General features: G+C 74.3%; 46 protein-coding genes (1 of these 46 running past the window's edge). 20 read left to right on the top strand and 26 right to left on the bottom strand.

Annotation, left to right across the window (positions count from 1 at the left end):
• Positions 1-1,058, top strand: the 3' portion of a protein-coding gene (gene proB / locus ACFT41_RS13580) for a glutamate 5-kinase (protein WP_377582987.1). The gene continues 100 nt to the left of window position 1, outside the view; 1,058 of the gene's 1,158 nt are visible here — the last part of the coding sequence; the start codon falls outside the window, past its left edge; its stop codon occupies positions 1,056-1,058.
• A gap of 74 nt (positions 1,059-1,132) precedes the next feature.
• Positions 1,133-2,377, top strand: a complete 1,245-nt coding sequence (locus ACFT41_RS13575) for a glutamate-5-semialdehyde dehydrogenase (protein WP_377582989.1) — start codon at positions 1,133-1,135, stop codon at positions 2,375-2,377.
• Positions 2,378-2,387: 10 nt separating this feature from the next.
• Here ACFT41_RS13575 and ACFT41_RS13570 read toward each other — a convergent pair whose 3' ends face one another.
• The 5 genes from ACFT41_RS13570 to ACFT41_RS13550 form a co-directional block, all read right to left on the bottom strand.
• The gene (locus ACFT41_RS13570; protein WP_377582991.1) at positions 2,388-3,227 is read right to left on the bottom strand and encodes a prenyltransferase/squalene oxidase repeat-containing protein; all 840 of its coding nucleotides are present in this window, start codon (positions 3,225-3,227) and stop codon (positions 2,388-2,390) included.
• Between the two features lie 177 nt (positions 3,228-3,404).
• Positions 3,405-4,652 (bottom strand): adenylyltransferase/sulfurtransferase MoeZ, encoded by a 1,248-nt coding sequence (moeZ, locus tag ACFT41_RS13565; protein WP_377582993.1) that lies wholly within the window; start codon positions 4,650-4,652, stop codon positions 3,405-3,407.
• A gap of 40 nt (positions 4,653-4,692) precedes the next feature.
• Entirely contained in the window at positions 4,693-5,598 is a 906-nt protein-coding gene (locus ACFT41_RS13560) for a DUF3152 domain-containing protein (RefSeq protein ID WP_377582995.1), read from the bottom strand.
• A gap of 113 nt (positions 5,599-5,711) precedes the next feature.
• On the bottom strand, positions 5,712-6,665 hold the full coding sequence (locus ACFT41_RS13555) for a DUF3152 domain-containing protein (protein WP_377582997.1): 954 nt from the start codon (positions 6,663-6,665) through the stop codon (positions 5,712-5,714).
• A 143-nt stretch (positions 6,666-6,808) separates the two neighbouring features.
• Positions 6,809-9,760 carry a hypothetical protein gene (locus ACFT41_RS13550; protein ID WP_377582999.1) on the bottom strand — a complete coding sequence of 984 codons (2,952 nt, stop codon included), beginning with the start codon at positions 9,758-9,760 and terminating at the stop codon, positions 6,809-6,811.
• A 147-nt stretch (positions 9,761-9,907) separates the two neighbouring features.
• Between ACFT41_RS13550 and ACFT41_RS13545 the strand changes: the two genes are divergently transcribed.
• The 5 genes from ACFT41_RS13545 (at position 9,908) to ACFT41_RS13525 (ending at position 14,924) form a co-directional block, all read left to right on the top strand.
• Positions 9,908-10,546 (top strand): TetR/AcrR family transcriptional regulator, encoded by a 639-nt coding sequence (locus ACFT41_RS13545; RefSeq protein ID WP_074472473.1) that lies wholly within the window; start codon positions 9,908-9,910, stop codon positions 10,544-10,546.
• Between the two features lie 65 nt (positions 10,547-10,611).
• Positions 10,612-10,839 carry a DUF3107 domain-containing protein gene (locus tag ACFT41_RS13540; protein ID WP_377583001.1) on the top strand — a complete coding sequence of 76 codons (228 nt, stop codon included), beginning with the start codon at positions 10,612-10,614 and terminating at the stop codon, positions 10,837-10,839.
• Positions 10,840-11,218: 379 nt separating this feature from the next.
• Positions 11,219-12,913 carry a DEAD/DEAH box helicase gene (locus ACFT41_RS13535; RefSeq protein ID WP_377583003.1) on the top strand — a complete coding sequence of 565 codons (1,695 nt, stop codon included), beginning with the start codon at positions 11,219-11,221 and terminating at the stop codon, positions 12,911-12,913.
• Positions 12,914-13,070: 157 nt separating this feature from the next.
• A complete protein-coding gene (locus ACFT41_RS13530) occupies positions 13,071-14,225 on the top strand; it encodes a class I SAM-dependent methyltransferase (RefSeq protein ID WP_377583005.1) in 1,155 nt (384 codons plus the stop codon).
• 282 nt (positions 14,226-14,507) lie between these two features.
• The gene (locus tag ACFT41_RS13525) at positions 14,508-14,924 is read left to right on the top strand and encodes a helix-turn-helix transcriptional regulator (protein ID WP_377583007.1); all 417 of its coding nucleotides are present in this window, start codon (positions 14,508-14,510) and stop codon (positions 14,922-14,924) included.
• A 45-nt stretch (positions 14,925-14,969) separates the two neighbouring features.
• Here the strand turns inward: ACFT41_RS13525 and ACFT41_RS13520 are convergent, their stop codons facing one another.
• The 8 genes from ACFT41_RS13520 to ACFT41_RS13485 form a co-directional block, all read right to left on the bottom strand.
• Entirely contained in the window at positions 14,970-15,926 is a 957-nt protein-coding gene (locus ACFT41_RS13520; protein WP_377583009.1) for a hypothetical protein, read from the bottom strand.
• A gap of 147 nt (positions 15,927-16,073) precedes the next feature.
• Positions 16,074-18,239, bottom strand: coding sequence for a DEAD/DEAH box helicase (locus ACFT41_RS13515; protein ID WP_377583011.1), 2,166 nt, complete (start codon positions 18,237-18,239; stop codon positions 16,074-16,076).
• A gap of 38 nt (positions 18,240-18,277) precedes the next feature.
• A complete protein-coding gene (locus ACFT41_RS13510) occupies positions 18,278-19,393 on the bottom strand; it encodes a branched-chain amino acid ABC transporter permease (RefSeq protein ID WP_377583013.1) in 1,116 nt (371 codons plus the stop codon).
• On the bottom strand, positions 19,390-20,280 hold the full coding sequence (locus tag ACFT41_RS13505; RefSeq protein WP_377583015.1) for a branched-chain amino acid ABC transporter permease: 891 nt from the start codon (positions 20,278-20,280) through the stop codon (positions 19,390-19,392). Before ACFT41_RS13505 ends, ACFT41_RS13510 begins: the two co-directional genes overlap by 4 nt.
• Complete coding sequence (locus tag ACFT41_RS13500; RefSeq protein ID WP_377583017.1) at positions 20,277-21,008, bottom strand: ABC transporter ATP-binding protein; 732 nt, start codon at positions 21,006-21,008, stop codon at positions 20,277-20,279. The genes ACFT41_RS13505 and ACFT41_RS13500 overlap by 4 nt, the downstream gene beginning before the upstream one ends.
• On the bottom strand, positions 21,005-21,748 hold the full coding sequence (locus tag ACFT41_RS13495) for an ABC transporter ATP-binding protein (RefSeq protein WP_377583019.1): 744 nt from the start codon (positions 21,746-21,748) through the stop codon (positions 21,005-21,007). Before ACFT41_RS13495 ends, ACFT41_RS13500 begins: the two co-directional genes overlap by 4 nt.
• Positions 21,749-21,751: 3 nt before the next feature.
• Positions 21,752-22,957 (bottom strand): substrate-binding domain-containing protein, encoded by a 1,206-nt coding sequence (locus ACFT41_RS13490; RefSeq protein ID WP_377583021.1) that lies wholly within the window; start codon positions 22,955-22,957, stop codon positions 21,752-21,754.
• 647 nt (positions 22,958-23,604) lie between these two features.
• A complete protein-coding gene (locus ACFT41_RS13485; RefSeq protein ID WP_377583023.1) occupies positions 23,605-24,729 on the bottom strand; it encodes a glycerophosphodiester phosphodiesterase in 1,125 nt (374 codons plus the stop codon).
• Between the two features lie 105 nt (positions 24,730-24,834).
• Here ACFT41_RS13485 and ACFT41_RS13480 point away from each other — a divergent pair, with 105 nt between their 5' ends.
• The gene (locus ACFT41_RS13480) at positions 24,835-26,169 is read left to right on the top strand and encodes a TrkH family potassium uptake protein (RefSeq protein WP_377583025.1); all 1,335 of its coding nucleotides are present in this window, start codon (positions 24,835-24,837) and stop codon (positions 26,167-26,169) included.
• 25 nt (positions 26,170-26,194) lie between these two features.
• Positions 26,195-26,827 carry a potassium channel family protein gene (locus ACFT41_RS13475; RefSeq protein ID WP_377583079.1) on the top strand — a complete coding sequence of 211 codons (633 nt, stop codon included), beginning with the start codon at positions 26,195-26,197 and terminating at the stop codon, positions 26,825-26,827.
• 6 nt (positions 26,828-26,833) lie between these two features.
• Here the strand turns inward: ACFT41_RS13475 and ACFT41_RS13470 are convergent, their stop codons facing one another.
• The 7 genes from ACFT41_RS13470 to ACFT41_RS13440 form a co-directional block, all read right to left on the bottom strand.
• The gene (locus tag ACFT41_RS13470) at positions 26,834-28,546 is read right to left on the bottom strand and encodes a protein kinase (RefSeq protein WP_377583027.1); all 1,713 of its coding nucleotides are present in this window, start codon (positions 28,544-28,546) and stop codon (positions 26,834-26,836) included.
• Positions 28,547-28,616: 70 nt separating this feature from the next.
• A complete protein-coding gene (locus ACFT41_RS13465; RefSeq protein WP_377583029.1) occupies positions 28,617-30,200 on the bottom strand; it encodes a fused MFS/spermidine synthase in 1,584 nt (527 codons plus the stop codon).
• Positions 30,201-30,236: 36 nt separating this feature from the next.
• Positions 30,237-31,250: a coiled-coil domain-containing protein gene (locus ACFT41_RS13460; RefSeq protein WP_377583031.1), complete on the bottom strand. Its 1,014-nt coding sequence runs from the start codon at positions 31,248-31,250 to the stop codon at positions 30,237-30,239.
• A 144-nt stretch (positions 31,251-31,394) separates the two neighbouring features.
• Positions 31,395-32,258, bottom strand: a complete 864-nt coding sequence (locus tag ACFT41_RS13455; RefSeq protein WP_377583033.1) for an inositol monophosphatase family protein — start codon at positions 32,256-32,258, stop codon at positions 31,395-31,397.
• Positions 32,251-32,703 (bottom strand): response regulator, encoded by a 453-nt coding sequence (locus ACFT41_RS13450; protein WP_377583035.1) that lies wholly within the window; start codon positions 32,701-32,703, stop codon positions 32,251-32,253. The genes ACFT41_RS13455 and ACFT41_RS13450 overlap by 8 nt, the downstream gene beginning before the upstream one ends.
• Positions 32,700-34,427 carry an ATP-binding protein gene (locus ACFT41_RS13445; RefSeq protein ID WP_377583037.1) on the bottom strand — a complete coding sequence of 576 codons (1,728 nt, stop codon included), beginning with the start codon at positions 34,425-34,427 and terminating at the stop codon, positions 32,700-32,702. The genes ACFT41_RS13450 and ACFT41_RS13445 overlap by 4 nt, the downstream gene beginning before the upstream one ends.
• Entirely contained in the window at positions 34,424-35,632 is a 1,209-nt protein-coding gene (locus ACFT41_RS13440; RefSeq protein ID WP_377583039.1) for a PP2C family protein-serine/threonine phosphatase, read from the bottom strand. The genes ACFT41_RS13445 and ACFT41_RS13440 overlap by 4 nt, the downstream gene beginning before the upstream one ends.
• Positions 35,633-35,977: 345 nt before the next feature.
• Here ACFT41_RS13440 and ACFT41_RS13435 point away from each other — a divergent pair, with 345 nt between their 5' ends.
• Complete coding sequence (locus ACFT41_RS13435; protein WP_377583041.1) at positions 35,978-38,374, top strand: M28 family peptidase; 2,397 nt, start codon at positions 35,978-35,980, stop codon at positions 38,372-38,374.
• Between the two features lie 153 nt (positions 38,375-38,527).
• Positions 38,528-38,908: a hypothetical protein gene (locus tag ACFT41_RS13430; protein WP_377583043.1), complete on the top strand. Its 381-nt coding sequence runs from the start codon at positions 38,528-38,530 to the stop codon at positions 38,906-38,908.
• Positions 38,909-39,198: 290 nt separating this feature from the next.
• Here ACFT41_RS13430 and ACFT41_RS13425 read toward each other — a convergent pair whose 3' ends face one another.
• Positions 39,199-39,453: a Smr/MutS family protein gene (locus ACFT41_RS13425; RefSeq protein WP_377583045.1), complete on the bottom strand. Its 255-nt coding sequence runs from the start codon at positions 39,451-39,453 to the stop codon at positions 39,199-39,201.
• Between the two features lie 70 nt (positions 39,454-39,523).
• Positions 39,524-39,682, bottom strand: a complete 159-nt coding sequence (locus ACFT41_RS13420; RefSeq protein WP_377583047.1) for a DNA-binding protein — start codon at positions 39,680-39,682, stop codon at positions 39,524-39,526.
• 202 nt (positions 39,683-39,884) lie between these two features.
• Between ACFT41_RS13420 and ACFT41_RS13415 the strand changes: the two genes are divergently transcribed.
• Positions 39,885-40,127, top strand: coding sequence for a hypothetical protein (locus ACFT41_RS13415; RefSeq protein ID WP_377613816.1), 243 nt, complete (start codon positions 39,885-39,887; stop codon positions 40,125-40,127).
• 22 nt (positions 40,128-40,149) lie between these two features.
• Here the strand turns inward: ACFT41_RS13415 and ACFT41_RS13410 are convergent, their stop codons facing one another.
• Complete coding sequence (locus tag ACFT41_RS13410) at positions 40,150-40,518, bottom strand: tetratricopeptide repeat protein (protein ID WP_377583051.1); 369 nt, start codon at positions 40,516-40,518, stop codon at positions 40,150-40,152.
• A 189-nt stretch (positions 40,519-40,707) separates the two neighbouring features.
• On the opposite strand from ACFT41_RS13410, the gene ACFT41_RS13405 reads away from it, so the two are divergent.
• Both ACFT41_RS13405 and ACFT41_RS13400 read left to right on the top strand, forming a co-directional pair.
• A complete protein-coding gene (locus ACFT41_RS13405; protein ID WP_377583053.1) occupies positions 40,708-42,345 on the top strand; it encodes an ABC-F family ATP-binding cassette domain-containing protein in 1,638 nt (545 codons plus the stop codon).
• A gap of 82 nt (positions 42,346-42,427) precedes the next feature.
• Entirely contained in the window at positions 42,428-43,153 is a 726-nt protein-coding gene (locus ACFT41_RS13400; RefSeq protein ID WP_377583055.1) for a methyltransferase domain-containing protein, read from the top strand.
• Between the two features lie 13 nt (positions 43,154-43,166).
• Here ACFT41_RS13400 and ACFT41_RS13395 read toward each other — a convergent pair whose 3' ends face one another.
• Positions 43,167-44,180, bottom strand: a complete 1,014-nt coding sequence (locus ACFT41_RS13395) for a LacI family DNA-binding transcriptional regulator (RefSeq protein ID WP_377583057.1) — start codon at positions 44,178-44,180, stop codon at positions 43,167-43,169.
• Positions 44,181-44,279: 99 nt separating this feature from the next.
• On the opposite strand from ACFT41_RS13395, the gene ACFT41_RS13390 reads away from it, so the two are divergent.
• The 3 genes from ACFT41_RS13390 (at position 44,280) to ACFT41_RS13380 (ending at position 48,410) form a co-directional block, all read left to right on the top strand.
• Positions 44,280-45,797, top strand: a complete 1,518-nt coding sequence (locus tag ACFT41_RS13390) for an alpha-N-arabinofuranosidase (protein ID WP_377583059.1) — start codon at positions 44,280-44,282, stop codon at positions 45,795-45,797.
• Positions 45,798-46,016: 219 nt separating this feature from the next.
• Positions 46,017-47,690 carry a glycoside hydrolase family 10 protein gene (locus ACFT41_RS13385; protein WP_377583061.1) on the top strand — a complete coding sequence of 558 codons (1,674 nt, stop codon included), beginning with the start codon at positions 46,017-46,019 and terminating at the stop codon, positions 47,688-47,690.
• Positions 47,691-47,885: 195 nt separating this feature from the next.
• Positions 47,886-48,410, top strand: a complete 525-nt coding sequence (locus ACFT41_RS13380; protein ID WP_377583063.1) for a phospholipase — start codon at positions 47,886-47,888, stop codon at positions 48,408-48,410.
• 52 nt (positions 48,411-48,462) lie between these two features.
• Here ACFT41_RS13380 and ACFT41_RS13375 read toward each other — a convergent pair whose 3' ends face one another.
• Together ACFT41_RS13375 and ACFT41_RS13370 are read right to left on the bottom strand one after the other, a co-directional pair.
• On the bottom strand, positions 48,463-51,312 hold the full coding sequence (locus tag ACFT41_RS13375) for an ATP-binding protein (RefSeq protein ID WP_377583065.1): 2,850 nt from the start codon (positions 51,310-51,312) through the stop codon (positions 48,463-48,465).
• Positions 51,313-51,489: 177 nt separating this feature from the next.
• Positions 51,490-51,705 (bottom strand): zinc ribbon domain-containing protein, encoded by a 216-nt coding sequence (locus tag ACFT41_RS13370; protein ID WP_377583067.1) that lies wholly within the window; start codon positions 51,703-51,705, stop codon positions 51,490-51,492.
• A 56-nt stretch (positions 51,706-51,761) separates the two neighbouring features.
• On the opposite strand from ACFT41_RS13370, the gene ACFT41_RS13365 reads away from it, so the two are divergent.
• From ACFT41_RS13365 to ACFT41_RS13355, 3 genes are all read left to right on the top strand, one after another.
• Positions 51,762-53,168 (top strand): lytic murein transglycosylase, encoded by a 1,407-nt coding sequence (locus ACFT41_RS13365; RefSeq protein ID WP_377613815.1) that lies wholly within the window; start codon positions 51,762-51,764, stop codon positions 53,166-53,168.
• 90 nt (positions 53,169-53,258) lie between these two features.
• A complete protein-coding gene (locus tag ACFT41_RS13360) occupies positions 53,259-54,269 on the top strand; it encodes a GNAT family N-acetyltransferase (RefSeq protein WP_377583081.1) in 1,011 nt (336 codons plus the stop codon).
• A 96-nt stretch (positions 54,270-54,365) separates the two neighbouring features.
• The gene (locus ACFT41_RS13355; protein WP_377583071.1) at positions 54,366-57,641 is read left to right on the top strand and encodes a lamin tail domain-containing protein; all 3,276 of its coding nucleotides are present in this window, start codon (positions 54,366-54,368) and stop codon (positions 57,639-57,641) included.
• Positions 57,642-57,671 lie beyond the last annotated feature (30 nt).

The following is a 57,671-nucleotide window of genomic DNA, read 5'->3' as shown; positions in this document are numbered from 1 at the left end:
CCTCGCTGACCACCGCGTCCGGGGGCCTCGACGACGCCCGCGTCGACGCGCTGGTCGACACCCTCGCCCGGCTCGCCGCCGACGGCCGCGAGGTGGTACTGGTCTCCTCCGGCGCGATCGCCGCCGGGCTCGCCCCGCTCGGGCTCAGCCGTCGCCCGCGCGACCTGGCCACCCAGCAGGCCGCCGCGAGCGTCGGCCAGGGCCTGCTGATCGGCCGGTACGCGGCCGGCTTCGCCCGGCACCGCCTCACCGTCGGGCAGGTGCTGCTCACCGTCGACGACGTGACCCGACGGGCGCACTACCGCAACGCGTACCGGACGCTGCGCAAGCTGCTCGACCTGCGGGCCGTGCCAATCGTCAACGAGAACGACACCGTGGCCACCGAGGAGATCCGCTTCGGCGACAACGACCGGCTCGCCGCCCTCGTCGCCGCCCTCGTCCACGCCGAGCTGCTGGTGCTCCTCTCCGACGTCGACGCCCTCTGGACCGGCGACCCGGCCCGCCCCGAGTCGACCCGGATCACCGACGTACGCGACGAGCGGGACCTGGCCGGCGTGCAGATCGGCGGGGCCGGCCGGGCCGGCGTCGGCACCGGCGGCATGGCCACCAAGGTCGAGGCGGCCCGCATCGCCACCGGCTTCGGCATCCCCGTGGTGCTCACCGCCGCCCCGCTGGCCGCCGCCGCGCTGGCCGGCGACGAGATCGGCACCCTGTTCCACGCCGAGCGGCGACGCCCGACCGCCCGGCTGTTCTGGCTGGCCCACGCCACCACCCCGCGCGGGCGGCTGCACCTCGACGCGGGCGCGGTGGCCGCCGTGGTGGGGCGGCGCAAGTCGCTCCTGCCGGCCGGGATCACCGCCGTCGACGGGGCGTTCACCGCCGGCGACCCCGTCGACCTGGTCGACGCCGGGGGCGCGCCGGTGGCCCGGGGGCTGGTCAACTACGACGCCGTGGAGCTGCCCGGGCTGCTCGGCCGCTCCACCGGCGAGCTGGCGGCGGCGCTCGGGCCGGCGTACGAACGTGAGGTCGTCCACCGCGACGACCTGGTGCTGCTGTAAGCAGGGCCCCCTGTCAACGCATTCTGTTGTACGAGGGTCCCTTCCCAACACCGTGACATCGTGAGGAGTGCAGGATGAGCGTCGTCGAGCAGGCCCGGCGGGCCCGGGGCGCGGCGGAGGCCCTGGCGGTCGCCACCCGCACCGCCAAGGACGCCGCGCTGGTGGCGATGGCCGACGCGCTGGTCGCGCGTACCACCGAGATCGTGACCGCGAACGCGGCGGACCTGGCGGCCGGGCGCGCGGCCGGGCTGAGCACGGCCATCCTGGACCGGCTCGCCCTCGACGCGGCCCGGGTCGCGGGCATCGCCGACGCGCTGCGCGAAATGGCCGCTCTACCCGACCCCGTCGGCGAGGTGGTACGCGGCTCGACCCTGCCCAACGGGCTGGAGCTGCGGCAGGTCCGGGTGCCGTTCGGGGTGGTCGGGATCATCTACGAGGCCCGCCCCAACGTGACCGTGGACGCCGCCGGGATCTGCCTGAAGTCGGGCAACGCGGCGCTGCTGCGCGGCTCGGGGTCGGCGGCGCACTCCAACGCGGCGCTGGTGGAGGTGCTGCGCGACGCGATCGCCGGCGCGGGCCTGCCGGCGGACGCGGTGCAGCTGCTCGACGCCAGTTCCCGCGACTCGGTCAAGGAGCTGATGCGGGCGCGCGGCCTGGTCGACGTGCTGATCCCGCGCGGCGGGGCGTCGCTGATCCGCACCGTCGTCGAGGAGTCGACGGTGCCGGTGATCGAGACCGGGGTGGGCAACTGCCACGTGTACGTCGACGCCGCCGCCGACCTCGCCAAGGCCCTCGCGATCACCCTGAACGCGAAGACGCAGCGCCTGTCCACCTGCAACACCGCCGAGTCCCTGCTGGTGCACGCCTCCGTCGCGGATGCGTTCCTGCCGGCGGTGCTGGCCGCGTTCGCCGAAGCCGGGGTGACCGTGCACGGCTCACCGGAGGTCGCCGCGTACTCGCCCACGGTGGTGCCGGCGACCGACGAGGACTTCGCCACGGAATACCTGTCGGCAGACATTTCCGTCGCCGTCGTCGACTCGCTCGGCGCGGCGGTCGCGCACATCCGCCGGTACGGCACCGGGCACACCGAGGCGATCGTCACCGACTCCCAGTCGGCGGCCCGCGAGTTCGTGGCCCGGGTGGACGCGGCGGCGGTGATGGTGAACGCCTCGACCCGGTTCACCGACGGCGGCGAGTTCGGCTTCGGCGCGGAGATCGGCATCTCGACGCAGAAGCTGCACGCCCGGGGGCCGATGGGCCTGCCGGAGCTGACGAGCACGAAGTACGTGGTGACGGGCGACGGGCATGTGCGGGGGTGAGCCGGGACGGTCAGCGGCAGGCGCGGATCGCCGCCAGGGTGGTGTGCACGTCGAACTGGTGGCCGTCGTCGCTCTCCCAGCCGCCGTCGCTGCGCTGGGTCTCGGCCAGCCGACGGCGCGCCGCAACCAGCGTCCAGTGCTGCTCGTCGACGCCGACCCGGCGCAGGGCGGCAGCTAGCGAGGCCGCGTTGGCCGGAGAGAGCTTCGGCATCCGGTCGGCCAGCGCCACCTGGATCCGGGCCGACTCGTAGAACAGCTCCTGCCGGTGGAAGACCGCCGCGCTCAGCCAGCCGACGGCCAGGTACGAGGGGAAGGTGCCGTCGGGCTGGAGTTGCCCCGCGAGGGCCTGTGCGGCGGTGTGCACGACACCGGCGTACGCGCTGCCGGTGGCGTACGCGCTGCTGTCGGCGCGGTCTAGCGGCCCGGCGGCCCGCGCGTCGAGGTCGGCGACGGTCAGCCAGAAGGTGACGGTGGCGGTCAGGTAGAGGCGTGCCTCGGGGTCGCCGGGGCGGGCCCACCAGGGGGCGTCGTCGGCGAGGGCGGCGTCCTCCTCCCAGCCGCCGTCGGCCTGCTGCCGGGACGCCAGCCAGTCCAGTGCCCGGCGGGCGGCGGGACGGCCGAGTGCGCCGAGGTCGTCCAGCTCGGCGAGGCGGAAGCAGGTGGCGTCGACCGAGGCGACGTCGCCGCCCCACACGGCCGGCCAGCCACCGACGGGCGTCTGCCCCACCTCGGCGCTGTCGAGCAGCTCCGGCGACGGCGCGGCACCGGCCCGCAGCCACGACAGTCGGGCCCGTTCCACCGCGTCACCGTGTGCTACCACGAACCCGATCGCGGCGTCCAAGTCGACCACGGCAGGAACGCTACCGGCGCAAACGCGATCCCACCTCGGATGGTCGGCCGAGCGACACTGGGCGAGCAGATGCCAACACTGGGCGAGCAGGTGTGAACAGTGGGCGAGCGGGTGTGAAAGAGGGCCCCTTCTCTACCGAAAGCGTTAAGAAGGGGCCCTTCCTTGCACTCCCTGCGCTCAGTACGCGGGGAGGGAGGGGTCGATCTGCTTGATCCAGGACAGGACGCCGCCCTGGACGTGCACCGCGTCGCGGAAGCCGGCCGCCTTGAGCGCGGCGAGCGCCTCGGCGGAGCGCACGCCGGACTTGCAGTGCAGCACGATCTGCCTGTCCTGCGGCAGCTTCGCCAGCGCCTCGCCGGAGATGATCTCGCCCTTGGGGATCAGCGTGGAGCCGGGGATCCGGACGATCTCGTACTCGGCGGGCTCGCGGACGTCGACGAGGAAGATGTCCTTGCCGGCGTCCTGCCACTCCTTCAGCTCGGCCGCGGTGATGGTCGCGTCGACGACCGCCTCCTGGGCCTCCTCGGAGACCGCGCCGCAGAAGTCCTCGTAGTCCTCCAGCAGGTCGGTGACCGTCGGGTTCTCGCCGCAGAGCACGCAGCTCGGGTCCTTCCGGACCTTGATCTTGCGGTAGCTCATCTCCAGGGCGTCGTAGACCATCAGCCGGCCGACCAGCGGCTCACCGATGCCGGCGAGCAGCTTGATCGCCTCGTTGACCTGGATCGAGCCGATCGACGCGCAGAGCACGCCGAGCACGCCGCCCTCGGCGCAGGACGGGACCATGCCGGGCGGCGGGGGCTCCGGGTAGAGGCAGCGGTAGCAGGGGCCGTGCTCGGCCCAGAACACCGACGCCTGGCCGTCGAACCGGTAGATCGACCCCCAGACGTACGGCTTGCCGAGCAGCACCGCCGCGTCGTTGACCATGTAACGGGTGGCGAAGTTGTCGGTGCCGTCGACGATCAGGTCGTAGCCGGAGAAGATCTCCCGCACGTTGTCCCGGTCCAGCGCCGTGTTGTGGATCTCCACGTTGACCAGCGGGTTGATCTCGCGGATCGACGCGGCTGCGGACTCGGCCTTGGACCGGCCGATGTCGGAGACGCCGTGGATGATCTGCCGCTGGAGGTTGGACTCGTCGACGGTGTCGAAGTCGATGATGCCGAGCGTCCCGACGCCCGCCGCGGCCAGGTACATCAGGGCCGGCGAGCCGAGGCCACCGGCGCCCACACAGAGCACCCGGGCGTTCTTCAGCCGCTTCTGCCCCTCGACCCCGACGTCGGGGATGATCAGGTGGCGCGAGTAGCGGCGGATCTCGTCAACGGTCAGCTCGGCGGCGGGCTCGACGAGCGGGGGCAACGACACGGTGGACTCCCCGGGATCGGCGTGGGTGACGAGCCATTGTCGCTCGCCGGGTCGCCGATCGGCCATGAGCAGGGCCACCCGCCCGACATGCGGGAGCGGGAATAACTCAGATGCCCGGGGTCGGCTCCCCCGCGTACCGGGTGCCGTCGAGGTAGGGCCACGGGTTGGCGACGCAACCGTCGAGGCCGTACGTCTGCTGCTGCATCACCGGCGCGGGCTCGCCCGGCCCCGGGCAGGCCTCGTGCAGCTCGCCGAGTTCGTGCCCGACCTCGTGGTTGACCACGTACGCGCGGTAGACGTCCAGCGGGGCGCCGTAGTCCGGGACCGCCTCCATCCAGCGGGCCAGGTTGATGATCACCTGTCCGGGCAGGCGGCAGGAGGTGTACCGCTCGGTGTGCAGCCCGCCGAGCGCGCACATCCGCTCGGAGGTGGCCGGGGTGGCCAGGTAGACGGTGAAGTCGACGTCGGGGGCGGGGGCGTCGGGGGCAGCCTCGGCGGCGGCGTCCAGGCCGGCGGCGGCGGGCCCGGTCACCCGCTGCAGCCGCAGTCCGCCCGAGGCGATCCAGCTGCGCGGGTCGCCCAGCACCTCGTCGACCACGGCGGCGAAGGCGTCCGGGGCCTGGCCGGTGTCCCGCTCGACGAGCACCCGGTAGCGGCGCACCGGCCCACCCGCGCCCTGGACCGGGGACTGGCCCGCCGCCGTCGTGAACCGGCCGGGCCCGCTGGTCGGCCAGTCGCCCGCCCGCCCGCGAACCGCCGGGTCGGCCGGGTCGGCCTGGTCAGCCCGATCAGCGGGGTCGGCCCGATCAGCGCGGACGCTGCGTTCGCCCGCGCCCGCGCCGGCCCCTACCCCGCCGGGGTCCGCCGGCCCGGACGGCGGCACCGCGCCGAGGACGAGGAGCACGGCGGCGGCGACCGCCACCAGGGCGGCCAGGCCACCGAGCGCCGTACGCGGACGCGAGCGACCCGGCAGTCGGGGGCGGTACGCCCCGGAAGGGGAGAGCGAAGTCACCCTGTCAGCCTGACAGACGAACCGGGCTGAACTGCGCTTTTGCCACCTTCAGCGCGAGAAGTCCTCGCCTTTCCCGGCTCGGCCCGCCCCCGGTCACCACGGCGGACGCCCGGTCACAACGGCGGGCCGGCGTAGCGGCGGCCGTCCCGGTACGGCCACGGGTTGGCCACGCAGCCGTTGAGGAACAGGGTCTGCTGCATCATCACCGGCGCCGGCCGGCCCGGCTTCGGGCAGCGCTCGTGGCGGTGGCCCAACTGATGCCCGACCTCGTGGTTCACCACGTACGTCCGGTAGACCGAGAGCGGCACCCCGGCCGCGACGAAGTGCGGCACCGACAACCGCCACCGGTCCAGGTTGATGATCACCTTTCCGGGCGCGCGGCACGAGGTGTACGGCCGCCCGCCCACCCGGATGTCGACCCCGCCGGCCGCGCACATCCGCCCCGCCGTGCGGGCCGTGGCCAGGTAGACCGTGAAGTCGTGCCGGGCCGAGCCGGGCACCCGCTGCAACCGCAGCCGGCCGCTGTCCACCCAGCTTCCCGGCCCCGCCAGCGCCTCCTGCACCGCCGTGCCGAAGTCGCGCACGTCCTCGCCCGCCTCCCGTTCCACCGCCACCCGGTAGCGGCGCAGCGCGCCGGCCGCGCCGAGCACCGCGCCGGGGCGGTCGTCGTACCGGAAGCCGCCCCCGCCGGCCGACGGCACGGGGCCCGGGATCCGCAGCACCGGAGACGCGCCGGGCGCCGGCGGGGCGCCGGCGTCGACGGGCGGAGGGCCGCCGAAAGCCGCTGCCGGACGGCCGCCGGGGCTCGGCGACGAGGGCGGGAGGGCCGCACCGCCCGCCGGGGCCGGGGTGAGGGCCGCCTGGTCCACGGCCAGCGCGTCGACGCCGGCCGGTGGCCCGCCGCCGGCCGGCGGCCGGGCCGCCAGCAGGACCGCGCCGGCCAGGACGCACCCGGCGAGGGCGGCCGCCGACAGCAGGGCACGCCATCGAGCGGCCGGTGCCGCCAGGGAAGTCGGGGCGGCGGGAGAATCGGGGCGGGAAGCACGTCGACGCAGGAATCCGGGCATCCCGGTCAGGATGCCACGTCACACGCCGTCACCGGGTTCGCCACTTCGGCGAGCAACCCGAGCACCCGTGGACGTAGAGCACCGGCTCGGCCCCCGGCCGCGTTGCAGACCGCCGGCCGGCCCGGGCCGGACCGGCCGGCGGATCAGGCCAGCAGCGCCTCGATGCGCCGGTTGACGGCCGCCAGCGTGGCCCGGACGACGGCCTGCCGGGGATCGCCGGCCACCAGCGCCGAGCCGGCGAGCTGCTCGACCCAGCCGTCGCAGACCAGCAGCACCACCACCGTGGCCACCTCGCAGTTGCCGAACGGCACCACCGCCGCGTGCTCGACGAAGCACCGCCCCCGGTCCGGCTCCTGCTCGCCGCCGCGCAGCAGCTGGTCCACCGCCGCTGCGGCGGCCACGGCGCAGAGCCGCAGCACGTAGCCGTCCACGGCGGGCCCGGTCGCGTACCCAGACGCGGTCTCCCCGTCGGTGAGTAGGCGAACCTCGACGTTCGCGTCGAGGCCGAACGTGCTGACCTGGACGTGGTCGATCACCACGCGGGGCCCCGGCGCGCCGCCGGTGTCCAGCGGTCGCGACGGCGCGGTCTCCGTCGTGGTCATCTGCCCACCGGAGTACGAGGAACCGAGCGTCGCCGGGCTGCCCGTCGCGAGGCCGGTCGGGGCGGCGGTGACCTGGCCCGGCTCCTCCACGGCGGCCCGGCCCCGGTGCGCGGTCGCCTGGCGGCGCCGGCGCGGTGGCTCCCCCGCCGGGTCGGCCCGGCGGTCGGCCCGAGGCGGCGGCACGTCGGCCGGCGGTCGGGCCTCCGGCAGCCGGCCGGCAGCCCGGGAGTCGGCTCCTCGGGGGCCGCCTGCGCGGAGGTCGGCGGCCCGACGCTCGGCGGGCCGGGGGTCGGTGCCCCGAAGATCGGGGCGCGCCTCGGCGGAGCGACGACGCACGGGCGGCGGCGGGGCGCTCGGCATCCCCGGGACGTTCTGCGGGGCGGCGGCCAGCCCCATCCGCTCCTGGAGCAGGCGGGCGACCTGGCGGCTCACCTCGGCTGGGTCGGCGCCGTCGGCGAGGTCGAGCCGCAGGCTGTGCGCGCCGGCCGGGGTGCGGCGCAGGGCCGCGTCCCGCACTCCGGCGACACCCCGTACGGCGTCGAGGATGGCGTTGACGTCGAACCCCTCGGGTCGCTCCTGCGGCGGGGCAGGCTCGTCGTCGCGGCGAAGGTGGGTGGCGATGCGGGCGAGCTCCGGGGTCTCGGCGGGGGGCTCCACGGCTGGCGGCTCCGGCACGACGGGCACGTCCGGTTCGGCGGGGACGCGCTGCGGCAGCACCGCCGTGCGGTCCGGCTGCCGGCCCCCGTCGGCCGGGGCGGCCGGGGTCACCGGGTCGGGTGCGGATCGGCGGGCCGCGTACGGGGGTGCGCTCGTCGGGGCGGGCGCGGGCGGGGTGCGGACCAGCCGCCCGATCCCGCTCGTGGCGGGTGCGGCGGCCGGCCCGGCACCGGTGGCGGTCGGCGGTTGGCCTGGCGCGTCGGTGGGCGGGACGTCCTCGGGGACCGAACGGAGCCGGAAGGGCCGGGCGACGGCGGCCCGGACCTCGGCCGGGTCGACGGCCGCAGCGGCCGAGTTCTCGTATCCGGATGCTCTCTCGTATCCGGATGCTCTCTCGTGCCCGGGTGCCGAGTCCTCGTGGCCGGCGGCGTCGTACCCGGCCGCGGGCGGGGCGGACGCGGGGCGGCCACCGGCCCAGGCTGGGCGCTCGGCCGGCTCCGGGGTGGGCCGGGCGGCCGGCTCGACCCCGGCCCGGGGCCCGGACCCGGGCCGGGCCAGCTCGTATGGCCGGATCGGCTCGGCCCGCACCGGCTGGTACGGCCGGATCGGCTCGGCCCGCACCGGCTCGTACGGCCGGATCGGCTCGGCGGCGTAGGGGCGGCTCGGCTCCGGCGAGTAGCCCCGACCGGCCTGCGGGGCCCAGTCGGCGGGCCGGCCCTCGCGCGGCGGCGGACCGGCCTGCTCGCCCTCCGCACGCGCCGGGCCGGCATGCTCGGCCTCCGCGCGGGCCCGACGCCCGGACAGCTCGTCGTCACGGGGCCGGAGGCCGACCGACTCGTCGTCACGGGAGCGGCGGGCCGGCTCGCCCTCGTCGTCGCGGGGGCGGCGACCGACGGGCTCGCCCTGGTCCCGGGACCACGGCGGCGCCCAGCCCCCGCCCCAGCTAGGGCGGTTCCAGTCGGGACCGGCCCAGCCCGGCGGGGGCGGCGCGGCGCTCTCGCCGCGCCCCCGGGCCGCCCCACGGTCCGGCTCGCCGGGATAGCCGCCACGATCGGCCTCGGCCGGATAGCCGCCACGATCGGGCTCGGCCGGATAGCCGCCACGGCCGGCCTCGTCGGGGTAGCCGCGCGGATCGTCGTCCTCGGGCGGGAACCGATGGTCCCAGTCGTACGGCCCGTTGGCGGTCGCGCCCTGCTCGGGGACGGTCCGGTCGGCGGGGACAGGAAAGCCGGGTGACACCTCGAAGCCGGAGTCGGCCGGGCCAGCCGGCGGGACCTGCCCGGCGGGGGGCGCGGACGCCGGGGCTCCGCCGTCCGGCCAGCGGCCCAGGCGAGGGCCCGGCTGGTCGTCGGAGGAGTGCCGGGCGGTGGGGTCGGGGTCGCCGCCGCGCGGCGGGCCGGCCGACCGCTCCAGGGCGGGGGCCGGACGCTGGGCGGGGACGGCCAGCCGGTCGTCGTCGGTCTCCCGGTCCTCCGGGAACGGCGGGGCGCTGACCGGCGCCGGGCCGCCCGCGCGCGACTCGTCCCCGGGGTGGCTCACGCCGTTGACGTGCGGGTGACCGTTGACCCGGGTCGGGGGCTGACCTCGGGTGGCCGGGCCGGGCAGGGGTGCCGGCAGGTCGCCGTGGCGCGGCGACGAGGCGCCCCACCCGGACGCCGGCTCGGCGCGGCCCCAGCCGGATGCCGCCTCCCGCGGTGCGCCGGCGTCGCCGCCACCGGACCAGCCGGTCGCCGAGGGCGCCCACCCGCTGACGGAACGGGCGAGGTCGTCCTGCTGACCCGTTCCGTCGCCGTGCTCTCCCGGGGTGGCGGCACCGGGTTGCCCTGCTTCACTCACCGCGCGCTCCTTGGTCGCCCCCGCTGAGGCTACCGTGTGGTGACAGTGGCGATAAGTTACAGCGGCGGGCCAATTCCGAGCGGGGTTCATCGACCCCGACCGGTTCGGGCGAAATGCCGGCTCGTACGACCAGTTTCGGAGGTTCCCATGACGGCTGTGGGGAACGGTGCCCAGACCGCCGGCCGGCCCACGCGTTTGCCCCGCTCCGCGCGGCGCAAGCAGCTGCTCGCGGCGGCGCAGGAGGTGTTCGTCGCGCAGGGCTACCACGCCGCCGCAATGGACGACATCGCCGAGCGGGCGGGGGTTTCCAAGCCGGTGCTCTATCAGCACTTCCCGGGCAAGATGGAGCTCTACCTGGCGCTGCTGGACACGCACTGTGACGCGATCGTGGCGAAGGTGCACGACGCGATGCGGGGCACCAACGACAACAAGGAGCGGGTCGGCGCGTCGGTTCGCGCATACTTCGACTTCGTCGACCACGAGAGCGAGGCGTTCCGCCTGGTCTTCGAGTCCGACCTGCGCAACGACCCGGCCGTCCGGCAGCGGGTGGAGCGGGTCGAGCAGGGCTGCATCGCCGCGATAACCGACACGATCATCTCCGACACGGGGGTGAGCCGGGCGCACGCCGAGCTGCTCGCCTCCGGCCTGGTCGGCGCGGCGGAGACGGCTGCGCAGTTCTGGCTGGCCGGGGGCCGGCAGGTGCCGAAGGCCGAGGCCGAAGCGCTCGTGGCAGCGCTGTCCTGGCGGGGCATCGCCAGCTTCCCGCTACAGGGTGAGTCAGCCTGAACATCCCGCCGCGAGATCGGATAGCCTTCCCACGGCGGCTTTTTCGCCCCAGTTGAGGAGGCACCGTGGAGGTCAAGATCGGCGTGCAGTACGCACCGCGCGAGCTGGTTCTGGAGAGCGCGCAGTCGCCGGCCGAGATCGAGCAGATCGTGACTGACGCCTTCGCGAAGGCCGAAGGGACGCTCTCCCTGACCGACGAGAAGGGCCGACGGGTCATCGTGCCGGTCAACAAGGTCGCCTACGTCGAGATCGCCGAGGCGTCGCCGCGGGCGGTCGGTTTCACCGTCCGCTGATCTCCTCGTCGGAGATCGCCCGGCAAAGGCGCTGGCCGGCCTGACCGTGCAGGTCGGCCGGCTGGACGACCTCGGTGGGGAGGGTCGCCTCGGTCATCGACACCACGGGTGGAGTGATTCAGGTCACAACTGTCGACCCCGACTGTCGGGCCTCTGCCTTGAACAGGGACGACAGCGGGGTGGCTCAGGTAGTATGGGGCAGTTGCCGTGGGCGCCGACCTGGCCGAAAGGCCGGTCCGACCCGAAGTCCTGCCCACGGCGCGCGTGCGGCCCGGTCCGGCTCGGCGATTTCCGCCCCCGACCGTGTGGCCCGCGCCACTACCGACCGCGCCCTGAGGACTTGACGGGGCGCACCACGAGAGGGCACCCCCAAATCCAGATGAGCGAACAGATTTTCGATTCCACAGCCGACCAGGAGCTGGCTCCGACCGCCCCGGTGCGCCCGGAGGCACCCACCTTCGCCGAGCTCGGCGCCCGGCCGGAGACCGTCGAAGCGCTGGCCGAGGCCGGCATCACCCGCGCCTTCGCCATCCAGGAATATGCGATCCCGATCGCGATGCGCGGCGTCGACATGATCGGCCAGGCGCCCACCGGCACCGGCAAGACCCTCGGCTTCGGCGTGCCACTGCTGGAGCGGGTCTTCGCCCCCGCCGAGGGCGGCGACGGCGTGCCGCAGGCACTCGTCGTCGTCCCCACCCGCGAGCTGGGCATCCAGGTCGCCAAGGACCTCGCCGCCGCCGGCAGGACCCGGGGCATCCGGGTGCTGCCGATCTACGGCGGCGTGGCGTACGAGCCGCAGATCGACGCGCTACGCAGGGGCGTCGAGATCCTGGTCGGCACGCCGGGCCGGCTGATGGACCTGCAGAAGCAGAAGCACCTGCGACTCGACCGGGTGCGCGCGCTGGTCCTCGACGAGGCCGACCGGATGCTCGACCTGGGCTTCCTCGACGACGTCGAGAAGATCCTGAAGATGCTGCCGGAGGACCGGCAGACCATGCTCTTCTCGGCCACCATGCCGGATCCGATCGTCACCCTGTCCCGGCGTTTCCTGCGCCAGCCGATGACGATCCACGCCGGGCACACCGCCGAGACCGGGCCGTCGCCGCAGACCGAGCAGCTCGTCTACCGCACCCACTCGATGAACAAGGTCGAGATCGTGGCCCGCATCCTCCAGGCGGAGGGGCGCGGCCTGACCATGATCTTCACGCGGACCAAGCGGGCCGCCGACCGGGTCGCCGAGGACCTCGACTTCCGCGGCTTCGCCGTGGCCGCCGTACACGGCGACCTGGGCCAGGGCGCCCGGGAGCGGGCGCTGCGCGCGTTCCGGGCCGGCAAGATCGACATTCTGGTCGCCACCGACGTGGCCGCCCGGGGGCTGGACGTCAGCGGCGTCACCCACGTCATCAACTACGACTGCCCCGAGGACCAGGACACCTACACCCACCGGATCGGCCGCACCGGCCGGGCCGGCGCCACGGGCGTCGCGGTGACCTTCGTCGACTGGGACGACATGCCCCGCTGGCGGATCATCGACAAGACGCTCGGGCTGGAGATGCCGGAGCCGCCGGAGACGTACCACACCTCGCCGCACCTCTACACGGACCTGGACATCTCCCGCGACATCACCGGCACCCTGCCGACGGCGGAGCGGACCCGGGCCGGGCTGTCGGCCGAGGTCGAGGAGGACCTCGGCGGCCGGCCCCGGCGCGGCGACACCGGCGGTGGCCGGGGCTCCCGGCGCGGCGACCGGGGCGAGCCCCGCGGTCGCGGCGAGCGCCGCCGGGGCCGTAGCGACACCGACGCCGCGCCCGACGCCGCCGACGCCGCGCCCGACGCCGATCCCTCGGCCGAGCGGTCCGCCGAGGGCGACGCCCGCACCCCGCGCCGCCGGCGTCGGCGCCGGGTCGGCGAGGTCGTGGCCGGCGAGCCGACCGTGGTGATCTCCGCAGAGCCGTCCGGCTCCGAGCCCGCCGCGACGGCCGCCGACGGCGAGCCGGCCAAGCCCCGCCGCCGGCGGCGCCGCCGGGGTGGCGGATCGAGCGCGGGTACGCCCGCCGAGGCGACCGCCGACTGACCCACGTGCAACCGTCGACATCCCCCGCCCCGGCCCGCCGGTGTGGGGGATGTCCCGTTCCAGCGCCGATCGGCTCAGCGCGCCGACGCCGTGCCCCGGCTTCCCGCTGTGGATCACCCCCGCGTCCGCCACCCGCCGCGGCGAGGAAGATGGAGAGATGCCCGAACCCCTGGACGCCGCCCTGACCGAGGTCCGGGCCCTGCTGCTCGACCCCGCGCTGACCCGGGCCGTCGCCGCCGGCCGCCGCAAGGGGCACCGCCCCTCGGTGGTCCGCGCCGAGCTGCGCCCCGTCGCCCTCAAAGCCGGCCCGAGGTTGCAGATCGCCACCTCCGACGGGGCCCGCCCGTACACCCGCAACCTGGCGCCCGGCGCGGAGGCCGGCGCCGCCGTGGACGCCCTGCTGGCCGAGCCGTTCGGCAACTGGCACGTGGAGACCGCCGACGTGACGCTCCAGCTGCGGGTGACCAAGTCCGGCGAGGCGCAGGTGCACCGGGCCGTCGCCGCCCGGCCGGCCGCCGAGCCGGGCGGGCACGACCGGGCCAAGGAATGGCTGCTCGACCCGGGCGACGAGATCTTCGCCGAGATCGGCGGTTCGGCGGCGAAGCGCCGGCAGGTGGACGCGTTCCTGCGGGCGCTGGCCGCGACCCTGCCGGACGACCTCACCGGGCCGCTGCGGGTGGTCGACCTGGGCTGCGGCAACGCGTACCTGACCTTCGCCGCGTACCGGTACCTGTCGCAGCGGGGCCTTCAGGTGCGGCTGGTCGGCGTCGACGTGCGGGAGGACCAGCGGCTGCGCAACACCGAGCTGGCCGAGCGGCTGGGCTGGACCGACCGGGTGAACTTCGTGGCCGGCACGATCGCCGACGCGGTGGTCGACCCCGCGCCCGACCTGGTGCTGGCCCTGCACGCGTGCGACACCGCCACCGACGAGGCGCTGGCCCGGGCGGTGCGCTGGGACGCCCGCTGGGTGCTCGCCGCGCCGTGCTGCCACCACGACCTCGCCGCCCAGCTGCGCGCCCGGCCGGCCCCGGCCCCGTACGACCTGTTGACCCGGCAGGGCATCCTGCGCGAGCGCTTCGCGGACGTGCTGACCGACTCGCTGCGGGCGGCGCTGCTGCGGCTGCACGGGTACCGGACCGAGGTGGTCGAGTTCGTCGACTCCCGGCACACTCCCCGGAACCTGCTGATCCGGGCGCGCCGCGCAGGTGGCCCGCCGGCGGCCGAGCAGCGGGCGGACTACCGGGCGCTGGTCGGCCAGTGGCAGGTCACCCCGCGCCTGGAGACACTGCTCGCCGCGCCGCCGACCGACTGACCGACGGGGCGCGGCTCGTTCAGCGGCGGCGGCACCACGCCGACCAGCGTCGTGGTGACCGCGCCCGTGGCGGCCAGGACGTGCGCTCCGAGTGGCCGATATCCTTCCTATGGGAACGTTCCCACTCGGCGGGAAAGAACATGAGGGATATTCGCAGGTAGCTGCCCCGGGACGGCACCGAACGGGACGAAGGGTGCGAGCGGGCGCTTGCTTCCGCCGCCGGTGGTACTACCCTCAGGGAGCACCGTCCGGTGCTCCGCCCCGAAGGAAGACCGCGCAGGGATGGCTTCGCCAGAGGTTTCGCCGCAGATGGCGTTCGCGCGTTTCGTGCGACGTGCCATCGACGACGCCCGCGAGGAGCGGGGCTGGACCGTCAGCGACCTGGCGTCACACACCGGGGTGGGCCGGTCCACCGTCTTCCGCTGGCTCGCCGGCGACTGGCAGGACTACCCCGAGCTGGCAAAGGTGCGCGGCTTCTGCGCTGCGCTCGACCTGCCCGTGACGGCGGCCTTCCGGGCCCTCGGGCTGCCCGACTCCGGCCCCGTCCCGCGGCGACGCGGCGACGAGGCACCGGTCGAGGCCGACGTCCGGGTCATCCTCCAACGGCTGGCCGACCCGGCCGTGCCGGCCGAGGAGAAGCACCACATCCGCGACCTGCTCCGCTACCTGGCCCGCCGCCCGGTCCGCCGCGCCGGCTGACCGCCCCCATCCCTGGTCCGCCGCCAGGGGTCGGCAGTGGTGTGGTCAGGGCACCGTCAGGGTGAACTCGGCCGTCCGCACCACGCCGGCCACCTGGAAGTCCAGGTAGAGCCGGTAGCGACCCGGCCCCGGCGCGGTCACCTGGAAGCTGACCCCCGCCGCGGCCGGCCCCGCCTCCGGGTGCACGTGCAGATACCCCAGGTCACCCTCGCGCAACGCCACCAGGTGCCCGTACGCGCCCAGGTAGCGCTCCAGCGTCGCGGCCGATCCGTCGGCGGCGCGCACCTCGAACCGCAGGGGCCGGGTGACGCCGACCCCTGGCTCGCCGGACCAGCTCACCGCGAAGCCGTCCACGGTGGCGGTGCGGACCGCCGCCGGCAACGGCCGGGGAGCATACTCCCCCGGGACGGCCAGGTCGGTGCCCAGCGTCCGGGCGCTCTGCCCACCGTCGTCGGTGACCAGCGTGAAGTCGGCGTACGCCCGCCAGACGCCCGGCTGCGGCAGGGTCAGCGGGACCGTCCAGGTGCCGTCCGTCGCCATCGTCGGGTGCAGGTGCTGGTACCCGGTGAGGTCGCGGCGCACCACGATCAGGTGCATCGGCTTGTCGTGCACGACCGCGAACCGGGTCACCGGCCGCCCCTGGGCGTCCCGGATCTGGAACCGGAACTCGCCGGCCCGCCCGGCGGCGAGATCGGCCGACAGCGGAGCCAGCGTCCAGCCTCCGGAGCTGACCGCGAGGCCGCCGACGCCCGTCGTGTCGCCCCCGTCGGCGAGGCCGCCGTGGTCGTGCGCCCCGGTGCCCGGCGCATGGGTGTGGTCCGCGCCGGCCGGGGTCAGCGCGTAGCCGCCGGCCGCCGGGGGCGGGTTGAGCCGTCCGAGGCCGAACCCGAGCAGCACCGCGAGCACCAGCCCGCCGACGACCAGCGCGAGCCGCAGCGTGCCCCGGTCGACCAGCACCCCGGGCTGCTGCGGCTCCCCGCCGTCGGGAAGCTGATCGGTCATGCGCCCACGCTACCGCCGGGCCCCGCCCGACCTGGTCAGCGACCGCGCGGCGTGGCACTGCTCGCAATCCGCCCCGCCCGGGAACTTCGCAAGGAAGGCCCCTGTCAACGCATTTTGTTGTACAAGGGTCCCCTCCTTGCACTCGGGTCAGCTGGCGACGGCCAGCGCCAGGGGGAGCACGTCGGATGCGCCGGCCCGGCGCAGCAACCGGGCCACCATGGCCAGCGTCCAGCCCGTGTCGACCAGGTCGTCGACCAGCAGCACCGGGCCGTCCAGCCCCGCGAACGCACCGGCCAGCGGGTCGGGCACGGCGAAGGCGTCGTGCAGCGCGCGTATCCGCTGGGCGCTGTTGCCGCGCGGCCCGTCCGGGCCGGCGGGCCCGGCGGGGGCCACCTGGCCGAGCAGCGGCAGCCGGCCCACCGCGGCGATCCGCTCCGCGAGCGAGCCGACCAGCTCCGGCCGCCGCCGGGAGCCGACCGCCACCACGCCGACCGGGCGGCGCGGCCACGGGTCGTCGCCGTGCGCCCACGCCTTCAACACCTCGACGACCGCACCGGCCACGTCGTCGGGGACCGGCCGGTCCGCCGCGCCGGGGCCGACCAGCTCGCGCAGCCGACCGCCCCAGCCCAGGTCCGACAGCCGCCCCACGGCCCGACCGGTCAGGGCCTGCTCCGCCGGGGGAATCCGGCCCTTCAGGGGTACGCCCACCGCCTCCAGCCCGGTCGGCCACAGCTTCTTCGGCGCGATCTCCACGCCGGGGCGGCCGAGGAAGCCCTCCGCGCCGCCCAGCGCCGGCCCGGACACCTCGGCGGTGAACAGCGGGCCGGCACACCGGTCGCACCGGCCGCAGTCGCCGGCCCCGACGTCGTCGAGGCACTCCCGCAGGTACCGCATCCGGCAGCCGGGGGTGGTCGCGTACTCCCGCATGGCCTGCTGCTCGGCGGTGCGCGCCTGGGCGACGCGGCGCAACCGGGCCTCGTCGTAGACCCAGGGCTCGCCGGTGGCGAGCCAACCGCCGCGCACCCGGCGGACCGCGCCGTCCACGTCGAGCACCTTGAGCATCAGTTCGAGGCGGGCCCGGCGCAGGTCCACGATCGGTTCGAGGGCCTGGGTGGACAGCGGCCGGTCGGTGCGCAGGGCGGCCAGCACGGCGCGCACCTGCTCCTCGGGCGGGAACGCGAGCGAGGCGAAGTATCGCCAGATCGCGGCGTCCTCGGGGCCGGGCAGCAGCAGCACCTCGGCGTGCTCGACGGCGCGGCCGGCGCGGCCGACCTGCTGGTAGTACGCGATCGGCGACGGCGGCGCGCCGAGGTGCACCACGAAGCCGAGGTCGGGCTTGTCGAAGCCCATGCCCAGCGCGCTCGTCGCGACCAGCGCCTTGATCTTGTTGTCGAGCAGGTCCTGCTCGGCGGCCCGCCGGTCGGCGTCCTCGACCTGCCCCGTGTACGAGGCGACCGGGTACCCCCGGGAGCGCAGGAACTCGGCCGTCTCCCCGGCCGCCGCCACGGTCAGCGTGTAGACGATCCCGGAGCCGGGCAGCCGGTCCAGGTGGTCGGCGAGCCAGCCGAGCCGGTGCGCGGGGCTGGGCAGGTCGAGCACCCCCAGGCGCAGCGACTCCCGGTCCAGGGTGCCGCGCAGCACGAGGGCGTCGCCGAGCTGCTCGGCGACGTCGGCGGTGACCCGGGCGTTCGCGGTGGCCGTGGTGGCGAGCACCGGCGTACGCTCCGGCAGGTTGGTGAGGAACGTGCGCAGCCGCCGGTAGTCGGGCCGGAAGTCGTGCCCCCAGTCGGAGACGCAGTGCGCCTCGTCGACCACCAGCAGCCCGGTGGTCGCGGCCAGCCTCGGCAGCACGGTGTCCCGGAAGTCCGGGTTGTTGAGCCGCTCCGGGCTGATCAGCAGGACGTCGACCGTGCCGTCGTGGATCTCGGCGGTGATCGCGTCCCACTCGTCGAGGTTGGCCGAGTTGATGGTGCGGGCCCGGATGCCGGCGCGGGCGGCGGCCTCGACCTGGTTGCGCATGAGCGCCAGCAGCGGCGACACGATCACCGTCGGCCCGGCACCGACGGCTTCGGAGTCGGCGGGACCGGCGAGCGGGCTCTCGCCGTCGTGGTCGCGCAACAGGGCGGTGGCCACGAAGTAGACCGCCGACTTGCCCCACCCGGTGCGCTGCACGCAGAGCACCCGACGCCGGTCGACCACCAGCGCCTCGATGGCCCGCCACTGATCCTCCCGCAGCCGGGCGTGCTCGCCGGCCAGCCGACGCAGCACCGCCTCGGCCCGCTCCCGTACCGCCACCCGCCCCGCCTGATCCATTCCCCATTCCTACCAGCCCCCGCTCCCCCGCCTGTCGATCAAGGGGTGCGGCGGGCGGGGAGGTGGCGGGTCAGCGGGCCGAGGCGGGAGCGGAGGCTGGCCAGGCCACCGGGGAAGAAGTAGACGGCCAGGATGAAGACCGTGCCGAGGACGAACAGGGGCTGGGACAGGGGGCGGCTCAGGAACGCCGGCAGGGCCTCCACCGCGTCGCTGCTGCCGAACGCGGTGAGCCGGTGGTCCAGGTACATGTAGCCGACGCCGCCCAGCACCGGGCCCCAGCGGGTGCCGGGACCACCGAGCACCACCATCACCAGCAGCGACAGGGTCAGCTCGCTGGAGGTGATGTGCGGCGACGCGCCGCCGACGATCAGGCAGTAGACGACTCCCCCGCCCGCCGCGAGCCCGCCGGCCAGGGTGAACGCGACCAGCTTGAACCGGTACGGGTCGAGCCCGAGCACCCCGATCCGCCGCTCGTCGTCGCGCAGGCCGGCGAGCACCCGCCCGGTCGGCGACCCGGACACCCGGTGCACCACGAAGACCACCACGGTCAGGTACGCCAGCGCCAGCCAGTACAGGTTGACGGTGTTGGCCACCCCGACCAGCCCGGCGGGCAGCCCGGACACGTCCAGCGGCAGCCCCTCCTCGCCGCCGGTCAGCCCGCCGAAGTCCCGGGCCACCAGGATCGCCCCGACCTGCGCGAAGGCGAGGGTGACCATGGCGAACGCGATCCCGGCGGTACGCAGCGCCACCGCGCCGAGCAGCCCGGCGAGGATCGTCCCGCCGGTGACGGTGAGCAGCGCGGCCTGCCACAGCGGCAGCCCGGCCCGGGTGACCAGGACGTCGGTGCCGTACACCCCGGCGGCGAAGTAGAGGGCGTGCCCGAAGGAGAGCATCCCGGTGCGGCCGAACAGCAGGTCGTAGCCGGCGGCGAGGCCACCGAAGACGAGGCAGACGGCGAGCAGTTGCAGGGTGCCGGGCGAGTTCAGCGGCCCCTCGAAGATCCCGGGCAGTTCCACCGTCGAGTACGGCAGGACCGCCGCCACGGCCAGCGCCACCAGCGGCAGGTACGGCCGCAGCCCATGCCAGCCCCGCCGGTGCGGGGTCAGCTCGTCCGGCACCCGCGCCGGGGGTGCCTCGACCATCGAGTCGGTCATGCGTGAGCCACCTTTCCGGCGATGCCCTGGGGGCGCAGCAGCAGCACCACGGCCAGCAGCGCGACGACGCACAGGTCGCCGACGCCGGACGCGCCGTAGTAGTTGACGAACTGTTGCAGCAGGCCGACGGCGACGGCCGCGTACGCGGAGCCGACGACGGAGCCCATGCCACCGATCACCACCACGATGAACGCGAAGATCAGCAGTGAGCCGCCCTGGCCGGGCGAGACGGTGCCGAAGTAGACGCCGCCGAGCGCGCCGGCCAGCGCGGCGGCGGCCCCGCCGATCGCGAAGACCAGGGTGAACGCCTTGCGCACGTCGATGCCCAGCGCGGTGACCATCTCCCGGTTCTCCACGCCGGCCCGGATGATCAGCCCGTACCGGGTCCAGCGCAGGAATGCCAGCAACGCGCCCAGCACCGCCGCCGCGGCGACGATCAGCAGCAACCCGCCGTTGGGCACCTGCGCGCCGAGGATCCCGGTGACCTGCCGCGACCACTCGGGGCGGGGGAACGGCCGGGCGTCCGCGCCCCAGGTGGCCTGGAGCAGCGCCACCCCGGCCAGCGACAGGCCGACGGTGACGAGCACCTGCTCGATGGTGCGCGAGTACAGCGGCCGGATCAGCACCAGCTCGACGAGCACCGCGACGAGCGTGCCGGCGGCCACCCCGAAGGCGACGGCGAGCACGAAGCCGAGGCCCTCTCCGCCGGCCCCGGGCAGGTTGCCCGCCGCCCACCACGTCCCGTACGCGCCGACGCCGAGGAACAGCCCGTGGGCGAAGTTGAGCACGTCGGCGAGGCCGAAGACCAGCGACAGCCCGGACGCGACCAGGAAGTAGAGCGCGGCCAGGCCGAGCCCGGTCAGCGTCAGCAGCACGATGGTGTTCACGCCCGCACCTCCGGAGTGCCCACGCCGAGCAGGGAGCGGGTCAGCTCCGCCGAGCCCAGCAACTCGCCCGCGCCGCCGGCCCAGGCGACCCGACCGGCGGAGAGCACCACCGCGTCGGCGGCGAGCCGGCGCACCACGGCGAGGTTCTGCTCGACCAGCAGCACCGGCACCGTCTCCGCGACGCGTTCCAGCACCTCGGCCACCTCGGTCACCACCTTCGGCGCCAACCCCTTGGTCGGCTCGTCGACCAGCAGCAGCCGGTTGTCGTTGAGCAGCACCCGGCCGATGGCGAGCATCTGCTGCTGCCCGCCGGAGAGCGAGCCGGCCCGTTGCCGTCCGCGCCGGTCCAGCTCCGGGAAGAGCGCGAAGACCCGGTCGTACGCCGGATTGCTGCCCCGCCGCTCGGCGAGCCGCAGGTTCTCGGCGACGGTGAGCCCGGCGAACACGTCGCGGTCCTCCGGCACGTAGCCGAGCCCGGCGCGGACCAGCCGGTGGGTGGGGCGGTCGAGCAGGTCCCGCCCGCCCATCCGCACGGTGCCGCGCGCCTCGCCGCCCCGGGGCGTGAGGCCCAGGACGGCGCGCAGGGTGGTGGTCTTGCCGACGCCGTTGCGCCCGAGCAGCACGGTCACGCCGGTCGGCGCGACGGTGAACGACACCCCCTGGAGGATGTGCAGCCCGGCGATGCGCACCGACAGGTCCTCGACGGTCAGGACGGGTTCGGCGGTCACAACGCCTCCCCCAGGTACGCCTCCTGGACGGTGGCGTCGGCCATCACGGTCTCCGGGGTGTCGCAGGCCAGCAGCGCGCCGTGGTGCATCACGGCGATCCGGTCGGCCAGTTCGAGGATCACGTCCATGTGGTGCTCCACCATGAGCACGGCCCGGCCGCTGTCGCCGGTCAGCGACCGGATCACCGCGACCAGTTCGGGCACGTCCTCGGCGCTGACGCCGGCCATCGGCTCGTCGAGCAGCATCACCCGGGGTTCCCCGGCGAGCAGCAGGGCGATCTCCAGCTTGCGCTTCTCGCCGTGGGCGAGGGTGCCGGCGAGCGCCGTACCCCGGTGGTGCAGGCCGACCCGGTCGAGCGCCGCGTCGGCGGCGGCGGCCACCCCCCGGTCGGCCGCCGCCCGCCGCCACAGCTTCATCGAGCCACCCCGGTGCGCCTGTACGGCGAGCCGCACGTTCTCCCGCACGGTCAGCGAGCCGAAGACCGAGGACGACTGGAAGGTACGCCCCAGCCCGCGCCGGGCCCGCCGGTGCGGCGGGAGGGCGGTGACGTCCTCGCCGTCCAGCAGCACCTGGCCCCCGGTCGGCGGGCGCAGGCCGGTGATCAGGTTGAACAGGGAGGTCTTGCCGGCGCCGTTCGGCCCGATCACGCCGAGGAACTCACCGGGTGCCAGGTCGAGGTGCACGCCGTCGACGATGGCTACCTCACCGATCCGCCAGGTCAGGGCGCGGGTGGCGAGCACGGGTCAGCCCTTCATCTGGCCGACCGGCGGCGCGGTCTCGTCGCCGGTCAGGCTCTTCTGGGCCGTCGCCGTGTACGCGCTGCCGCTGCCGGCCAGCTTGGCCTGGAACATCGGCTGGAGCAGGGCGTGGTCCTCGGCGCGGATCGTCATGGTGCCCTTGACGCCCTCGAAGCTCCAGCCCTCCAGACCGGCGATCATCTTGTCCACGTCGTCGCCGCCCTGCTCGACCGCGCGCACGACCATCTGCGCGGCGGCGAAGCCGTCGGGGTGGAAAAGGTCGAGGGTGCCGCCGGGGATCTTCGCCTTGGCGGCCTTCGCGGCCTCGGTGTCGGCGGCCCCGTCGAACCAGTGCGACAGGAAGGAGATCTTGGCACCGGCCGCGCCGAACGTGGGCCAGGACGCGCGGATGTCCAGGCCGGTCACGACCGTGGTCGAGGAGAGCACGCCCTGCTGGTCGAGGGTCTGCCACATGGCGGGGGCGGTGGTGCCCGCCCAGGCGACGAAGAGCAGGTCGGGCTTCGCAGACTTGATCTGGCTGGCGAACGGGGTGAACTCGGTGGCGCTGGCCGGCGCGCGGACGCTGCTCACGGTGGCCCCGGCGCCGCCGATGACGGCCTTCACGGCGGCCTCGTTGGCGTCGCCGAACGCGCCGTCCTGGGCGAACACGACGACCTTCTTGCCGGTCGGGTCGCCGATGAACGACTTCGCGGTCACCACGTCCTGGTAGGACTGTCGCCCCGAGCGGAACGTGTACCGGTTCGCCCCGGTCACGGCGTCGGTGGCGGCCGGGCCGGAGATGAACAGCACCTTGTTCTGGGCGGCGATCGGGGCCACCTGGAGGGCCACGCCCGACGACGTCGAACCAGCGATGATCTTCGTGCCCTTGCCGATCAGGTCCTTGGCCGCCGACACCGCCTTCGCCGGGTCGCCCGCGTCGTCGACCTCGGTGACCTCGATGGTCCGGTCGCCGACCTTGCCGGTGCCCCTGGTGGCGAAGTCGAGGCCCGCCCGGAACCCCTCGATGTACTGCTTGCCGTAGCTGGCCAGCGCTCCCGACTGGGAGTAGACCAGGCCGACCTTGACCGGGGCGGCACCGTCACCGCCGCCGGAGGCGGTGTCCTGCGGGCTGCCGCAGGCCGTGGCGGCGAGCGCCGCGGCCATCATCGTGGCGGCGGAGAGGAACACCCGCCGCGTCGTCCGGACCGTCATTGCGACTCCACGTGAGGACTCGGAGGAAGTTAACGTCATGTGTCGGATCACGCTAGAAGTGACGTCACCCACGAGCCATGTGGCGGAAACACACAAGTAACGGTGAAGGGGTGGCCCACCCGGACAGTCACCCCGCTGGGGTGGGGCCACCCCGCGCGTGCGGTGGGCCGCGTACCCACCGGTCAACCCGCCCGTGTGTCGCCGCCCGCCACCGCCGCCGGCCGTCGAGCAACCGGTCGCAGAAGACCCGATGCTGTACGCCGCACCCCGTCGCGGTGCTGCCCGACGGTCAGAGGCTGCCGCTTCCGTCCACTCGCGCTCCCGCTGCTGCACGACTGCAACCCGATCATCGGGCACTCCGGTCGGGGCGCCTATGTCGCCGAGCGCGGAGGTCCTTCCGACCAGGGGCGGTAGGTCAGCGAGCCACCTTTGGAGCTGCCCCGCCCGTGCGCCCACCCCCGTGCCCAGCCCCGGGTCCGGCCCGCGATGATCGACTCCATGTCGGGCAGATGGGCCCATCCGGCCCCGCTGACACCCCCACCTGCCCGACATGGCGGGCGGTACGCCCGCCCAGCGCAGCGCGGCCCGCCACCCCGAACAGCAGTGGCGGGCCGCGCCCAGGCCCCCCCCCCGGGCAGGTGGGTGGGTCAGTGGCGGGGCAGGCCGGCGCGGGCGGCGACGGCGGTGTCCGGCTGGTCGGCGAAGACGCCGTCCAGGCCGAGGCCGTAGAACAGCTCGTACTCGGCGGTGATGTCGCCGCGGGCGTTCGGGTCGGCGCCGATGCGGAAGTCGGCCGGGAGGAACTGGTTCTCGGCCCGGAACGTCCACGCGTGCACGACCAGCTTCAGCCGGTGGGCGTCCCTGATCAGGGTGGTGGGGGCGAGCAGCTTGCCGGCGGCGTCCCGGGGGACGACGAGGTTCTTGTTCGCGCCGACGCCGTCGGCGTACCCGGCGATCCACTTGAGGCCGGCGGCGGTGGCCAGGTCGGCGTAGGTGCGCGGGTCACCGGCGAGGGTGAAGTCGTAGGGACGGCCCGACGCGTCGAGCAGCTGGGCCAGCTTGACGTCGGTCAGCTTGTTCAGCTTGCGCAGGTTGGCCGTCTCGAACGACTGGATGATCACCGGGTCGTTGCGGTGGGTGAGCTTGTTCGCCTTGAGCACGGCGACGAGGCGCTCCTCCAGGGGCAGCCCGATCGAGGCGAAGTAGCTGGGGTGCTTGGTCTCGGGGTACACGCCGATCGTGCGGCCCCGGGCCTTGCTCTCGGTGCGGGCCAGGTCGATGACCTCCTGGAGGGTGGGCACCGGGAGCTTGCCGTCGAACGCGGTGTTGGCGACCCGCACCTGGGGCAGCCGCTCCTTGGCCCGCAGCGTCCTCAGCTCGGCGAGGGTGAAGTCCTCGGTGAACCAGCCGGTCACCGGCACCCCGTCGATGGTCTTGGTGGCCTTGCGGGCGGCGAACTCGGGGTGGGCCGCCACGTCGGTCGTACCGGAGATCTCGTTCTCGTGCCGGGCGACGAGCTGGCCGTCCTTCGTCGGGACCAGGTCCGGCTCGATGTAGTCGGCGCCCTGCCGGATCGCCAGCCGGTAGGCCTCCAGGGTGTGCTCGGGCCGGTAGCCGCTCGCGCCCCGGTGGCCGATGACGAGCGGCCGGTCGGCGGCCCGGGACCGGTCCGAGGCGGTCTCCGGGCCAGCCGAGGCGGCCACTGCCGGCACCGCCACGGCCGCCGCGAGCAGCGCGCCGGCCAGGCCAAGTGCGGAAAGGGTACGTCGCAACGCCGTCTCCTGTCGTCGAGGGATCGCGCTCAGCAGACCGGGGTCGACTGACGGGCAGATGGCCGTTTCGGCACCGGCGGTCGGCCGGGAACGGAAGATTGTCTGGTGCACCGGTTTCTCCGTCGCCCCGTCCGGCTGGTGCCGTTCGGCTTCCTGGCGGCGATCCTGCTCGGCACCGTCGCGTTGATGCTGCCGGCCGCGACCAGCGAGCACCGGTTCACCCCGTTCACCACGGCGCTCTTCACCGCCACCTCGGCGGTCTCCGTCACCGGCCTGTCCGTGGTCGACACCCCGACATACTGGAACGGGTTCGGGCTGGTGATGATCACCGTGCTGACCCAGGTCGGCGGGTTCGGCATCCTCAGCGGCGCGACCCTGGTGGTGCTCGTGGTCGCCCGGCAGCTCGGGCTGCGCAACCGGCTGCTGGTGCAGGCCGAGACCGCCGAGTTCGGCATCGGCGACGTACGCGGCCTGCTGCTGCGCATCGCGGCGACCGTCGTCGGCTGCGAGCTGGTGATGACCGCCGTGCTCGCCGGCCGGTTCTGGCTCGGCTACGACTATCCGCCGGGCCGGGCCCTCTGGTACGGCGTCTTCCACGCCGTGCAGGGGTTCAACAACGGCGGCTTCGCGCTCTTCTCCGACAGCCTGGTCGGGTTCGCCCGGGACCCGTGGATCTGCCTGCCGCTCGCGTTCGGCGCGATCGTCGGCGGGCTGGGCTTCCCCGCGCTGTTCGAGGCGTCCCGGGAGTGGCGGAGCCCTGGTCGCTGGGCGATCGCCACCAAGCTCACCGTGTGGGGCAGCGCGGTGCTGCTGGTCGTCGGCTTCCTCGGCCTGCTCGCCGCCGAGTGGCCCGACCCGCGCACCATCGGCGGGTACGACGTCGCCGGCAAGATGCTGGCCACCTTCACCCAGAGCTCACTGGTACGCACCGGCGGGTTCGCCACCCTCGACACGGCGGGGCTGGACGAGGAGAGCGTCCCGCTGCTGGTGGCGCTGATGTTCATCGGCGGCGGCAGCGCCAGCACGGCGGGCGGCATCAAGGTCGCCACGTTCTTCCTGCTCGGCTTCGCCATCTGGGCGGAGCTGCGCGGCGAGCCGGACGTCACGGTGGGCCGGCGACGGGTGTCCACGGCGAGCCTGCGGCAGGCCCTGACCGTCGCCCTGCTCAGCGTCGCGCTGGTGGTCGGCGGCACGGTCGTGCTGCTGCTGCTCACGGAGGGGCTGGCCTACCACCGGGCGCTGTTCGAGGTGACCTCGGCGTTCAGCACCACCGGCCTGTCCACGGGCGTCGCGCCGACCGTCGCCGAGCCGGGCCAGCTCGTGCTGACCGTGCTGATGTACGTCGGCCGGGTCGGGCCGCTCACCCTCGGGTCGGCCATCGCGTTGAACACCCGACGACGGCTGTACCGCTACCCGGAGGAGCAACCCATTGTCGGCTAGGAACAGGGACGACGGGGGCGTCGCGGTGATCGGGCTGGGCCGGTTCGGCAGCCACCTGGCCACCTCGCTGACCCAGCTCGGCCACGAGGTGCTGGCCATCGACCGCAACGGCGAGCGGGTGCAGCGCTGGTCGCCGTACCTGGACCGGGTCGTGCAGGCCGACGCGACCGAGGAGGGGGCGCTGCGGCAGCTCGGCGTGACGGACTTCCCGCGCGTGGTCGTGGCGATCGGCGCGTCGGTGGAGGCGAGCGTGCTGACCGTCCTCGCGCTGGCCGAGCTGGGCGTGCCGCAGATCTGGGCGCGGGCCACCTCGGAGAAGCACGCGAAGATCCTCGGCTCGGTCGGCGCCCAGCACGTGACCTTCCCGGAGGCGGAGACCGGGGAGCGGGTGGCGCACCTGATCGTCAGCAAGCTGCTGGACTTCATCGAGTTCGGCGACGACTTCGCCATCGCCAAGGTGCGGGTGCCGGACGCGCTGGTCGGTCGTCCGCTGCGCGAGCTGGCCCCGGCGGACCGCTACGGGGTGATGGTGGTCGGGGCGAAGCTGCCCGGCGAGCGGTTCCGGTACGCCGACCCGGGCACCGTCCTCGCCCCGGGTAGCGTGCTGATCGTGGAGGGGAGCATCGCCCAGGTGCAGCGCTTCGCCGAACTGAGCTGAGCTGAGCTATCTTCCCTTGCCCTTGCCACCCTTGCCGGGCTTGTCCGGCTGGGCTTTGGCGCCGCCGCCCGAGCCGCTGTCCGCACCGCCGCTGTCCGCACCGCCGTTGTCCGCGCTGCCGCCGCCCGCGCTGCCGGCCAACGAGCCGGCCTTCGCGACCGTGGCCTTCTTCGTGGTGGGCTTCGCCGGGGCCTTCGTCGGCTTGGTCCTCGGCTTGGTGGTCGGCTTGGTGGTCGACACCGTCCCGGCGACGCCGGAGACGCGTACGAGGCACTCGGCGTCGCCGAGGCGGAACTCCAACGGCAGCGGGTTCGTGCCGGTGTACCGGCCGGTCAGGGCGACCTTCCGGGCCGTGCCGGGGGCCAGCGCGGGCTGCCCGGCGGCGGGGCGCACCTCGACCGTGCGGCCCTGCTGGCGTACGGCCGGGTCGGTCTTCGTCACGGTCTGCTGGCCGGGGAAGGCGAAGCTCATCGTCCAGTCGCGCAGCTCCCGCTCGGAGGTGTTGGTGAGGGTCAACTCGGCGGTGAAGTCCTTCCCGGAGTCCTTGCGCAGCGCGTAGTCGACGGCGCAGGGCGGCGGCCCGGTCAGCCCCATCCGGGCCTCGGTGGGCCGGTCGATGCCGCCGCTGGCCGGGCTGCGGGACGTCACCCCCCACATCGTCGCGGTCACCGCGACCAGGCCGGCCGCCGCCACCCCCGCCTCGACCCGACGCCGCCGCGCCACCGCCCGCCGGCTGCGGGTGCGGCTGGGGAAGGGCAGCGCGCCGGTCTCCGTCGACCAGGGCAGGATCGTGGTGCCGGCGTTGGCGAGCACGGCCGGGTCGAGCCGTGCCGGGTCGCCCGCGCCCGGGGCGGCCGGCGCCGGCACCGACACCGTGGCGAGCATCCCGGCCGCCCCGGCGAGGGTGCGGGCGACCTCGGCGGTGGCCGGGCGGTCATCGGGGCGCTTGGCCAGGCAACGGCGCACCAGCTCGGCCACCCCGGCGGGCAGCCCCGGCACGTCGGGCATCGGCTCGGGCTCGGCGTACATGTGGGCGCGCAGCAGCTGGGTGGTGGTGCTCGCCTCCCAGGGCAGCCGGCCGGTGAGCATCCGGTACAGCAGCAGGCCGAGGGCGTACACGTCGGTGGCCGGGGAGACCTGGCCGTTGTCCAGCCGCTCCGGGGCCAGGTAGGCGGGGGTGCCGAGCAGCGTGCCCTCCGCGCCCTTCTCGCTCTCCCCGGCCAGCGCCGAAATGCCGAAGTCGACGACCTTCACGCCGGTGGAGGTGAGCATGACGTTGCCCGGGGTCACGTCGCGGTGCACCACCCCCCTGGCGTGCGCGGTGGCCAGCGCCGAGGTGACCTCCACGCCGATGGTCACGGCCTCCCGCCAGGGCAGCGTCCCGTCCCGGCCGAGCCGGGCGCTGAGCGGTCCGCCGTCGACCAGCTCCATGACGACGTACGGGACGGTGAGCCCGCCCTGCTCGGACTCGCCGTAGTCGTACACGTTGGTGATGTTGGGGTGGCAGAGCCGGGCGGCGGCCTGGGCCTCGGCGCGGAGCCGGTGCCGGAACGCCCGGTCGCTGGCCAGCCGGGAGGCGAGCACCTTCACCGCGACCTGTCGGCCCAGCACCTCGTCGTAGCCGCGCCACACGACGGACATGCCGCCCGCGCCGAGCTGCTCGACGAGCCGGTAGCGCTCGCCGAGCAGCTGCGCGCCGTTACGGACCGCTCCACCCATGGTCGGAGGTGTTGCCCGACCTTCGCCGTCCTAACCCCCGAGGGTCGGATTCGGTCAGGGTTTCACCCGATCAGGCGGTCGCGAGCAGTTGGTCCACGGGGGCGTAGTCGTCGGTGAGCACCAGCGCGTCCCCGACGAAGGAGGTCAGCACGTCGCCGGAGAGCACGATCGCCGCCTCGGGCAGGGCGTTGATCCGCTGCGCGAGCGGGGCCAGCGGCAGCGGCGCGTCGGAGGCGACGACGAGGAAGTTCGCGCCGGTCCGGCCGGCGACCGCGTCGGGCGGGGCGACCAGCGCGACGTGCCGGAACGCGGCGGCGACGGTGGCCACCTCGCTGCGGACGAACCGGCCGGGCGGGTAGTCGATGACGTTCTGCACGTAGATCCCGCCCGGACGCAGCACCCGGTTGATCTCGACGGCCATCTCCCGGGTGGCCAGGTGCCACGGCACCACGAGGTGCCCGAACGCGTCCCCGACCACCAGGTCCCGGCTGTCGGCGGCCTCCGCGCCGAGCAGCACCCGGGCGTCGCCGACCTCGGCCCGCAGGCCGGGGCCGGTGCGCACGCCCAGCTCGCGGCGGTCCAGCTCGACGAGGCCGCCGTCGATCTCGAAGACCGCGTTGTCGGTGCCCGGCCGGGTGGCGGTCAGGTAACCCGGCACGGTGAACCCGCCGCCGCCCAGGTGCAGGGCGTCCAGCCGCCGCCCGGCGGGGGCGGCCACGTCGGCCGCCGCGCCGATCCACTGGGTGTACGCGTACTCCAGGTGGGTGGGGTCGGCCAGGTCGACGTACGAGTGCTGGGCGGAGTTGAGCAGCAGCGTCCGCCCCGACGGCCGGGCGGGGTCGGTCTCCACCGACGCGCAGTGGTATGCCGTCTCCACGTCGCACGGGTTCGGGGCGACCGTGGTGAGCCCCGCCCCGGCCAGCCCGAGCACCGCGAGGACGGCCTTCGTCCGGCCCGGACCGGGCAGCCCCGTCCGGCCCCCGCCCGGACCGGGCAGCCCCACGCGCCCCTGCCGGTGCAGGTACGCGCCAAGCCCCAGCCCGGTGCCGCCGAGCAGCACGGCGAGGGCCAACAGGATGAGGCTGCTGGGCAGGGCGGCGACGAGCACGAAGCCGGTCAGCAGGGTCGCCGTGATGCCGCCCAGCGTGCCGATGCCGGAGAGCCGGCCGACGACCTGCCCGGTGCGGCGCAGATCGGCGAGTTGGAGCTTCACCACGAGCGGGGTGACCGCCGCGAGCAGCGCCGCCGGCACGAACACGGCGAGCGCGGTGAGCAGCAGCACGGCGCTGGCCGCCCCGCCGCGCAGCACCTCGCCCGCGTACCGGACGACGGGGAGGGTGACGGCGGTGGCGATGCCGGCCAGCACCAGCGCCGGGGCGATCAGGGCGCGCGGGTCCCGCCGGTCGGCCAGCCAGCCGCCGGTCCACGCCCCGTACGCGATCGCGCCGAGCGCGATGCCGATGACCGAGCTGGTCACCTCAAGGGTGACCCCGACGTACGGGCCGACGAGGCGCAGCGACACGGTCTCCAGCACGAGCACCGCCCCGCTGGAGAAGAAGACCAGGAACGCGGCGAGACCGCCCGGCAGGGCGCGGGCGGGGGGCGGCGCGGGCCGCGCCTGCGCCACGGCGGCGGGCGACGATGAGCTGCTCACCGTCGCGATGGTACGCAGCGAAGCTGGCCCCCCGGGTCAGTACATCGAGAGATGAACATGGTTCGTGTGGTCGGCGGCGGGGCTGCCGCTGCCGCTGTACGCCCGCCACCCGGTGTTCGGCATCCAGATCTGCCGGTACCAGATCACGTAGAGCACCCCGAGCCGGCTGGCGTTGTTCTTGAAGTAGTTGGCCAGGCTGTCGCCGTACGCCTTGTCCCCGCCCGTGGCCGTCTCGTCCTTGAAGCCGCTGGTGGCGGCGGAGAAGTCGCAGGCCCGCCCCTTGGGGTGCTCGCCGCTGCCGCCGCTGCGGTAGCAGGAGACGTACCGCTTGTAGCCCGCGGCCTTGGCCTGCTGGAGGGCGTGCAGGGTGCGCGGGGTGATGCAGCCGGAGGTGGTCGGGTCGTTGACCGAGCAGGACTCGGACGGCCAGCTGCCGTCGGAGTTGCGCGGGGCCGGCTTGGCCGAGGCGGAGCCGCCACCGAACCCGGAGCCGCTGCCGGAGCTGACCGCCGCGAGGGCGCTCTCGGCCTCCCGCTTCTTCTTGGCCAGCGCCGCGAGCTGCTTCTGCTGCTCCCGGACCTCGGCGTCAATGGCGACCTTCGCCCGGTTCGCCTCCTCCCGGGTCTCGATCATCTCGCGCAGCCGGCGGCTGTCCCGCTGGGCCATCACGTCCAGCTCGCCGGCGCGTTGCAGGAACGCCTCCGGGGAGACCGACTGGATGAGCAGCGCCGGCGCGGTCATCCGCCCCAGCCGGTACGACTGCGCGGCCACCTCGCCGACCTGCGCGGTCAGCCCCGCCAGCCGGGACTCGACGGTCTTGAGCTGGGTGGTGAGCAACTGCTGCCGGCGCTTGGAGTTGTCCAGCTTCGCCTTGGCCTCGATGTGCCCCTTCGCAGCGGACTCCAGCGCCTCGCGGAGCTTCTTCGTGCCGCCCTCGTTGGGTTCGGCAGCGGCGGGCACGGCGCCGACGCCGAGCAGCAGCGCCACGGCGACGAGCAGCACGGTCAGCGGCCTCCGGCCGCGACGCCGGATGAGGCTGGTCCTGGGCACGGCGGCGTCCCTTCCCTCGACCACCGGCTCCCGGTGGTGCGCGGCGGCCCCGCCGGCGCCGGGCGGCGGCCCGCTGGCGGAGACCGCCGGTCAGGATACCGGACCGGGCGGCGGCGAGCGGCCCGCCGGTTGCTCCCATGGATGTCAGCCGAGGATCAGCGCCTCGCGGGCCTCGGCCCACACCCGCTCGTTCACGGCGACCAGCAGCCCTGGCGCGTCGTCGGCGGGGTGATAGTCGCTGCCGTCGAACCGGCGGGCCACGCCGCCCGCCTCGCGGACCAGCAGCGCCCCGGGGGCGTGGTCCCACGGCAGGGTACGCCAGAAGAGCACGAACTCCTGGGTGCCGACGAGCACGTCCAGGTATTCCCGACCGGCGCAGTGCTGGCCGGGCAGCAGCTCGCCGATGCGCTCCCCGCCGGCCTCGGCGCGCCGCCGCAGCTTCGGCGGCAGGAACTGGGTCATCGCGGTGCCGCGCAGCGCGCCGAGCGGTGGCACCCCGTCGGCGGCGCGCACCGGCTCGCCGTTCACGGTCGTCCCGGCGCCCGCGCGGGCGATGGCGAGCGTCCCGGCGAGCGGGTCGAGCACCCACGCGCCGACCTGTTCCCCGCCGGTCAGCAGCGCCACCATCAGGGCGAACGGGCGCTTCCCGGCGGCGAAGTTGGCGGTGCCGTCGACCGGGTCGACCAGCCAGACGTCCCCGCCGCCGTCTCGGCCGCCGCGCAGGTGCCCGCCGCCGTCGTACCCGCCGCCGCGCAGGTGGCCGAGCAGGGCCGGATCGTCGGCGACGGCCTCCTCGCCGACCACCACGGAGCCGGGGCGCAGCCGGAGCAGCCCGGCGCTGATCAGCTCCTCGGCCCGCTGGTCGGCGACCGTGACCAGCTCGCCGGGGGCCTTCTCCGTCACGTCGGCGTCGTCCAGCCGCTGGAACAGGGGCAGCACGACGTCCGCCGCCGCGCGGTGCAGCAGCTCGGCGACGTCGTCGGCCAGGGTGTCGGTGAGGTCAGCCACGCGGCGGCAACTTCACCACGCTGACGAAGAACTCGTCGATCTCCCGGACCACCGCGATGAACCGCTCGAGGTCGACCGGCTTCGTGACGTACGCGTTCGCGTGCAGCTGGTAGCTGCGCAGGATGTCCTCGTCGGCCTGGGAGGTGGTCAGCACCACCACCGGGATGCGGCAGAGCTGCTCGTCCTGCTTTATCTCCTCCAGCACCTCCCGGCCGTCCCGGCGGGGCAGGTTCAGGTCGAGCAGGACCAGGTCCGGCGTCACCGCGTCCGCGTACCTGCCCTCCCGGCGCAGGTAGGCCAAAGCCTCCGCGCCGTCGGAGACGACGGTCAACCGGTTGCGGAGCTTGTGCTCCTCGAACGCCTCCTGGGTCATCAGCACGTCGCCCGGGTCGTCCTCGACCAGCAGGACCTCGATCGGGCTCTTGCCGTCCTCGGGCGCGGTCATCCCACCGCCTCCTTCGTGCCGTCGCTGTCCGGGGTCCCGCCGGCCGCTGCCGCCTCGCCCGCTGCCGTCGCCTCGCCGGTCGCCGGCCCGTCGGCCGCCGCCTCGCCGTACACAGCCTCGCCGCCCGCAGCCTCGCCGGCGGCCGGTTGCTCGGCGGCCCGCGCCGCAGCCGCCACGTCCTCGGGCAACGCCGGGAGGGTGAACCGGATCGCGGTGCCCTCGGCCGTGTCGGTGTCCACCCAGACCCGGCCGCCGTGGTATTCGACGATCTTCTTCACGATCGCCAGCCCGATGCCGGTGCCCGGGTACGCGTCCTTGGAGTGCAGCCGCTGGAAGATCACGAAGATCTTGTCCGCGAACTCCGGCTCGATCCCGATGCCGTTGTCCTGGCAGCTGATCTCCCACTCGTCGCCCACCAGCCGCGCCCAGACGTGCACCTTCGGCGGCGCGTCCGGGCGGCGGAACTTGATCGAGTTGCTGACCAGATTGGCCAACAGGTTGGTCAGCAGCGGCTCCTCGCCGCGGATCGTCGGCAGATCGTCCCAGGTCAGCTCGCCGTCGGCGTACTGCCGGGCGGCCTCGGTCTGCCCCGCCACGTCGCCCATCACCTTGTTGAGGTCGACCTCCGTGAAACCGGTGGTGAGCCGGCCGATCCGGGAGAACGCCAGCAGGTCGTTGATGAGCCGCTGCATCCGCTGCGCGCCGTCCACGGCGAACGCGATGTACTGGTCGGCGCGCTCGTCGAGCTGCCCCGCGTACCGGCGCTGGAGGAGCTGGCAGAAGCTGGCCACCTTGCGCAGCGGCTCCTGCAGGTCGTGCGAGGCGACGTACGCGAACTGCTCCAGGTCCCGGTTTGAGCGGACCAGCTCCTCGGCCTGCTTCTGGAGCTGGCTGTTGACCCACTCGATGCGCTCCCGGGCCTGGCGGACCTCGGCCAGGTCCTCGGCGATCTTCTGGCGCATCGCGTCCACGTCGTCGGCGAGCCGCAGGAACTCCGGCGGGCCGGACCCGGCGATGCGGTGCTGGAAGTCGCCCTTGACCACCTCGCGGATCTGCTCGGCAAGGCCCGTCAGCGGCCGGACCACCATCCGCTCCAGCGAGATCAGCAGCACCGCGCCGGCCACCGCCACCACCAGCGCCGCCCCGATCAGCAGCAGCACCAGCATGCTGCTCGTGCGGTAGATGCTGTCGGCGCCCCTCTCACGCTCGGCGAGGATGCCCTCCTGGAGCTGGCTCACCGAGTTGCGGATGACGTCGAAGCGCTGCCGGGAGTCCTCCGTGATCAGCGCCCGCCCGGCGGCGGTGCCCTGCTCCTCGGTGGTCCGGATCACCGGCTCGGCGACCGTGCTGCGCCACCGCGCCGCCTCCGCCTCGACCGTGTCGAGCTGGCGGGCCAGCTCCGGATGGGGGCCGATCAGGTCGCGCATGCCCCGGTAGAGCTGCTGCTCGCGCTCGCCGCCCTGCACGTACGGTTCGAGGTCGCGGCGGTCGCCGGTCAGCGCGTACCCCCGGATCGCGGTCTCCTGGTCGACCAGCACGCTCAGCAGCTCCTGCGACTGGGCGCGCAGCGGGCCCGTGCGGTCGAGCACCGAGTGCGTGTAGTCGCGGTTCTTGGCGGCCACGGCGATCTCGACCGCCACCGACGCGCCCAGCAGCACGCCCACGACGGTGAGCAGCGCGACGACCCGGCGGCGCAGGGTCCAGCCGGCGGTCCGTGCCGTCACCGGCCACCGCCCCGGGTGACCAGGAGCATGGCGACGTCGTCGGCGAGCGGGCCCCCGTTGAGCTGCTCGGCCCGCCCGACCAGCCACGCCGGCAGCTCGGCCAGCGGCACGGCCAGATTGTCCCGGTCGCCGAGCAGCCCGGTGAGGCCGGGGACGTCGAGCCGTTCGTCGCCGTCGCCGACGCGCCCCTCGATCAGGCCGTCGGTGTACATCAACAGGGACCAGTCATCGACGTCGAACTCCAGGTCGAAGGCCACGGGCCGGCGGGGGCGGACGCCCAGCAGCAGGCCGCCCGGCGCCGGCACGGGCGCGACCTTACCGCCGGACAGCAGCAGCGGCGGCGGATGCCCCGCAAGGCGCACCGTGGCGGCGTTGCCGGCCAGGTCGAGCCGGGCGGTGGCCACGGTGGCGAAGATCTCCTGGAGCCGGCGCTCGCTCATCAGCACCTGCTCCAGGGCCGGCAGCACCTCGTCGTCGGGCACCCCGGCCAGCACCAGCGCCCGCCAGGCCACCCGCAGCTCCACCCCGAGCGCCGCCTCGTCCACGCCGTGCCCGCAGACGTCGCCGACGATCAGGTCGACCCGGTCGGGGCGGGTCTGCACCACGTCGTAGAAGTCGCCGCCGATCAGCGCCGCGTGCCGGCCGGGCCGATAGAAGGTGTGCACCGCGACCTGGTCGGTCGACATCAGCGGCTGGGGCAGCAGGCCGCGTTCCAGCCGGGCCGACTCGGCCTGGCGCAGCTCCACCTCGCGCAGCCGCCGCGCGTTGACGTCGGCCCGCTTGCGCTCCACCGCGTAGCGCAGCGCCCGGGTCAGCAGCACGCCGTCGACCTGGCCCTTGACCAGGTAGTCCTGCGCGCCCTCGGCGACCGCGACGATGCCCAGGTGCTCGTCGGAGCGCCCGGTCAGCACGCAGACCGCCGCGCCGCTGGACATCTCCAGCACCTGACGTAGCCCGTCCAGCCCCTGCGCGTCGGGCAGGCCCAGGTCGAGCAGGACGCAGTCGACGCCCACCACCCGCCGCCGGGCCTCGCTCAGGCTGGTGGCGACCAGCAGGTCGATCATCGAGTTGGTCTCGGCGAGCAGCTCGCCGACCAGGAAGGCGTCGCCCTCGTCGTCCTCGACCAGCAGCACCCGCAGCCGCTCACCGGGCGGCAGCACCGGGTGGTGCCCCAGACCGCCCCCGACCGGGAACGCCCGGGGCACGACGGAGGAACCGGCAGGGCCGGCCCCCCGAGGCAGCCGGGTCACCGCACCGGGACGCGGGAGATCGCTGGCGATGTCGCGCTCCTTCCGAGTGCCCTGCTGATCCTGTATTAGACAACGCTCCCACACAACACGACGGGTCTGGCACGGGCGGGACGCCACCGGTCACGACCCTGCGGCGGACAAAGGGGACAAGTGCCCCGCGGTGGAGTCCCGCCTGCCCCCCGGGGAGCCCTCCCCACCCCCTGGGGAGTCCCGCTGCGGGCCCCGGCGGTGCAGGATGGTGCCCACCCTGGCCCCACCCTGGCGTCGGGGCCCGCCCCGCCCCACCCCCGAGGAGTCCCCGTGGGCGCACCGCCCCCCACCCGCGCCGCCGACCGGGCGCTGGCCCGGCCCCGCCGCCGCCCGCTCGCCGCCCTCGCCGCGCTCGCCGCCCTGCTCGCCGTCGGCGGCACCGTCGCGTACGACCTGGAAACCCCCGCCCCGCGCCCCGCCGACGCCCCCGCCGACGAGTTCAGCGCCGCCCGGGCGTACCGGAACGTGGAGACGATCGCGGCCCGGCCGCACCCCGCCGGCAGCCCGGCCAACGACCAGGTCCGCGCCCACCTGGAGAGCGTGCTGCGCGGCCTCGGCCTGGAGACCACGGTGCAGGACACCGTCGCCCGGGAGGCCGGCCAGCTCAGCGGGGCCGCCGCCGGAGCGACCCTGGCCCGGGTACGCAACGTCGTCGCCCGGCTGCCCGGCACCGACCCGACCGGCAAGGTGTTCCTGGTCGCCCACTACGACTCGGTGCAGTCCGGCCCCGGCGGCAACGACGACGCCGCCGGCACCTCCACCATCCTGGAGGTGGCCCGCGCGCTGGCCGCCGGCCCCCGGCCCCGCAACGACGTCGTGTTCGTGCTCACCGACGCCGAGGAGGCGTGCCTCTGCGGGGCGTCCGCGTTCGCCAGCGACCATCCGCTCGCCGCCGACGGCGGGGTCGTGCTCAACCTGGAGGCGCGCGGCTCCACGGGCCCCGTCATCATGTTCGAGACGTCCCGGGACAACGCGAAGCTCGTCGACGTGTTCGGCCGGGCCGCCCCGCACCCCGTCGGCACCTCCTTCGCCGTGGAGATCTACCGGGCGCTGCCCAACGACACCGACTTCACCGCGTTCCTCGACCGGGCCGGCTTCGTCGGGCTCAACTCCGCGTACATCGACGGCGGGGCGATCTACCACACGCCGCTGGACACCCCCGCCGCGATGGACCGGGCCAGCCTCCAGCAGCACGGCGACAACGCGCTCGGCCTGGCCCGCGAGTTCGGCCGCGCCGACCTCAAGGCCCTCGACGCCGGGCACGACGCCACGTACTTCCCGGTCCCCGGCGGGCTGGCCCGCTACCCCGGTTGGCTGGTCCTGCCGCTGGCCGTGGCCGCCCTGGTGGCCGTGCTCGCGCTCGGCTGGCTCGCCCGGCGGCGCGGCCGGACCACGTACGGGCGGCTGGCCGCCGGCTTCGCGCTGGGCCTGGTGCCGATCGTCGTCGCCCCGCTGGGCGCGCAGCTGCTCTGGGCGGGCGTCACCGCCGTCCGGCCCGGCTACGCCGAGTTGCTCGACCCGTACCGGCCCACCTGGTACCGGCTCGCCGTGGTGGCGCTCGCCGCCGCGACCCTGTTCACCTGGTACGCGCTGACCCGCCGCCGGGTCGGCCCCGCCGCCCTCGCGATCGGCGGGCTGGGCTGGCTGGCCGTACTCGGCATCGTGCTGGCGGTGCTGGTGCCCGGCGGGGCGTACCTGACGACCCTGCCCGCCCTGGCCGGCGCGGCGGCCGGGCTGATCGCGCTGGCAGCCCGGGTCGACGGCCCGTGGCCGGTGGTCGCGGCGACCGTGGCCGGCGCGGTGGCCGTGGTGATCCTGCTGCCGACCGTCGTCCTGCTCTTCCCGGCGCTCGGCATGGCGATGGGCGGTGTCGCCGCGCTGTTCGCGGTGCTGCTCGGGCTGGCCGCGCTGCCGGTCGTGGACCTGCTGCACCCCGAGGCCGGCGGGCAGCGCGGCCTGGTCGCCGCCCGCGCCCGCCGGGCCGGCGCGCTCCCGGCCGTCGCCGCCGGGCTCGCGGCGGCGGTGTTCGCCGGGGTCGGGCTCGCCGTCGACCGCTTCGACGCCGCCCACCCCGTGCCCACCCACCTGATGTACGCCCTCGACGCCGGCACCGGGCAGGCCCGCTGGCTCAGCCACGAGACCGACCCCCAGCCGTGGACGGCGAAGTTCGTCGACGGGGTGACGCCGGTAGCCGACTTCCCCGGGCTCGGCGACACCGAGCTGCGGGCCGGGCCGGCGCAGGCGGCGAACCTGCCCGCGCCGAAGCTGGAGGTCCTCGCCGACAGCAAGTCCTCGGGATCGGGGTCGGTTGAGCAGCGGACCGTGCGGGTACGGATCACCCCGCAGCGGCCGGTGCGGCTGCTCACCCTGCACGTCGACGGCGCGACGGAGGTTGAGTCGGCGGTGGTGGCCGGGCGGGTGGTCCCCGGCGGACGGGCCACCGGCGACCCCTGGGGCTTCGGGATCGTGTTCCACGCCCCGCCGCCGGAGGGGATCGAGGTCACCCTCGTGGTGGCGGCCGGCTCCGGCCCGACGTCGCTGCGGGTGATGGACGCCAGCGACGGGCTGGACGCCGTTCCCGGGTTCCGCCCCCGCCCGGCGGGCGTCGGGGTGGTCGGCTCGCACAGCTCGGAGATGCTGGCGGTGGCCCGCACGTACCCGCTGTAGAGGGCTCTGGGATGCGTCCGCTGGCCATGACCGGGTGGCTGGCAGCCCGCTACTTCCAGCGGCATCGAGGTCTAGTGCCAACTGCCAGACTTTCGCCGTCACCGCCTAGCTCGGCTGCCCAGCTTCGGGCCCCATCCAGCGCTACCATGACCCATGACCGCCGCGCACGCATATGAGTATGAGGTGCCACCTCATGCCGGCCCGCCGCCTGAGGCTGTCGAGGCGGCCGAGGAAGGCAACGTTGTATACCTGACTCGTCACGGGCAGCGCGTGGCAGCGATGGGGCCACCGACATCGCTGGATTCTCACGACCTGGAAACGATCAGGCAGTACCTGGAGTCGGTCGCCAGGAACCCGAACCGGACGCAGGCCCTGAGGGTTCAGGCACGTGAGCAGCTTGCTCAGCTTGACGAGCTCATGGAGCGAGCAATCAACGAGGAAGACGCCCAGGCTTGCGCGGATGCACTGGCGGCGATGCGTGATGGCGAGTCGCCCCAACCGTGGAACGCGGTCAAGCGGGAGCTCGGCCTGTGACATGGAAGGTGGAGCTCACGAACTCCGCAACCCCGCGAACTGGCAAAGCTTGATTCCTCAGTTCAAGTCCGCATCGGTTCCGCCATCGATCGTTTGGCAGTCGACCCTCGGCCTGCTGGCTGCGTAAAGCTGTCTGGAGGGGCAGGGGCTGTTCTGGTGGCCAGTGTGTGTGCATGACCGTCGTCCAGCCAGAAGCCAGGCCGGCGACAACTATGACGCCCCAGAGACGGCATGATCCTCTACAGCGGCCCTACGAGCGCCCGGAAGTGCAGGTCGAGGGCACTTTGGCACTACTTCCAGCGGAAGTGGATGAAGAGTCGGCCGAAGTTCTTCGAGTCCTTCTCCACCCGGTGGTAGAGCTGCTTGACGTCCTTCTGGTCGAGGAACCGCAGCACCCGCTTCTTGAGCTGGCCGGAGCCCTTGCCGGGGATGATCTCGACGAGGGTGGCCTTCTTCGCCACCGCCTCGTCTATGATCCCGCGTAGCGCGCGGTCGATGTCGTGCCCCTTGTTGAAGATCTCGTGCAGGTCCAGCTTGAGCTTCATCCCGCCTCCACTACCTGCGCGACTCCCATGGCAGCCCATGGTAGGCCTAGGCCCGCGGCACAGCGGACGCTCAGGCTTCGTCGTCCAGGTTCGGCCGGTGCTCGCGGATCCAGGCCTCGATGTCCTCGGTACGCCAGATCCGGCCGGTGGCGAGCGTCTCGTAGGGCTGCGGCCAGTCGGCACGCTTCATCAACTGTTCGACGCGCTGCCTGCTAACGCCCAGCCTCATCCGAATCTCGTACGCACCCATGAGATTCCGGCCCATACACGGGAGGCTAGACACGTCCCCACTGGGGAAGGCCCTAGTTGGGCGACACCCTACTAGGGCCTTGACTAGGGGGTGGCGTAGCCACGACCCTGGCACCATGAGCCCGCCGAAGATTTCCCCTGTGCATGACAGCCAGGGCAGGGTCGTCCGACCCCACGTTCCGATGCGGCCCCTGTGGCTGTGCCGGGTGTGCGCAGCCCCCTGGCCCTGTCAGCCCGCCCGGCTGCTGCTGACGATGGACTACCGGCGGGATCGGGTGGGGCTATCTGTGTTCATGGCCGGAATGCTGTTCGACGCCACCGGTGACCTGGTCAAACTCAACCCGAACGCCGTCCCGCCCCCGGCGGAGTTGTTCGAAAGGTTCCTGGCCTGGACGAAGCGGGGCCCGCGTCAGGGAGAGGGGTGAATCCTCCCCCTGACGCGGTGCGTCAGTGGCCGCCACCGACCCGGCTCTCCACCCGGCGCAGCGCGGTCGTGTAGTCGGTGTTCGTCGAGTACATCGCGGCGGCGATGCGCAGGTGCCGCAACGCGTCCGCCGGGCGGTTCAGCCGCTCCAGCGTCCGGCCCAGCACGTGGTGCGCGTAGTGGTCGCTCGGGTCCTTCTCGACCAGCTGGCGCAGCTGCTCCTCGGCGCGGTTGAGCTGCGCCGTCTGGAAGTAGGCGCGGGCCAGCAGCTGCCGCACCGCGGAGTTGCCGGGCTCGGCCTCGACGATCGGCTCCAGCAGCCGAACCGCCCCGGACGCGTCACCCATCTCGAAGAACATCGTCGCCCGTCGGTACTCCGCCAGAAGGTCCATCGACCCACCTCCTCGTCTCGCTCGCCGGCACCTGATCCGACGCTGGCACAACACCGGCCGGACCGCGAGTGTTCCGCCACAGGAAGTTGCACCCGGGCGAGGTGTCAGGAAGGGGCCCTTCCTATACAAAAAGCGTTAACAAGGTGCCCTTCCTTATCCGATCGACGCGGTCGATAGGCTCGGCTCCTGATGAGCGCGACTTTGGTGGTCAAGGATCTCGCGGCCGGGCACGGGGAGCGGCTGCTCTTCTCGGGGCTGGACCTGGTGGTCGCCCCGGGCGACGTGATCGGCCTGGTCGGGGTGAACGGGGCGGGCAAGTCGACGCTGCTGCGTACCCTCGCCGGGTTGCTGCCCGTCGAGGCCGGCAGCGTCACGCTGAGCCCGCCCACCGCGACCGTGGGGCACCTGCCGCAGGAGCCGGAGCGGCGACCCGGAGAGACGGTGCGGGACTTCCTGGCCCGCCGGACGGGGGTGACGGCGGCCCAGGCGGCCCTGGACGCGGCGACCGAGGCGCTGACCGCCGGGGTGGCCGGGTCCGACGACGAGTACGCCGAGGCGCTGGAGCGCTGGCTGGGCCTGGGCGGGGCGGACCTGGAGGAACGGGCCGAACAGGTGGCCGCCGAGCTGGGGCTCACCGTCGACCTGGACCATGCGATGACGGCGCTGTCCGGCGGCCAGGCGGCCCGGGCCGGGCTGGCCTCGCTGCTGCTCAGCCGCTACGACGTGTTCCTGCTCGACGAGCCCACCAACGACCTGGACCTGGCCGGGCTGGACCGGCTGGAGGGGTTCGTCACCGGGCTGCGCGCCGGGACGGTGCTGGTCAGCCACGACCGGGAGTTCCTCACCCGCACGGTGACCCGGGTGCTGGAGCTGGACCTGCACCAACAGCTGATCCGGCACTACGGCGGCGGCTACGCGGCGTACCTGGAGGAGCGGGAGGTGGCCCGCCGGCACGCCCGCGCCGAGTACGAGGAGTACGCCGACACCCGGGACGGGCTGGAGGCGCGCGCCCGCACCCAGCGGGCGTGGATGGAGAAGGGCGTGCGCAATGCCCGCCGCAAGGCCACCGACCCGGACAAGCACGTGAAGCACCACCGGGGCGAGACGTCGGAGAAGCAGGCGGCGAAGGCCCGGCAGACGGACCGGCTGATCGAGCGGCTGGAGGTGGTCGAGGAGCCGCGCAAGGAGTGGGAACTGCGGATGGAGATCGCCGCCGCGCCCCGCGCCGGCGCCGTCGTGGCCGCGCTGCGCGATGCCGTGGTACGCCGGGGAAGCTTCACCCTCGGCCCGGTGACCCTCCAGATCGACTGGGCCGACCGGGTGGCGATCACCGGGGCGAACGGGTCCGGCAAGACCACCCTGCTCGGCGCGCTGCTGGGCCGGCTGCCGCTGGACGCCGGCCACGCCTCGCTGGGCCCGGGGGTGGTGGTCGGCGAGGTCGACCAGGCCCGGGGGCTGTTCCTCGGCGAGCAGCCGCTGCTGGACGCGTTCCGGCTGGCCGTACCGGAGCTGTCGCCGGCGGACGCGCGGACGCTGCTGGCCAAGTTCGGCCTGCGCGCCGAGCACGTGCTGCGTACGGCGGCGTCGCTGTCGCCGGGCGAGCGGACCCGGGCGGCGCTGGCGCTGTTGCAGGGGCGCGGCGTGAACCTGCTGGTGCTCGACGAGCCGACGAACCACCTGGACCTGGCGGCCATCGAGCAGTTGGAGTCGGCGCTGGCCGGCTACCCGGGGACGCTGCTGCTGGTGACGCACGACCGGCGGATGCTGGACGCGGTGGCCGTCAACCGCCGGGTGCGGGTGGACGCCGGGCGGGTCACCGAGCACTGACGGCCCGGCCTCCTTCGGGGGACCTTGCCCGGCCGGGGTGTAGCGCCCGCCCAGCCGGGTACGGGCGCACCGGAGGTGGCCCATGGTCGCGACGGCCCTGACCCCGCCCTCGGCCGAACGGCTGCGGGCGGTCGACGAGTTCCTCGCCGAGGCGTGGGCGGATCAGGCGGCCCACGACGGGCGGCTGCGTGACCTGGCGGTGCGGGTGCGCTTCGACCGGGGGGTGGCGCACCTGACCGGCGAGGTCGACGACGCCGCGCAGTTGCGCCTGGTCCGGGACCTGGTCGGCCGGCTCGCCGGGGTGTTCGGCGTCTGGGGCCGGGTGCGGGTCGCCGGCCGTGACCCGGTCGTGGTGGACCTGGGCTGCGGCGGCACCAAGCAGTATCCGCAGAACCTGGGGCTGGACATCTTCCCCGCCCCCGGGGTGGACGCGGTGGCCGACCTGTCCGGGTCGCTGCCGCTGGCCGACGACTCGGTGGACGTGCTGTTCGCGGTGCACATCCTGGAGCACCTGATCGACTTCCTGCCGCTGGTGGACGAGTGCCACCGGGTGCTGCGGCCGGGCGGGGTGCTGCACGTGATGAGCCCCTGGTGGCGGCACGTGAACGCGGTGGCCGACCCTACCCACGTGCGGCTGCTGGACGTGCAGACGTTCAAGGGGATCTGCCTGCAACGCCCGCCGGGCAGCCCGCGCTGGTATCCCCTGCACGTCGGCTGCGACGGCGCCAGCATCTTCGCCGACCTCACCCCCCTGCCGGCGGACGCCCCGGCACCCACCCCGGCCCACCTGTCCCGCTTCTTCAGCTGAGGCGGAAGCGGCGTCAGCGGGCATCCGGGGCGGTGCTTTCGCGGGGGGTCAGGCGGTAGGGGGCCGAGACGTCCCTCTGTGGGGTGTGGCGGTCGCCGTTGACGCGGTCGGCGAGGAGTTCGACGGCCAGCCCCGCGATGCGTTCCTTGTCGGGGGCGACGGTGGTGAGGGTGGGGATGGAGAAGCGGCCGTCCTCGATGTCGTCGAACCCGACGATCGCCACGTCGCCGGGGACCCGCAGGCCGGCCTCGTGCAGCGCCCGTAGGGCTCCGAGGGCGAGGGTGTCGGTGAAGCAGAAGACGGCGTCGGGGCGTACCCCCGAGGTGAGCAGGTCGCGCATGGCGGCCGCGCCGTCCGCGCGGCGCCAGGCCGGCGCGGGCACGACGAGGCGCTCGTCGTAGGCGATGCCGGCCTCGGCGAGCGCGGCGGTGTAGCCGGCGAGGCGGAGCCGGGCGGCGGCCCCCTCGGGGGTGCGCTGCGCGCCGATCGCGGCGATCCGGCGGCGGCCGAGGGCGATCAGGTGGGCGGTGGCCTCGCGGCCGGCGGCCACGTTGTCGATCATCACGTGGTCGGCGGGGCCGTGATCGACGCGCTCGCCGAGCAGCACCGTCGGGGTGCCGTCCAGGCCGGCGAGGTCCTCGGCGGAGAGCGCCAGCGGGCCGACGATGAGGCCGTCGACGAGGTGGTCGCCGATGCCGGCGACGGCCTTCCGCTCCTGCTCGGGGCCGCCGCCGGTCTGGTCGATCAGGACCGTCCAGCCCAACTCGGCAGCGGCGGCGACCACGTGCCGGGCCAGCTCGGCGAAGTGGGGGACGTCCAGCGCCGGCACGGCCAGTGCGATCACCCCGGTACGCCCCTTGCGCAGGTTGCGCGCCGAGAGGTTGGGCCGGTAGTTCAGGTCGGCGATGGCCTGCTCGACCCGGGACCGGGTGTCCGGCCGCACGTGCTGGTAGCCGTTGACGACGTTGGAGACGGTCTTCACCGACACGCCCGCCCGCTCCGCCACGTCCTTCAGCCTGTGTCGCACTGACGCCTCCCCGCTGGTACTGCCGGCACCCCACCTCTTTACAACGTTGAGTACAACGCTATAGAACCAACGGGACGGCGACGAAAGGTGGACTCCCCGGTGACCGCGCAGCTGACCATCGACCCGGCCTTCGCGATCGGGCCGGCCGACCGCCGGATCTTCGGCTCCTTCGTCGAGCACCTGGGGCGCTGCGTGTACGGCGGGGTCTACGAGCCGGGCCACCGCAGCGCCGACCCGCTCGGCCTGCGCGGCGACGTGCTGGAGCTGACCCTGGAGCTGGGCGTCTCCGTGGTGCGCTACCCCGGCGGGAACTTCGTCTCCGGCTACCGCTGGGAGGACGGTGTCGGCCCGGCCGCCGACCGGCCCCGCCGGCTCGACCTGGCCTGGAAGACGATCGAGACCAACGCCTTCGGCCTCGACGAGTTCATGACCTGGGCGGCGACGGCCGGGGTCGAGCCGATGATGGCCGTCAACCTCGGCACCCGGGGCGTGCAGGAGGCCTGTGACCTGCTGGAGTACGCCAACCACCCCGGCGGCACCCGGCTGTCGGACCTGCGCCGCTCCCACGGCGCGAAGGAGCCGTACGGGGTGAAGCTGTGGTGCCTCGGCAACGAGCTGGACGGCCCGTGGCAGGTCGGCCACAAGACCGCCGACGAGTACGGCCGGCTCGCCGCCGAGACCGCCCGCGCGATGAAGATGATCGACCCGTCGGTCAGCCTGGTCGCCTGCGGCAGCTCCGGCCGGGGCATGCCGACGTTCGCCTCCTGGGAGGCGACCGTGCTGGAGCACACGTACGAGCACGTGGACTACATCTCCGCGCACACCTACTACGATCCCGCCGACGGCGACCGGGCCAGCATCCTTGCCTCGGCCGTGGACATGGACAACTTCATCGCCGAGGTGGTGGCCACCGCCGACCACGTGGCAGCCAAGCAGCGGCACCGGCGCAAACTGAAGGTCTCGTTCGACGAGTGGAACGTCTGGTACCAGTCCCGCCTCCAGGCCGACCTGGACCGGCGCGGCTGGGTCGAGGCGCCCGCCCTGATCGAGGACGACTACACCGCCGTCGACGCGGTGGTCGTCGGCGACCTGCTGATCACCCTGCTCCGGCACGCCGACCGGGTCGGGGTGGCCTGCCAGGCGCAACTCGTCAACGTGATCGCCCCGATTCGCACCCGCACCGGCGGTCCGGCCTGGCGGCAGAGCATCTTCCACCCGTTCGCCCTCACCGCCCGCTACGCCCGGGGCACCGTGCTGCGCACCGAGCCGGTCTGCCCGACGTACGCCACGAAGCGCTACGGCGACGTCCCGGTGCTGGACACCGTGGCGCTGCACGACGAGGAGACCGGCGCGCTGACCGTCCTCGCGGTCAACCGGGGCTCCGCCGGCCTCCCCCTCGACCTTGACCTGCGCGGCCTGCCGGGCCTGTCCGGGGCGGCCCACCTGGCCCTCGCTGCCGGGGCCGACCCGGAGGCCACGAACACCGAGGCCGAGCCCGACCGGGTCACGCCCCGGGAGCTGGCCGCCCCCGCCTGCGACGGGGGCCGCTGCTCGGTGCTGCTGCCGGCGGCCTCCTGGAACCTGCTGCGCTTCGCCCCCACCGGCGCGGGCGCGTAGCGCCACATCAGCGCGGGCGCGTAGCGCCACATCGGGCGGTGAGAGGGGTTCCCTTCTCTGCCGGGCGGGCACCGATCCGGCCGGAGGTCTTGCGCCGGACCCGCCCGATGTGAAAATTTCCTACCAGCGACAGATTGACTGCGGCGATTCTTGCCGCAGCAAGCATCGCGCCCGCCGAGCCCCACCGCAGGGGCTGAGCCCCATCGAAGGGACGCACCGATGAAGGCAACTCGGCTCAGAGCCGCCGGGCTGGCCGTGGCCCTGCTCGGCGCGCTCGCCGCCGCCTCCCCTGCCGCCGCAGCGCAAACCGGCGGCGCGGCGAAGAGCGCCGCGGCCGGGACCGCCGCCTCCTGCGCCACCGACCCGGCCACCCCGAAGCGGCAGTTCCGGGCCATGTGGATCTCGTCGGTGGTGAACATCGACTGGCCGACCAAGGCGTCGCAGACCGCCCCGGACCGCATCGCCGCCCAGCAGGCGGAATACCTGGGCTGGCTCGACCTGGCGCAGCGGCTGCACCACAACGCGGTGGTGGTGCAGGTCCGGCCCACCGCCGACGCGTTCTGGCCCTCGCCGCACGAGCCGTGGTCGGAGTACCTGACCGGGGTGCGCGGGCAGGACCCGGGCTGGGACCCGCTGGCCTTCCTCGTCGACGAGGCGCACAAGCGCAACCTGGAGTTCCACGCCTGGTTCAACCCGTACCGGATCTCCATGCCGGCCCCCGGCGGCGCGGGCCCGGACCTCACCCAGCTCGCGCCCGACCACCCGGCCCGCCAGCACCCCGAGTGGACCTTCGCGTACCCGCCGGCCGGCGTCGCCGGCAGCCGGCTCTACTACAACCCCGGGGTCCCGGCGGTCCGCGAGTTCGTCCAGACCGCCATGATGGACGCCGTCACGCGGTACGACGTCGACGGCGTCCACTTCGACGACTACTTCTACCCGTACCCGAGCGGCACCCACCAGGTGCCCGACGACGCGACGTTCGCCGAGTTCAACCGGGGCTTCACCGACCGGGCCGACTGGCGGCGGGACAACATCGACCTGCTGATCCGGGAGACGAACGCCAGGATCAAGGCCGCGAAGCCGTGGGTGAAGTTCGGGGTCAGCCCGTTCGGTATCTGGCGCAACGCCTCCGTCGACCCGCTCGGCTCGGACACCACCGGCAGCCAGTCGTACGACATCATCTCCGCCGACACCCGCAAGTGGGTCAAGCAGGAGTGGATCGACTACATCGTGCCGCAGCTCTACTGGTACATCGGCCAGTACCCGGCGGCCGACTACGCGCGGCTGGTGCCGTGGTGGGCCGAGACGGTGCGCGGCACCCGCGTGCAGCTCTACATCGGCCAAGCCGACTACAAGAGCGGCGACCCGGCGTACGGCGCGTACTGGCAGAACCCGCAGGAGCTGTCCGACCACCTGACGCTCAACCGGGCGTACCCGGAGGTGCTCGGCAACGTGCACTTCTCGGCCGTGCAGGTGCGGACGAACCGGCTCGGGGCGACCGACCGCTACGCCGCCGAGCACTACTCGCGCCCCGCCCTGGTGCCGGCGATGCCGCAACTGCCGGCGAAGCCGCTGCTGCCCCCGGTGGTCACCGGCGCGCAGCGGCAGGCCGACGGGGTGCGACTGAGCTGGCGGCAGCCGGCCGACGGCGTGGGCCCGTTCGGCCGGGCCACGTCGTACGCGATCTACCGGTTCGACGGGACGGCCCCGGCCGGCGGCTGCGGCTTCGCCGACGCGTCCCACCTGGTCGGCACCGTCCGGGCCACCCCCGGCGCGACGCAGTCCTGGGTGGACGCCACCGCCGGGGCCGGCGTGCGGTACACGTACCACGTGACGGCGCTGGACCGGCTGTCGAACGAGAGCCCCGTCAGCCCACCGCGCTTCGTGCGCTGACGGCTGACGGCTGACGGCTGACGGCACAGACGAATGCCCCGGGTGCCCCGTCGCCCGGGGCATTCGTCTGTTTCGACTCATGTCACCAGATATTCGTTTATGACATACTCGACCGCCCGCGGCTCGATCGACACTTGTCGAATCCGGTGACCCGCCGGTAACCACCAACACCGCACACCCCCGCGGAGGTCCCCCGTGCCCAGACGCCTCGCCACCATCCTCGCCTCCGGCGCGTTCGCCCTGCTCGTCGCGCTGGGGGTCGCCGCCCCCGCCACGGCCGCCGTCAGCACCGACCAGAAGCTCAGCGTGCTGTCGAGCTGGACGCAGACCAGCGCCAGCAGCTACAACACCTGGAACTCGGCCCGACAGAACCAGTCCGCCTGGAGCGAGTACGCCTTCAACTGGTCCACCGACTACTGCTCGTCCAGCCCGGACAACCCGCTCGGGTTCAGCTTCAAGCTCTCCTGCCAGCGGCACGACTTCGGCTACCGCAACTACAAGGAGATGGGCCAGTTCTCGGCCAACAAGGCCCGGCTGGACAGCGCCTTCTACGAGGACCTGAAGCGGGTCTGCGCCACGTACAGCTCGGTGGTCCGCCCCGCCTGCTACAGCCTCGCCTGGACCTACTACGAGGCGGTCAGCATCTTCGGCTCCGTCGCGGCGGTCCAGCAGGCCGACATCGACCGCGCCGCCCGCATCAAGGCCGCCGCCGAGCGCTGAGGTGCAAGGAAGGGCCCCTTGTCAACGCTTTCTGCATAGCAAGGGCCCCTTCTTAACAGCCGCCCTCGGCGGGACGCGCGGGGGCGGGAGCGGGAGCGGGACGCGCGGGGGCGGGAGCGGGAGCCGGCGTTCCGGTGGCGGCGAAGCGGGTCGAGTCCACCCCGAGGTCGGGGTGCTCCACCGCCAACGCCAGCGCCGCCGCCTCCTCCAGCCCCAGCTCGCTCCCCTCGCCGTACGCGTCGTCAAAGGCCACGTCGCCCATCGTCCGGCGCAGCTCGGCCTGCCGTTCCAGCCAGTACGCGCCGTAGATGCCGGGGGTCGACCGCAGGCTCTCCCGGGTCGCCTGGGCCGCACCGAAGAGCCGGGCGGCGGTCAGCGCGTCGCCGCCGGCCGCGCAACGCACCGCGATCGCGTCCAGGGTGTCGCAGGCCCGGCGGTGGAAGCCGTGGCTCATCCGGGAGCGCAACGCGACCAGCAGGTGCTCGTGCGCGGCCACCAGGTCGCCCCGGGCCAGCGCCACCATGCCGAGCAGCATGTCCACCGACCGGCGCCCCCGGTCGGCCGGGCGGCCCGCCTCGACCGGGCGGGCCGCGCCGAGCAGCTCCGCGGCCTCCGCCAGCGCGCCCCGCCGCCAGAGCAGCTCGGCGAGGCTGAGCACCGCGAAGAGGGCGTCTCCCGCCACCTCCCGCTCGTGCGCCCAGGCCAGGACCTCCCGGCAGGCCCGCTCGGCCTCGGCGAACTGCCCCATGTCGACCAGCGGGGCCGCCCGCCCGGCCAGCACCCGGGCCAGCGGGCCCGCGTCGCCGGCCCGGCGGGCCGCCGCCTCGGCCTGCTGGGAGTAGCGCAGCTCCTCCGCGAACTCGCCGTCCGCGCCGGCGTGCAGCGAGTGCATGTGGTACGCCGCCGCCAGCTCGGCGTCCGGCACGTGCTCCCCGGTCTCGGCCATCCGGCCGTAGAGCCGGAACAGCCAGAGCCGCCCCTCCCGGGCCAGCCCGCGCTCCCGCCACCACTGGTCCAGGCCCCCGGCCAGGCGCAGCCCGTCTCGGGCGCTGCCACCGGTCGCGCACCACCGCAGCGCGGCGCGCAGCTCGCCGGCGAGCGGGTCGAGGGCGTACAGGGAAAGGGTCGTCGGCCGGCCGTCCGGCCCGAGGTGGGCCCGCCGCAGCGCCCGCGTCGACCAGGCCAGGTGCCGGTCCCGGGCCGCGCGCTCCTCACCCGCCTGGGCCAGCCGCCGCGCCGCGTACGCCCGGATCGGGTCGAGCATCCGGTACGTGCTGCCCGACGCGTGCGGCTCGGCCAGGATCATCGACTTGTCCACCAGCACCGACAGCGGATCGAGTGGGTCGTCGTCGAGCAGCCACTCCACCGTCGGCAGGTCCACCGGGCCGGCGAAGACCGCGAGCCAGCGCAGCAGCCGGGCCGCCCGGGGCCCGAGGGTCCGGTACGACCACGTGACGGTGGCCTGGATGGTGAGGTGCCGCTCGGCGGCCGACCGCTGCACGGCACGGGTCGCTTGGGTGGGCGGGGCGTTGCCCCGAGACGCCGCCACCAGGTCGACGGTGTCCTGCTGGTTGCCCGTCCAGCCGTGCTCGTCCCGGGGCGGCTGGGGGGCGTCCCGGCCGGCGTCGAGGGTCCCGAGCACGTCGTCGAGGCGCTCGGCGAGCTGCCCGACGGAGAGCACCCGCAGCCGGGCGGCGGCCAGCTCGATGGCGAGCGGCAACCCGTCGAGCCTGCGCACCACCCGCCGCAGGTCGGCCGACTCGACCAGGGCCGGCTCCCGGCCGCCCCGGGCCGCCACCGTGCGGTCCAGCAGCAGCGCCACCGCGTCGCTCTCCGCGCCGCCCGGCCGGGGCTCGACGGACAGCGGCGGGATCCGCCACACCACCTCGCCGGGCAGGCCGAACGACTCGCGGCTGGTGGCCAGCACCCGAACCCCGCCCCCGCCGGCGAGCAGCCGGGAGATCAGCTCGGCGCAGGCGGCCGGCTGGGCGTCGCAGGTGTCCAGCAGGACCAGCATCCGGCGGGCGGCGGCGTGCTCGACCAGGGTGTCCAACATCCGGCGGCCGGGCTCCGGACGCAGCCCGAGCACGGCGGCGACCGCGAACGCCACCAGCCCCGGGTCGGTCACCGTGGCGATGTCGACGAACCAGACGCCGTCCGGATACTCCTCCACCGTGCCGGCCGCCAGCTCGACGGCGAGCCGGGTCTTGCCGGCCCCGCCCGCCCCGAGCACGGTCACCAGCCGGTGCCCCGCCGTCAGCCGGCGCAGCTCGGCCCGCTCCGCCTCCCGGCCGACGAAGGAGGTGACCTGCGTCGGCAGGTTGTGGGCCACCGCGTCGGCGGTGCGCGGCCGGGGGAACTGCCGCTCCAGGCCGGGCGCCAGCAGCTGGAACAGCCGTTCCCGGTCGTCGAAGCCGCGCAGCCGGTGCAGGCCGAGGTCGAGCAGGGACGCGCCCGCCGGCAACGGGGCGGCGAGCCGCGCGGTGGCCGCCGAGCAGAGCACCTGCCCGCCGTGGGCGGCGGCGGCAACCCGGGCGGCCCGGTGCACCTCGTGGCTGGCGTACTCGCCGTCGCGGGGCTCCGCCCAGCCCGTGTGCAGGCCCATCCGGACGCGGGGCGCGGCCTCGGGTGCCGGCCAGTCGTGCGCCGCGAGCGCGCGCTGCCCGGTGAGACAGGCGGTGAGCGCGGCACCGGCGTCGGGGAACGCGATGAAGAACGAGTCGCCCTCGGTGAGCAGCTCCGCGCCGTCGGTGCGGGCCAGGGTGTCGCGCAGCAGCCTGCGGTGCTCGCGCAGCACCGGCCGGTAACCCGGGCCGAGCAGCTGGGCCAGGCGCGTCGAACCTTCGATGTCGGTGAACACGAAGGTCACCCATCCGCTCGGGAGGTGGATCCCTGGCGACATACGTCGAACCTCCGCCCCCATGACGACGGGTTCATGCTGCCCTATGGTCGTGCCGTCACGCATCGTGAGAACGGATGGGCGAAATCCACCCCAAGGTGCCAACCGGGGCCGGAAGCGGCAGTGCCTGGGCCGGTACGGCCAGGTCGGGCCGGTCGGGTCGGTCGGGCCAGGTCGGGGTCAGCAGCCGCACCCGCCACCGCAGCAGCCGCCGCCCGACGGGGCTGGTGCGGCCGCACCCGCGCCGCCGCGGCCGGTCACGGCCACGGTAGACAGGAGCTTGACGGTGTCGGCGTGCCCGCACGGGCAGGACGCCGGCTCACCGGCCTGCGCCATCGGACGGTTGACCTCGAAGGTGTCGCCGCAGGCGCGGCAGCGGAACTCGTACCGGGGCATGGCACAAGGGTACGACCGGGCCTGACTCCGGGCGGGACATGGGTGATACTCGACGGGTGGTGGACGGCGAGGACAGACCGACGGTTCGATCCCTGCGACCGGCCGCGCCACCCGAGGATCCGGGTGGCGTGCCCCCACGCGCCCGGCTGCCCCGCCCCCGCCGGCCCTGGCTGCGCGGAGAGTCACCCGCCGACGCCACGCCGCCCGCCGCCGACCCGCCGCCCGCCGCCGACCCGCCGCCGGCCGCCGACCCGACCGTCCACCCGACCGGCGTCCGCGAGGCGACACCGGGGCGGGTCGAGCCCGAGCCGGCGAAGCCCGAGCAAGCAGAACCGGAGCCGACCGCACCGGAACCGAAGAGGCCGGAGGCGACGAAACCGGGACCGGAGGAGCCGGAAGCGACCGAGCCGGCCCCGAAGGAGGAGGCCGCCGACGAGAAGGTAGCCGACGGGAAGGTGGCCGACGGGAAAGAGTCCGACGGCGAGGGGGCCGACAGGAAGGCCACAGCCGCGAAGCCGACCGGGGTGGCCCGTCGGCGTCGGGTGCCGTTCGCCCACGCCGTGCGCATGCCTCCGCCCCGGCAGGCGGCGGTCGCCGCCGCCCGCGCCACCCGGGCCTGGTCCCGCCGCCCGAGCGGCCGGCTCACCCTGCCCGGCCTGTTCCTGCTCGCGCTGGTCGCCGGGACCGCCGCCGCCGGGGCGCTGCTGGTGCCGGCGTCCGCGCCGAAGTCCCGACCGGTGGCGGTGGACGGCTCCGCCGGCACGCCGGGGGCCGGCACGGCGACGCCGCAGGGCGGGCTGCTGCCCGGCGGGTCGGCCACCCCCCTGCCGCCCGGCGCGACGGCGGCGCCGGGCGCGAGCGCGGGGCCGGTCGTGCCGGTGCCGACCGGCCGGCCGGCGGACGCGCTCGCCGCGTGGGCCCAGCAGACCGGGGCGAAGGTCGGCATCTCGCCGGTGGCCATGCAGGCGTACGGGTACGCCGAACTGGCGCTCGCCCAGGCCACCCCGGGCTGCCGGCTGAGCTGGACCACCCTCGCCGCGATCGGATACGTCGAGTCGAGCCACGGCCAGGCCAACGGCGCGACCCTGGGCCCGGACGGGCAGGCGCTCCCGGAGATCATCGGCGACGCGCTCGACGGCAATGGCGGTCGACAGCGGATCACCGACACCGACCGGGGGCTGTACGACAAGGACACCGTCTACGACCGGGCGATCGGGCCGATGCAGTTCATCCCCACGACCTGGCAGGAGATCGGCGCGGACGCCGACAACGACGGCCGCAAGAACCCGCACGACCTGGACGACGCGGCCCTGGCCGCCGGCAACTACCTGTGCAAGGGTGGCCGGAACATGACGGTCCCGGGCGACTGGTGGGGTGCCATCCTGTCGTACAACGACGTGCGCCGCTACGCCCAGGACGTCTTCGACAAGGCCAACGAGTACGGGCTGGCCAGCCGCACGTGAGGTGATCGTCCGGGCACGTCGGAGAATCCGGGCGCATCGGAGAACTGGACACTTCCGTCAAGCTGCCGTAAGCGGCAAGCTAGACGGGTGATGGTGCGCGAATGGGACCCCCGGACCGCGTCGCCCGCCGAGATCGCGTCGCTGCTGGACACGCTGAACGCGGTGCTGGCGGCCGACCTCCCGCAGGACCCGCCGTGGCGGGAGAGCTACCTGCGGGAATACCTCTCCGAGGTGATGCCCGGCGAGCGGCGGATCTCCTGGGTGGTCCAGGCCGATCCGGCCACCGGGGGCGGGCCCGGCCCGATCCTCGGCCACGTCCACGTGCTGCTGCTCGGCGACATCGGCGTGCTGGAGGTGCTGGTGCATCCGTCGGTGCGCCGCGCCGGTCTGGGCCGGGACCTGGCCCGGGTGGCCACCCGCCGGGTCTACCAGGAGGGCTTCCAGTCGATCGGGGTCGAGGTCGTCGGCGGCACCCCGGCCGTGGCGTTCTACGAGGCGTTGGGCTTCTCCCGGGAATACGTGGAGACCCGCAGCGTGCTCGACCTGTCCGCGGTGGACTGGTCGGCGCTGGCCGAGATGGCCACGGGCGTCGGCGCGGGATACCAGGTCCAGTTCTGCCCGGGCGGCCCGCCGGACGACCTGATCGAGGCGTACGCGCGGGCGAAGGCCAAGGAGCGCGACGTCGACGACGGCGAGCTGCGCCCCAGCTCGTACGATCCGCAGCGGCTACGGGACAGCCTGGCCACGCTGCACCGGCGCGGCATGAAGCCGTACATCGTGCTCGCCACCCACGACCGCACCGGCGAGGTGGCCGGGCTGACCGAGGTGGTGGTGCCGGCGCAGCACCCGACCCGAGCCGACCAGTACGACACGATCGTGGTGCAGGAGCACCGGGGCTACGGCATCGACCGGGCGATCAAGGCCCGGATGCTGCTGGAGCTGCGCTCGGCCGAGCCCACGCTGACCGAGGTGCAGACCTGGAACGCCCAGGCCAACGAGGCGATGCTGAAGGTCAACGCCGAGCTGGGCTACCGCCCGGACCGGGAGTGGTGCGAATACAGCGTGGACGTGACCGAGCTGGTGCACCGCCTCGGAACTTGAGTCGGCAATTCACCAAAGCGCCCCGTAGGGGATGGACGGCGGACAGCGCCGCCGCTTAACGTGCGTTCGTTCACGTCCACCCATCGTGGAGGCCCCATGCGCCCGCGCCGCAGAACTGCCGCGCTCGCGACCGCCGTAGCCGTCACCATTCCGGTCATCGGCGTCGCACCCACCGCGGCCAGCGCCGCGCCCACCGACCTGTTCATCTCGGAGTACGTCGAAGGCTCGTCGAACAACAAGGCGATCGAGCTGTTCAACGGCACCGGTGCCCCCGTCGACCTCACCGCCGGCGGTTACCAGCTCCAGCTCCACTTCAACGGCAACACCACGGCCACCACCCTGGCGCTCACCGGAACCGTCGCCGCGGGCGACACGTTCGTGTTCGCCGCCGCCTCGGCCGCGCCGGCGATCCTCGCCCAGGCCGACCAGACGACCGGTGCCAGCCTGTTCAACGGCGACGACGCGATCGTGCTGCGCCGGGGCGACACCGTCCTCGACTCGATCGGCCAGGTCGGCGTCGACCCCGGCACCGAGTGGGGCAGCGGCCTCACCAGCACCGCCGACAACACGCTGCGGCGGCTACCCACGGTCACCTCCGGCGACACCGACCCGTCGGACACCTTCGACCCGGCCACCCAATGGGCCGGCTTCGCCACCGACACGTTCGACGGGCTGGGCGCGCACACCGTCGACGGCGGCGGCCCCGTCGACCAGCCCGCCACCGTCACCTGCGGCGGCGCGCTGACCACGTCCGCCGGCACCGCCGCCAGCCGCGAGGTCACCGCCACCGACCCGGACGACACGATCGTCGACCTGGCGGTCACCTCGGTCGACCCGACCCCGACCACGGGCACCATCAGCCGCACCGGATTCACCCCGGCCGACGCGGTCGGCGGCACGGCCCGCGCCACGGTCGCCACCAGCGCCGACCTGGCCGCCGGGGCGTACACCGTGACCCTGACCGCGACCGACACGGACGGTGCCACCGCCACCTGCGCGCTGGCCGTCACGGTGACCCGGGAGCTGACCGTCGGCGAGGTGCAGGGCCCGACCACCGACGCCGAGTCCGGCCCGGCCGACCGGTCGCCGCTCGCGCCGGCCTCCGGCAACGGCACCAGCAGCACGCTGTACGACGTGCGCGGCGTGATCACCCAGCGCACCCTGGCCCGGACCTCGGCCGGCGCCGACCAGCACGGTTTCTTCCTGCAGAGCCGCGCCGACGCGGGCGACGGCGACCCGTCCTCCTCCGACGGCATCTTCGTCTTCATGGGCTCGTTCACGTCGCTGATCGGCGGCTACGTGCCGACCGTGGGCGACGAGGTGGTGCTGCGGGCCCGGGTGTCCGAGTACTACAACCTGACCCAGCTCTCCGGGGCCTCGCTGGTCAGCAAGGTCGCCTCCGGGCTCGACGTGGACGCCGTCGTCGCCGTCGACGACGCGGTGCCCCCGGCCGACCTGGCCGCCGCGCAGCGGTTCTGGGAGCGCCACGAGGGCGCCCGGCTGCGGGTCCGGGCCGGCAGCGGCGCGGTGAGCGGCCGGGACGTGTTCTCGTCCACCGCCGACTCGGAGGTGTGGGTGGTCGACCGGGACGACCCGCTGCTGGACCGCGCCGACGCGTACGCCCGCCGGGTGTTCCGGGACGCGCACCCGCTGGACAACGACCCGACCCGCCGCTTCGACGACGGCAACGGCCAGCGGATCATGCTGGGCACCATGGGCGTCAAGGCCGCCGCCGGGGACAACGCCGCCCTGCTGCCGCCGGCCCGGACCTTCGACACCCTCACCGAGGACGCGTACGGCGCGCTCTACTACTCGTTCGAGAAGTACGGCGTCCAGGTCGAGCGGGCCGCCTTCGCCGCCGGGGCCGACCCGGCGCAGAACAACCCGCCGCAGCCGGCCGACCGGTCGCGGGAGATCGCGGTCGCCACGTACAACGTGGAGAACCTCTACGACCACCGGGACGACCCGTTCGACGGCTGCGACTTCACCGGCAACGCCGGTTGCACCGGGGTCAAGCCGCCGTTCGACTACGTGCCGGCCAGCGAGGCCGACTACCGGGAGCACCTGGACTCGCTCGCCGACCAGATCCGCACCGACCTGCACGCGCCGGACCTGATCCTGGTGCAGGAGGCCGAGGACCAGGACATCTGCTCCGTCTCCGGGGGCGCGCTGGTGTGCGGCGACACGAACGACGCCGACGGCGCGCCGGACACCCTCCAGGAGTTGGCACTGGCCGTGGCCGCCGCCGGCGGGCCGGCGTACGCCGCCGCGTACGACCGGACCGGCGCGGACGACCGGGGCATCACCGCCGGGTTCCTGTACCGGACGGACCGGCTGTCGCTGGCCGAGGCGACCGCCACCGACCCGCTGCTCGGCTCCGCGCCGGTGGTGCCGTACCGGTCGGCGGGGCTGGCGTCCAACGCGGACGTGCAGAACCCGAAGGCGCTCAACGCGGTGCTGCCGGCCGACACCGACACTTCCACCGGCAAGGACGGCGACAACGTCTACACCCGGGCCCCGCAGCTCGGCAAGTTCTGGGTCAAGGCCACCCCGGGCGGGTCCGAGGGCTACCACCTGTGGGCGCTGAGCAACCACTTCTCGTCCGGGCCGGACAGCCGGGTCGGGCAGCGCACCGAGCAGGCAGCGTACGGGGCCGCACTGGTCACCGCGATCCACAACGCGGACCGGAACTCCCGGGTGGTGTACGGCGGGGACCTCAACGTCTTCCCCCGCCCCGACGACCCGATCGCCACCGGGGCCGACCCGACCCCGTCGGACCAGCTCGCCGCGCTGTACGACGCGGGCCTGCACAGCCTGTGGGACGACCTGGTCGCCGACGTGCCGTCGTCGGCGTACTCGTACAGCTTCCAGGGCCAGGCGCAGACGCTGGACCACCTGTTCGTCAACGACGCGCTGCGCGACGACCTGGTCCAGGTGCGGGCGGCGCACGTCAACGCCGACTGGCCGGCGGAGTTCACCGGGGACGGGTCGCGCGGCTCCAGCGACCACGACCCGCAGGTGGCCCGGTTCCGGTCCCGCGCGTCGCTGAGCGTCGCCGACGCCGTGGTGGCCGAGGGCGACAAGGGCACCCGCCCGCTCACCTTCACCGTCACCGTGTCCCGGCCGCTGTCCCAGCCCGCCCTGATCTGCGCCGCCACGTACGGCACCACGGCGCGGGCCGGGTCGGACTACGACCCGTACGTCGGTTGCAAGCTCCTCGCGGCCGGGAAGACCTCGCTGACCTTCGCGGTCAAGGTGCGGGGTGACCGGAAGCGGGAGGCCGACGAGAAGGTTAACCTGCTGGTGGCCGGGGTTCCCGGTCTGCACCTGGCCGACCCGCTCGCCGTCGGCACCATCGCCAACGACGACTGACAGCACGGCGGCTCCTCGGCGGCCCGTCAC

It is taken from the genome of Micromonospora sp. NPDC057141, from assembly GCF_042670805.1.
Classification (GTDB): Bacteria; Actinomycetota; Actinomycetes; order Mycobacteriales; family Micromonosporaceae; genus Micromonospora.
The sequence above is the reverse complement of the archived record's forward strand: the minus strand, read 5'-3'. Positions and strand labels throughout refer to the sequence as shown.

Excerpts from the sequence above, each read along its gene's own strand:
- moeZ (WP_377582993.1), bottom strand. The coding sequence starts at position 4,652 with ATGGCCGATCGGCGACCCGGCGAGCGACAATGGCTCGTCACCCACGCC.
- ACFT41_RS13555 (WP_377582997.1), bottom strand. The coding sequence starts at position 6,665 with ATGCCCGGATTCCTGCGTCGACGTGCTTCCCGCCCCGATTCTCCCGCC.
- ACFT41_RS13545 (WP_074472473.1), top strand. The coding sequence starts at position 9,908 with ATGACGGCTGTGGGGAACGGTGCCCAGACCGCCGGCCGGCCCACGCGT.
- ACFT41_RS13450 (WP_377583035.1), bottom strand. The coding sequence starts at position 32,703 with ATGACCGCGCCCGAGGACGGCAAGAGCCCGATCGAGGTCCTGCTGGTC.
- ACFT41_RS13370 (WP_377583067.1), bottom strand. The coding sequence starts at position 51,705 with ATGCCCCGGTACGAGTTCCGCTGCCGCGCCTGCGGCGACACCTTCGAG.
- ACFT41_RS13530 (WP_377583005.1), top strand. The coding sequence starts at position 13,071 with ATGCCCGAACCCCTGGACGCCGCCCTGACCGAGGTCCGGGCCCTGCTG.
- ACFT41_RS13360 (WP_377583081.1), top strand. The coding sequence starts at position 53,259 with ATGGTGCGCGAATGGGACCCCCGGACCGCGTCGCCCGCCGAGATCGCG.
- ACFT41_RS13430 (WP_377583043.1), top strand. The coding sequence starts at position 38,528 with ATGACCGCCGCGCACGCATATGAGTATGAGGTGCCACCTCATGCCGGC.
- ACFT41_RS13515 (WP_377583011.1), bottom strand. The coding sequence starts at position 18,239 with ATGGATCAGGCGGGGCGGGTGGCGGTACGGGAGCGGGCCGAGGCGGTG.
- ACFT41_RS13420 (WP_377583047.1), bottom strand. The coding sequence starts at position 39,682 with ATGAGGCTGGGCGTTAGCAGGCAGCGCGTCGAACAGTTGATGAAGCGT.
- ACFT41_RS13525 (WP_377583007.1), top strand. The coding sequence starts at position 14,508 with ATGGCTTCGCCAGAGGTTTCGCCGCAGATGGCGTTCGCGCGTTTCGTG.
- ACFT41_RS13575 (WP_377582989.1), top strand. The coding sequence starts at position 1,133 with ATGAGCGTCGTCGAGCAGGCCCGGCGGGCCCGGGGCGCGGCGGAGGCC.
- ACFT41_RS13405 (WP_377583053.1), top strand. The coding sequence starts at position 40,708 with ATGAGCGCGACTTTGGTGGTCAAGGATCTCGCGGCCGGGCACGGGGAG.
- ACFT41_RS13355 (WP_377583071.1), top strand. The coding sequence starts at position 54,366 with ATGCGCCCGCGCCGCAGAACTGCCGCGCTCGCGACCGCCGTAGCCGTC.
- ACFT41_RS13520 (WP_377583009.1), bottom strand. The coding sequence starts at position 15,926 with ATGACCGATCAGCTTCCCGACGGCGGGGAGCCGCAGCAGCCCGGGGTG.
- ACFT41_RS13425 (WP_377583045.1), bottom strand. The coding sequence starts at position 39,453 with ATGAAGCTCAAGCTGGACCTGCACGAGATCTTCAACAAGGGGCACGAC.
- ACFT41_RS13535 (WP_377583003.1), top strand. The coding sequence starts at position 11,219 with ATGAGCGAACAGATTTTCGATTCCACAGCCGACCAGGAGCTGGCTCCG.
- ACFT41_RS13410 (WP_377583051.1), bottom strand. The coding sequence starts at position 40,518 with ATGGACCTTCTGGCGGAGTACCGACGGGCGACGATGTTCTTCGAGATG.
- ACFT41_RS13490 (WP_377583021.1), bottom strand. The coding sequence starts at position 22,957 with ATGACGGTCCGGACGACGCGGCGGGTGTTCCTCTCCGCCGCCACGATG.
- ACFT41_RS13510 (WP_377583013.1), bottom strand. The coding sequence starts at position 19,393 with ATGACCGACTCGATGGTCGAGGCACCCCCGGCGCGGGTGCCGGACGAG.
- ACFT41_RS13470 (WP_377583027.1), bottom strand. The coding sequence starts at position 28,546 with ATGGGTGGAGCGGTCCGTAACGGCGCGCAGCTGCTCGGCGAGCGCTAC.
- ACFT41_RS13415 (WP_377613816.1), top strand. The coding sequence starts at position 39,885 with ATGCGGCCCCTGTGGCTGTGCCGGGTGTGCGCAGCCCCCTGGCCCTGT.
- ACFT41_RS13400 (WP_377583055.1), top strand. The coding sequence starts at position 42,428 with ATGGTCGCGACGGCCCTGACCCCGCCCTCGGCCGAACGGCTGCGGGCG.
- ACFT41_RS13375 (WP_377583065.1), bottom strand. The coding sequence starts at position 51,312 with ATGTCGCCAGGGATCCACCTCCCGAGCGGATGGGTGACCTTCGTGTTC.
- ACFT41_RS13385 (WP_377583061.1), top strand. The coding sequence starts at position 46,017 with ATGAAGGCAACTCGGCTCAGAGCCGCCGGGCTGGCCGTGGCCCTGCTC.